The following is a 57,671-nucleotide window of genomic DNA, read 5'->3' on the forward strand; positions in this document are numbered from 1 at the left end:
GGGCCCTGCAGGCTCATGTCACAGTTGTCCAGTTCCGTAAAGTCCCACTCGTTGTTGCGCAGGGTGTCGGCGCCGTTTTCGTCAAGGTAGACGGTCAGTTCTGCGGGGCATTCGAGGGTTGGGGGAATTTCATCGACTATCGTAACGTCGTAAGTACACTCGCCACGGTTACCGCTCATGTCGGTCGCAACGACCGTCCGCTGGACGGTGGTGCCAACGAAGGAACAATCAAAGGTGCGACCGTTAATGGGACCACCCACGGTGAAGGGACCGGAAGGGTCCATGTCACAGTTGTCGTCGATACTGACCACGGCATCGTCGTTTTCGATCATGGCGGTGCCGTCGGCACCGATGGCTACCGTGATGGCTTCGCAGACGATGATCGGGGCGATGGTGTCGATGACGGTGACGTCATAAGTACACTCGCCGCGGTTGCCGCTCATGTCGGTGGCTACCACCGTCCGCTGGAAGGTAGAATCGGCGAAAGAACAATCAAAAGTGCGTGCGCTAGGGCCGCCCATGGTGAAGGGACCGGAGGGGTCCATGTCACAGTTGTCGTCAATGCTGACCACAGCGTCGTCGTTGGCGATCATCGCCATACCCATACTATCCAGGGCTACCGTGATGGCTTCGCAGACGATGATCGGGGTGATGGTGTCCTGAACGGTAAATAACCGTTCACACATAGTCATCTGGCCACAGCCATCGGTAGCGGTATAGGTAAACGTATAGGTTGTACCGGCTACGTTAGGATCACCAACGATTACCGTGTCCGTGGCCGTCACTACAGGAGTTCCACAGCCTGAGGTGGCCATTACTTCGTCAATAGCAATGTCAGGGAAGGCACCACAATCCACCAGGGTGTCACCAAGGCAGGTAATTTCTGGAGCGGGGCCATCAAACATGATGGTTGCACGGAAAGTGATCGTGTCAGCAGATTCGTTATCGGCTTCATCCAGGGCAACGTACCGATTGAGGATGTCCGTTGAGCAGCCGGGGACGATGTTCTCTTGAATAGTAGAAACAACCTGAAGCCGAATATCAGCGAGATCGGTACAATTATCGGAAACGCAGCCGTTTCTGAAATCCAGGGTACCAACTGAGGAACCGCCGACCGCAGATAGGATGGAGCTATCAATGCCGATAGTTACTATTGCCCCGGGGGTATTAGGACCAAGGCCGACAGGACATCTGGAGAAAGTTTCGGCGAATTCAGTACACGTGACAACCGGAGCCTCGGTATCAACGGCAGCAGAGACCGTACCATTTATCACCACATTATCAAAACGCAGCGTACCACCTGTCCCAGTTGAGTTGAAGCCAAATATTCTTACTTTGATCACTTCTCCAGAAAAAGCACCAGAAAAAGTAAAGCTTTCATAGGAAGTAGAAGCCAGAGATGAACTGTTGGAACCACCATAGACCTGGTTAGGCACAAAAGCCGCATTGTTCGAAATAAGAACTTCAAATGTTTGAGGTCCGGTCCCCGAACGATCCAAATCAAAGGAGATGTCAGTAACATCGAGGGTAAAACAAGGATCGGCGGTAATGGTAAAATCCAGGTAGCTATCGCCGGCAATTCCACCAGCAGGCCAATTGTTTGCGGTATAGGCTTCGGTTCCGGGGCCGTTACCACCTACGAAACCGATGTTACCAACACCAGGGCCAAACATAGCATCAGCAGCTGTAGCATTAGTGGCAACAGTGGCTGGGGATGCGGTACCAGGATCAGGTTCAAAAGTCCAGGTAGCAAGCTGCGCCTGCAAACTAAAACTGAGGAGGGCTGCTACCATTATGGCAGCAATTCGGGTAAAGTCGTTCTTCATATCTTCTGAGATTATTAAAAAAAGAAGTGGTGAGGTCACACCACAAAACAAAATGCCCTCAAAGCTACGAATAAGAGATTAAGGAATAAGGGTTTATACCTGTTTTTTGAAAAATCTATATAAATTCTGTTGGTTTGAGTGATTACTCCTCAAAAAAACAGTCCCTTCCCCGGCTTGGCCGAAGAAGGGACTATAAAAAAGACGATTCGTCTTATCTATCCACAAAAGTGATCGCCTCACCAGTTTTACCTGCACGGCCGGTACGACCGACGCGGTGAATGTAGACATCGTAGTCAGTAGGGGCCTCGAAGTTGATGACGTGGGTGATGTCATCAATATCAAGTCCACGAGCGGCAACGTCGGTAGCACAAAGCGCCTTAATCTTACCGTTCTTGAAGTTATTGAGCGCTTTCTGGCGGTAATTCTGACTTTTATTGCCGTGAATTTCATCTGCCTTGATGCCCGCCTGGTTGAGCTTCTTAGTAACCTTCTTTACGCGGTGCTTGGTTTCGGCGAAAACCAGTACGCGCTTCAGTTCAGGTTCCTTCATCAGCTCGATCAGCGCATCGAATTTCTCGTCGCCGCTAACGTAGCGGACAGTCTGGTTGATGTGCTCAGCACTGGCTTCGCCACTGCTGACGGCATGAGTGACCGGGTTGGTCAGGAAGTGATCGAGTAATTTCTTTTGCGTCTTGTCCAGTGTAGCGGAGAAAAGCAGGGTCTGGTCACGTTCGCCCATTTGGTCGGCGAGGTACATTACGTCTTTCTGGAAGCCCATGTCGAGCATCCGGTCGAACTCGTCGAGGATGAGTACGGAAGCTTCCTGGAGCTTGATTTTTCCTTGTTGGAAAAGATCCTTCAGACGGCCGGGTGTGGCTACGATCAGGTCGTAGTCCCGCTTCAAGCGCTGAATATCGGTATTGATGTTACGACCGCCAATGAGGCAGACGGAAGAGAAGGTGGTACCCTTTGAAAGTATCTTGAACTCATCTTCAATCTGCAGGGCCAGTTCACGCGTTGGCGCAAGGCAAAGTACCTGGAAAGGTTCGTCTTTAAGCAACGCATCAATGATTGGGATGAGGAAGGCACCAGTCTTACCGGTACCGGTAGTAGCGATACCCATCACGTCACGCAAGTCAACGATGGAAGCGAAGGCCTCCTCCTGAATCTGGGTGGGGCGAACCCACCCGGCGTTACGGATAGCAATTTTGAGTTTAGGGTGAATGTCCCAGTCGTCGTACTTCGTTTTAGAGATGTATTCGACCGACTTCATAGGAACGGCTTCGTGGACCATCAACTCCGCATCGATGGGCTTGTAAACATGGGTAGAACGACGGTCACGACCACCGCCACGCTGGCCACCACCGCCTCCGCGATTAGGGCCTCCGCCGTTAGATTTCTTACGACGGGAATTGGGGCGGCTAGTGCCACCACCGGAACGATTATTACTCATATGGTAATTCGGGGAGAACCTTGAGATCAGCGGGATTACAACACGCTCAGGATCAAAGGTTTAAAGAAAATCATGCGCCAACATGACGCTAAGACCGACAGTAATCCACGGGGCTCGTTGCCGCCGCTCATCGGAATTTGGTGCAAAGGTACTAAAAATGTTGCAGTAGTTGCAGTAGTTGCAGTAGTTGCAGTAGTTGCAGTAGTTGCAGTAGTTGCAGNGTTGCAGTAGTTGCAGTAGTTGCAGTAGTTGCAGTAGTTGCAGTAGTTGCAGTAGTTGCAGGTAAGCTGCCCGGTTAGGACGCTAGCGACAAAATAAAGTAACAACTTTAACAAAAAAGATAACGCTGCCCTTCAGCAAGCAGACTGCCTGCGATGTGGGTAACGTCGCAAACAACTTAATAAGTTCGCCCGGAGGGCGAAAAAGTACCACACGACCCCGCCGGAGCGGTTTGACTCCTCGAAAAAAACATGGTTGGGATAGCTGGTATGGTTCGGTAATCCCCTTGTCCTTCTTTCGGCTCACGCCGAAGGTCGGAAGCCTGACAAGTCAAAGGCTTTGAGGCCCGCCCTAGACAAACCTAAGTCACTTCCCAATTTATAGAAACTGTAGGGTCAACCAGAATTGGGGGTATCGTGTGGTATTTATGAAACGCCTCAGGCGTTTCTTTGTTGCAGGGTCGCTGCGCTCAAGTTGCAGGAGTTGCAGGTCGCTGCGCTCTGGTTGCAGGAGTTGCAGGTGGCTGCGCTCTGGTTGCAGGAGTTGCAGGTCGCTGCGCTCCGGTTGCAGGGGTTGCAGGGTCNGGTCGCTGCGCTCTGGTTGCAGGAGTTGCAGGTGGCTGCGCTCTGGTTGCAGGAGTTGCAGGTCGCTGCGCTCCGGTTGCAGGGGTTGCAGGGTCGCTACGCTCCCGTTGCAGGGGTTGCAGGGTCGCTGCGCTCTGGTTGCAGGAGTTGCAGGTGGCTGCGCTCTGGTTGCAGGAGTTGCAGGTCGCTGCGCTCCGGTTGCAGGGGTTGCAGGGTCGCTACGCTCCCGTTGCAGGGGTTGCAGGGTCGCTGCGCTCTGGTTGCAGGAGTTGCAGGTGGCTGCGCTCTGGTTGCAGGAGTTGCAGGTCGCTGCGCTCCGGTTGCAGGGGTTGCAGGGTCGCTACGCTCCCGTTGCAGGGGTTGCAGGGTCGCTGCGCTCTGGTTGCAGGAGTTGCAGGGGCGCTGCGCTCCGGTTGCAGGAGTTGCAGGGTCGCTGCGCTCCCGTTGCAGGAGTTGCAGGGTCGCTGCGCTCTGGTTGCAGGAGTTACAGGGTCGCTGCGCTCCGGCTGCAGGAGTTGCAGGGTCGCTACGCTCCGGTTGCAGGTTGCTTGGGTCGCTGCGCTCCGGTTGCAGGAGTTGCAGGGTCGCTGCGCTCTGGTTGCAGGAGTTGCAGGGTCGCTGCGCTCCGGTTGCAGGAGTTGCAGGGTCGCTGCGCTCCCGTTGCAGGAGTTGCAGGGTCGCTGCGCTCCCGTTGCAGGTTGCTAGGGTCACGAGCGGAGCGAGCTGCCTTGTGCGGTAGCTGCAACCACTGCAACCCTTGCAACAGGAAGCGAAGCGACCACAGCAACCGAAGCCTAGCGACAAAGAAAGCCCGGTCAAGCATCTGCTCAACCGGGCTTTCTAAAAGACATTACGTCAAAGAGGGAATTACTTCACCTCCTTACCGCCGTCGAGTTCGTCCTGGAGTTTTTCCAGTTCTGCCCACTTGGCGTCAGCGGCAAGAGCTGCCTGCTTGGCCCAGGTAGATGGGCTGTGAATGCGGTAGCGGGGACCTGCGTCGTCTAGCATCTGCTGCACCTTTGCTTCGGGAGCTTCTGCGAGTTCACGCCAGGTCTTGATGTCGATATCGTGGAGGAGACCTTCGATCTTAGGACCGATGCCTTCAACAACCTTCAGATCATCCTGCTTGATCTTCTTGCCGGAAGGCAACTCGATCTTTCCAGCTTTAGCCTTTTTGGCTGGCTTTTCAGCAGGGACGTCAGCAACGGCCTGAACCGGAGCTGCTTTTGGAGCCGGCGCTGCTTTAGGGGCAGCAGCTTTCTTCGGAGCCGGAGCGGCAGCTACGGGAGCCTCAGCACCTGCAGGTACGATGGATACATACATGCGGTTACGGAAACTCTTGCGGAAAGCGACGTTGCCGTCTACTTTAGCGTGGATCGTGAAATCACGGCCCATGTAAACGTTTTCACCGGGGTGGTACTTAGTACCGCGCTGGCGAATGATGATGTTACCGGCTTTGGCAACCTGACCGCCGAAGAGCTTAACGCCAAGGCGTTTACTATTACTGTCGCGGCCGTTATCGGTAGAACCTACACCTTTCTTATGTGCCATGGTATTTTATTTATGGCACTGACAACGCTAATTGTCAGTGGGTTAATTATTAATGCTCCCCGTTAAGGCAACACATTTAGAATGCGGGCCGTGACTAGCCTGCGATGGAATCAATTTTGATCTTCGTGAATTGCTGGCGGTGACCGTTCTTTACCCGGTACCCCTTACGGCGCTTCTTCTTGAAAACGACGACTTTGTCGCCTTTCACGTGATCAATGACGGTTGCTCCTACGGAGAAACCCTTTACGTTCGGCGTGCCGACAGATACACCCGCGTCACCAGAGGTGAGGTGTACATTGTCGAAGCTGACAGAATCGCCAGCATTGGCTTCTAACCGGTGGACGAAGATCTCCTGACCTTCCTCAACTTTGAACTGCTGACCGGCTATGGTTACGATTGCAAACATTAAGAATGTATTTATTAATTGGGGCGCAAAGGTAAGTGGAATCTTTCTTTTAACCAAGCCCAATTTATAAGTCCGTTCGTTCTTTGTCCACACGGCAGATTCATTACTGTACCACCTGGTTATTGGGGCGTAGGTTTCTTAAGTCCAGAACTGGCCAAAACGCGTGATTTACGATGTGCTTTGGAGGTGCGGCCAATAAAGTGGGCGTTTATACTGAGGGTCGTCGGGACGTGGTCCAGATAATGGTTGATGGCCAACCATGCACAGCTACTCCGGCTCTTGCTGCAGCATCCGATAAACGAAGTAAAAGATGCCGCCCACCAACGCAATGATGATCGCGAGCACCAGGTAAGCGGTAGCATCACCGTTGCCGCCAAGGATAGGAGGAAATTTCAGAAGCATACTATTCATACTACAAAAATACGTCCGGGGAGGCTGCCAAACGGGGTAACGGTCCCCCTACCCTGCTTTTTTTACTTTTTTCTTGCACCTGCGGCCGCGCATTATTAGTGTTATAGTTCATAGTTCAGTAGTTCATAGTAGCTGTCGTAAGAAAATGCTCCCTTCATTCGTGAGAGCGGTAGCTACTATAAACTATCGGTTACTGAACTATGAACTAACGTAAAACCACCCGCTGCGTATGCACCTCTGTGCCCGAAACTACCCGGATAGTATAACTTCCACTCGCAAGGGGCGAGAAATTGAGAGAAGTCTGGTTCCAGCCCTGATCGGCGACCGCCTTTTGCTGCAATACCTGCCGGCCATCCGCAGAGAAAACAGTTACCTCCAGTTGGCCAGCTTGCTCGCCGTAAACCGCAACGTTGACCTGGTCGGAAGCAACCGTTGGCCAGACCTTGAAGTAGTTCCGCGCGACACTTACGACTTTCCGAATTGGACTGTCCGTCAGGGTACCATCAAAATCTTCCGCCCTTACCCGGTAAAAATTAGAACCTACCAAAGGGAGTTCGTCGTAGTATATATAGGACTCATTCCCAGTCAACGGAACACGGTCCAGGCTTTTCCAGGCTGCACCATCGGCAGACCGTTCTACAAGGAAGTGGCTGCTGCCCTCCGGGTCTGCTATCTGCCAATCAAGACGGTTGATCTTATCTTCAGCCCTGGCAGTAAAACTTACCCACTCCAGCGGGAGAGACTCATTTACGATCGTCCACTCATAGGTGAACACGTAGTTCGCGTTTTTCAAACTCAGCGCCGTCTCATCGGTGACGCGTACCAATAGCGTATGGTTATCTGTGGTAATCTGCGCCGGAGAAATGGTGACGCTCTCTACTCCCGCAGCAATTTCCTGTCCGTCCAGCTCCCAGGTATAAGACAGCGTGTTGGGGACGGGTTTAACACTGGTGATGCTAAAATCAAGCGCAGTGCCGAGAAAATCGACGTCAGCGGTGGCCGGGGTCGTCGTTTCCAGTGGACTTACATTTTCGTAGATGGTCTCGATGGTCTGTTCCTGACAAACGGAACAGAAACCGCGACTTAGAAGCTCCATCATACACTCGCCATCTACTGGCTTGAAAGTGGAACCGTTTCTGGAAAACTCCCCTACTCCGTTTATACTGACCCAGTCGTTCCAGCGCGTGTTGCCGGCGTTTGACTGAGCCGTAATGTTCGGCCGTTCACTATTGTTGCCCGAATTATACTCATCGCCCAGGTTCATGAAGGAGTGTCCGGTTTCGTGGAGCGCCAGGTTGCTAGCGCTGGAATGCGCACTACCTACTGCTGTTGCACCACCGGATCCCCCATAAAAGGGACTGTTGACCACGATAATTGCCTGATCATAATTCGGATAATGCGCGGCTAACTCAGCATAAACCAACGAATTGCTCACGACCAATAAACGGTGAATATTACCAGCATCAAAGCGCGCATTAAGTGCGGTATTAACCGTGGAAACGGCAAAGACCGGCTCGTTCACATCTGTTGCTGTTCCCGGATGGTCTGCACCACCTTCCTGGCTAACCACCTCTAATGCGTGGACGTTGAAGAAATTGGTGTACTGTAAAAATGGCGGTTCGTTAAAGAAGTCGGTAGTGATGTTATCTGCATGATCCGCAAAATCCGTTTGCTGTCCAGAAGTATAACCATCTCCCAGGATGACGAAGTTGATCCGCTTGTCGTCGGGCCCGGCGTCTTTGATTTTGGTGACCTGGGCCGCTAAGCCTGCAGAAAGCATTAATAAAAAGAAGATTCTCAAGTAGGTTCTCATACGAATTCGGGTTGGTTTGATCACTTAACAACTCGCCAAAGAATAGTAAGCAGTACAAGTATTCATTCCTTAACGAGCCCTAAAGTACGTCTCTCCTTACCTTTTTATTCGCCCCCTTGAGACATCTGTCGGAAGGGTTTTTAAAAAACCTTCCTCCTTTTTGATATTAGTTGTTTTTTATCCCCTCCACGTCCATGGGCGTAATTAACACCACGTCATACCGGTCAAAGTATTCCCTGATCCGATCGTTTACCTCAAATTTCTGCTGGTAGTAAAAGCTATCCCGTAAACCGCGTAAATCAATGACGGCCCATTCCTCCTTGCGCCCCATTTGGATAAAGTCCCCAAAGGACTTTGCAAACCAGGATTCCTTGTCAGCCAGTTCATCGGTGATCTCACCATCAGCTCCCTGGTGGTAGCGGGAGAGCACGTCCGTATGCAGGGAGCTGTTCCCATGAAATCGTGCCAATTCTGCCAGGGTATTCCCAACGTCGAACATGCTGTAGTTGTTTTTTCCCTTTGCGGTGTGTAGCCCGCCCATCTTTACAAGTAACTTGTCAGACTGGAGCTTAAAATCGGTTGCTTGAAGTCCGTTCCGAAGGTTAGTCACGAAGCTTTCCGTTCGCAACTCATTAGATCGCCAGTAGTGACGTAAACCCGATTGCCGGTAAATTTCAGCAGATTGCCGGATCAAGGAAATAATATCTTTTACTTCCGGTGAGACTGATGCCATATTGTCCAAAAAGCCATTCACAAAAGCGGAGTGGTGCAGTAACTTAATGAATCGTTTTCCTTCCTCCGTCCGCTTGTCAATATAATCGACCTCCTTTTCGTAATACAAGCTCAGGGTATCCCGCACACGACGGTAATCGGTTCGGAGTCCACGCTGTCGCTTCTCCGGGAGCTTAGTAAAGGCATGGTCTACCAAAGCGAGGTAGCCAAATATAAACTCCTGGTCCAGCCCGATCATTTGGAGATTTAACTTGCCAGCCTCCGCAAGAAACACTGCATCCTTCCGGTTGGAGAAAAAAGGTATTGGGTAGTAATCACGCTTCGCGCCGTGTAAAATATATTTCCTGTTATAGTCTCGTATTCGTTCCATCGTTCTTTCCGGCGTAGCGGCAAAGTCCAATAGTATTGTTGCTGAAGTTGGCCCCACCTCCAGGGCAAGATGCCGTCCGCCAGCCTGATAATAAAGCGGAAGTAACGCCGTGGTGAGTTCCGAAATACGGGGAGAATCGTGGTATTCTCCCAGCAGGACGTATTGGTGGTCGACGAATGCCTGTCGTAAAAAATCAGCTCCAGGACCGTGTATTTCTTTATTCTTCAGGGTGAAATAAACCGTATGGTCCTGCAATGCTGCTACGTCAAGACTATCCTGCGCATATATCGCAAAGGAGGCTACCAGAAGTATGGTACTGAATAAGAGGCGTTCGAACATAATATTTGGTTTTAAGGAAGTCGTTGTTCAGGTTTCGTTTACTCTACTTACTAAGCAATCCGGAGCTATCCACCCAGTCCCAATCCACCCGGTCCCGAATCAGGTCGTCGAGTATTTCTTTATGCCCGGCGCCAAACAGGACCAGGATTCGGTCCTCAGGTTCCATGATTCGATGCAGATTAGTAAATATGCGGAGGTTTCTGGCGTACCATTCTTCTACGACGTAGGTACCGGGATAGTCGTCTCTCTGCCCCAGGTCGACGAGGTGCCGGAGGTAAAACGCCTGATTCATACTGGCCCCAAAAAAGCGGGAGTTCACGGCTCGCAGTAAATCCGGGACGGTCAATTGAACCAGGGAATCTAACGCCACCTGCATACCACCGAGGTATTTTTGGAAGGCAGCGACTTCATCTGTCTGTCCGTGGGTTTCAGCATGGGCCAGTGCACTGTCCAGCGGAAAGGAGGTGAAGGCATCGATCGGGTCAAGGTGGTCCAGTCCCGCCGCTCTGGCTAACGGATAGGCCAATTGGACAATCTCGCTGGTGAGCAGGTACTCATCTTCCGGATCGATCACCTCTTCCAGGCGGTTTTCCAGCCACGCCTGGTAGTAGTAGTCACTCCACAGGGTATCCCCTTTAGCAAATTCGAAAGCGATTTTGGTGGGTTTGAAGCGGCCTACGAGGTCAACAACCTCCCTTAATTCGGCTTGTCGTTGGGGAGAACGGATATCGCCAACGTCGGCATTCACCGCATCCCGGCCGGGGTTATGAAGGTGCAACAGCCCGAGGACGGATACCTGAGGGCGTTGGGCGGAAAGGGATAGACCGCCTAAGCAGCATAAAAGAATTAGAAAACGGGGCATGGTAGTTGATTTTGCTTTTTGAAAATGTTGGCTTGTACCTGCGGCCTCGCCTTATTGGACTATTGGTACAATCGTTTCCTTAGACCAATACGACCAACAGACCACTAAAGGCTTCCAAAATCCACCAACTCATAAGCCGGGGAACTCTCGAACTGCTGCCGTAAGATCCCCAGATGCCCAGCACCGAACAGAACCATGATCCGGTCATCGGGAGAAGTGGTCGCTTTTTGAATTTTCCGATAAATGCGCAGGTTGCGGCTGTACCACCAAATGGCGAGGGCATCCGGGGATTCATCACTGTCGAATGTCAGATAGTGGCCATGTCCGCGTTTGATGCGGTGGGTACTGTTCATGTATTTAAACACCTCCAAAAGTTCGGCCCGCGCATCCATTTTGTCTTCCAGGTCATAAAGCTGAAAGTATCGTTTATCGATGGTGGTATCCGACGTGGGGTCATTGGCAGTAAACAGGCTGTCCATCAGCGGCCGGAGTACCAGGGAATCTTTGTGCCAGTACAGGGAGTTGGACAGCGTCCGGTCATCCCCCAGGATCAGGGTGTCGATACCAAACTGTTTACCAAGCCTGAAGGCCAGCTGCTCGATCTCGCCCTTACCAAGTTCGTGCTTCCCGTCGAGGTACTTTTGGTACGTATCATTTATGGTGCTTCCGCTACGGCGCTCCACCACGATTTTATTGGGCTTAAAGCGGGCGATGTAATCGAGTAATTCCCGTAATTCTGCTTGTTTGGCAGCGGTTTTCACGTCGACCTGGTCTTCTGAGGAAGTAACGTGGCTGTCCAGGTTCGGATAGTTGAAATGAAAGGAGCCCACCAGCAGTACTTTAGGCAGTTTGTCCTTCCCGATCAGAATTTCATCCGGGTCGAAGGTATTGAGGTCAGGGATTTTTTGGGCGCGGACGCTGGTGCAGATTAAAGTTAAAAGAAGCAGGGTTAGAAAACTACGCATGGTTCACTGGTTTGGTGGTTCAATACTGCAATCTTCAGGGTTCTCCTCCCCGGTACCAACCTGAATCGGTGAACCGTGCTGTATTTCCTGTGAGTTATCCCCCTAAATTCACCGATCAAACCTGACCATTCACCGATTCCATTCCGCCTCATGCTGGCCGACGGCTTAATTTTAGCCTATGCAAACGATCAATAAAATGCCCCTCCGTATCGGGACCCTGAGCCTTTGGTACCTTGGCGTGTTCCTTATTGCGATCCGGCTTCGGGATTTTCTTGAAGTTGATGCCATCCAGCAGGAGATTGCAGAATGGAGTCATCCTCATATGGCCGCCCTGAAAATATCTTCCGGGTTAGCCTTTTTCAGTTACAGCCTGGCCGCCTACCTACTGCTCTATTTTCTATACGAACGTTTCCGGTGGTATCTTCTTTTACCGGCCCTGGCGACCCTGGCGATGGGCTGCATGTTTTTTCGATCCTTCCTTGAAGAGGTAGTCATCCTCAACTTGTTTGGTCACGGCAACTACAACCCTAACATGAGTTGGGGGGCTTACCTGCTCGACAATCTTTACTACGCCATACTGTTTACCTCCCTGGGCATCATTTACTACTTCGTCCAGCTGTCCCAACACAAGTCCACCGCATTGCAGAAAACCATGATACTCCAGAAAGAAACGGAGTTGAAGTTCCTCCGCTCTCAGGTCAACCCTCACTTTCTGTTCAATACCCTGAACAACCTCTACGCCCTGGTCCACACCAATTCACCTCAGGCACTGCCTGCCCTGGAGAAACTAAGCGGCCTGCTCCGATATTCCCTTTACGAGCAGGAACCTTCCGTAGCGCTGGAACGGGAAGTCGGCTATCTGAGAGACCTCCTTCATCTGGAGAGCCTTCGGGTAGACGGGCTGGCACAGCCGCAGGTGGTTGTTGGTCCCTTCACCAGGGAATGGAAGCTCCCCCCGCTCCTGCTGGTTCCCTTTGTGGAGAACGCCTTCAAACACGGTGACCTGAAAGACTTTAGTCATCCGCTACAGCTCTCGCTGACCGAAAGTACCGATGGAAGCACCCTGTTTTTCCGGGTCAAGAATCTGATTCGGACTAACATTACCTCCAAAGACCAGGTCGGGGGCATCGGTTTGCCCAACGTACGCAAGCGGCTGGCCCTACTCTACCCCGGCCTGCATCAACTGAGCGCTGGCCCTCAGGGAGACCTTTTCGTGGTGGAATTAGTGCTTTCCCAACCGATCAAAAAACAAGCCGACATTGCTCCTCGGCTGACGCCGGAGGCGTCCAATCGTTTTGACCCCGGATGGAGCAGCTGACGGAGTCAGCCGCGTGATCCGGAGAGCCCTCCCCATCCACCACCATACCGCCCATGAAAACCATCATCATCGACGACGAACCGCTGGCCATCAAACTCCTGGAAGCCTACGTCAACAAGCACCCCGAGCTCTCCCTCTCCGCCTCCTTCACCAACCCCATCGACGGACTGGAGCACCTGCGCAATAACCCGGCGGACCTTCTCCTGCTCGACATCCAGATGCCAGAGCTCAACGGGCTTCACGTTGCCCGGCTCGTGCGTGGCCAGTGCAAAGTCATCTTCACCACCGCCTACGAAGAGCATGCACTCAAGGGCTTCGATCTCGATGCGATCGATTACCTGCTCAAGCCCATATCCTATGATCGGTTTTGTCGCGCCGTCGTTAAAGCAACGTCTGGCGAAGCCGCCGTCAAGCAATCCCCTGCAGCAACCGCTGCCCCGGCCCCAACTTCCCTGTTCGTCAAATCCGGCACCCGCACCCTCCGCCTGCAACTCGATGAACTCACGCATGGTTCTTCCTCCGGCGACTACCTCACACTGTACCTGGCCGATGGCAACAAAATTCTGACGCTGGAGAACCTGACCGACTTCCTGACCCGGCTGCCTGCCGATCGTTTCTGCCGCATCCATAGGAGTCATTTCGTTGCCCTCCCGGCCATCACTTTTGTGGAGCGGCGGCGGGTGGTGATCGGTGAGACCTGGTTGCCGGTCAGCGATGGGTACCGGGAGGCCTTTACTAAGCTTATCGGCTAATTGTTAACTAAAAGCTGCCTACTCCATTCATTACCCACAAAACAATACCTCAAAAGCTGCATTAATCATTTAATGAAGCTACTCCTCCTCTTCTTCCTGACCCTGACTTTCCTTTCCTGCGATCCCAACCGTAAGCCCCCCACTTACTCCCGGGACGATGGCAACCTTACCGTTGCCGGTTCCATGCGGGCCGTTCTGTATGACGGTAAAACCAAGGGACAGATTCAACTAGACACCATCAGCGAACGTGAGGGTTTGTACGGCCTCGGGCCAGCGGCCTTCCTGCAGGGAGAGTTGCTCGTTCTGGACGGACAAGCGTTCCGTAGTCGGGTCATCAGTCAAAAAGAGATGAAGGTCGAACAGACCTTCTCGGCTAAGGCACCTTACTTCGTCTACACCCACCAAACGGACTGGCAAGAATTTACCCTTCCCCCTTCCGTGCGCACCTACCGACAGCTACTCGATTATGTTGACCGGATGACGACCTCAAAACCCAGACCATTAGTTTTTCGATTAAGCGGCCGGGTGAAACAAGCCGATATTCACATAGCCAACCTGCCCAACGGTGTATTCCCAAGTGAGCCCAAAGAAGCCCTGACGGGGCAGCAAAGCTACCGGCTAATCGACCGTGACGTTGAGATCGTAGGCTTCTTCAGTGTCCACCATCAGGGTATATTTACCGACCTCGACAGCTATGGCCACCTGCACCTCATCACTACTGACCGGGACCTTATGGGGCACCTGCACGGCATTCAACCCGGAACTGGGATGCAGTTATTTTTGCCTAAGCAAGTGAGTGAGTAAGGGATCAGCACCTATTCCTCCCATTTGAACCGATAAGACGTAGTCATCCTCGTCCTTCCCGGTAGGCTGTAACTAACGTTTACGTCGATTTTCTTTACGTCTTCTAACCCGGGAATTTTCAAGGTTTCCAGCTTCTGGATATTCGACGGGGCAATTTGGCTGACCACTGCGGTAAAATTGCCCGTCTGCCCTGCTTGTGGGGCCAAAGCATTCAGGCGTTGCAAGACCTCAGCATAAGCCGGTATCCGTGCTGCCACCATACCGCGCACCTCCTCCAGAACAAGGTTGGCCTGGTCCTGAAAAATGTATCGATAAGTCCCGATGAGCGGAGGAACAACCGGAGGTGTTTTAGCCAAAAAGTCAGCTTCCGTAATCCGTTGGGGCTGGTCATCTCCGTAGTCAAAGCTAAAGTTTTCCCGGGGTACGGCGGGCATTTTCAGACTACTATTGGAGTAAGCACTTCGCCTGGCGCCTTTTTCATTTTTATAGTTAAGCTTACGATACTTCTTAGCCCTTTCGGCATAAGGCAAAAACTCGATGGCGACCAGGCTATCGATGTTAAGACTGCCACGATTAGCTTCCAGGTAAGCAACGTACTCAAGATTAGGATGGTGCAGAAACTGCTGGACGTCGCGTCCTAATGCCGTGCTAAGTACTCCTTCTGCCTTAGAGGAAGCGTTAGGCCGGATGCTACACAGCGCAAGCATACCATTGAGGCCGTTTTGATCCTCCGCAGCAAAACCCTCGCTTCCTCGTATAATAACGGTGTTGTTGTCTTCTCCGGCTTCCAATTGTGCCGCAATAATTTTCACATAAAAAGAGGAGAAGGAACTGGTGCGGAAGTAAGCCCGAAAAAAGAGCTGCTCTGCAGGTTCCCGACCCTTTACTTCACGGTGCCGTACGTTTTTACTGATAATGTCTGCGACCGACTTCTTTGCATAAAAATTAAGTTCATTAGCTAAAGCGTTTGGATCAATGTCTACCAAGGACATTTCGTACACCTTGTTTTCCTCCAGAAACGTTACGGGGATACCATACTGGAGTAAGTCTCCGGACTCCGCGGCAACATCGGTATACACCACTTCTCCGGTCTGATTTTTCCACTTCATCCACAACCGACCATCGTTAGCCGGGCTCCGAAGTCCCCCCTGGTAATGCTTAAAAAGTAAGAAGCCTTCATGCGTTCGCTGCTCCCTGGCATAAAAGGCAAACTGCCCGTTTTGCGGATAAGACGTAAAAATGTCAGCGTCAGGAATACTCCCGCCAGCGGTTGCTGTACCTCCATCCGCTTTCCTGCTCTGCTCAGAAGAGATTTTAATGTAGTGTTCAATTGGCCGGGAGCCGTCACGCTTCCTATTCCAAAATAGTAGATCAGTTCGTGAAGGCCTGGAGATAATATCTCCTCTGACATACAAGCCGCTATAGTTATCCGTACGAAGGTGGAAGAGTAGCTGACGGCGCACCAACTCCGGTTGGAGCAGAGAAGTCAGCCATGATTCGTTGGCCCTCCTTCTTATCCACTCATCGGAATGCTGATCGTAAATGCGCCGGAGCAAAGGAATATCGGAAAGCGCCTTACCTGCCTTGGCCGCCCTACCCCATTGACTAATACGATTGTCGTAAAATTTCATCTTCCGGAGTACGGCTAACGCAACGCCCAGGCTATCCGGTGGACATGCTTGCCGGACTAAGTCTTCGTGGGCCGCCTGCCAATCATAATTTTGGAGCATAGAGCTACCCACCAACCGCTTAAAGTGTGCCTCTTCCCGGTTGTACTTTGCCTGGTTAGCCGTTAATGAATCTATATGCTCAATTACAATAGTCTTAATGGGAACGATCATGGCTTCCCGAAACAGGTCAAACTCTGTTGGTCGTTGCCCCTTCAGGCCCAAAGAGGCCGTTATTAACACCAGGAGCGGTAGGATAGAACGCAATCGAATCATCATAAACTATTGTGCTTAAACGGTATCATTGCCTGTTTGGCGTCGAGAACCACGTGGTGGGGAACTCAACGTCTTCACTAAGCATTACGTATTTTACCTTATCTGCCGCCCAGGCCTGTAAGATTTCTTTTCCTCCTTTCTCTACACTGCAACGGGTTATATCCCGGGATTTCCCCATCCCGGTCCTGGCCATACCTAAGGTCGCCATTCGTTGTACTTCCCGCCCGCCTACTACAACCGTTTGCTCTTCAATTACGCGTAGATCAGCACCTTTAGGCAGGTCAGCTTTCTTTCCTCCCAACAAATAAAGCGTATGGGCCTTTTTTTTGTCTCCAGCCAGGTCGAGTATTGGAATTTTAGGATTAACCAGCTGCAGAATATGCCGCCGGTTAAGGTTCCAGACTGCCCGACGCAAGTAATGACCGGCAGATCGGCGAAGGCCAAATTTTTCTATTTCTACCTCCTTATGGTTGACAATGTCCGGATTGCCTTTTGCTTCCAGATCTACCACCCCCAAAACTTCAGAAGTTTCCAGGTCAACCACCTTAAGTTGATACTTTAGAACGAGGGTCAACCGATAATCGTAAGGGTTCACCAGCTCCTTCGAACCTTTGATCTTCGTAGAGTCCCAGGATTCAAAATATTCTTTAATCTGAAACTCCACCATCAGGGTCGCACCGTTCAGTATGCTACTTACGTAAGGGTCGTCCTGGTTCTTACTTGCCCGGCCCCGTTCCTTCATGATCGCATCATAGTTCTCCCGCTCTACAATATTGTAGAGGTGGCTGGCCTGACTCACCTGGCGAATAATCTCGGACTGCATCAATCTGTAGGCCCCTTCCTTTGATTTGTCCTCGGTAGTTACGTCACTAACGACCAGATTCACCGGTGCCATTGACTGAGCAATAAGCTTAGCCTGGCCCAGCCAATTGACGACCAGGAGGAGAAGAATAATCTTTAATTTCATCATTGCAGTAGATCAAGGTCTTTACACATATACACGGTACCTCCGGCAGCTATCTCCTCCTCAATCTTTTTCTTCCCCCAGCCAATGGTGTAAAGGATTCTGGAGTTTCGTGCCGTCTTCTTCACTAACAGGCCGGTCGCAACGCGTTTAAATTCGAAGAAGTTTCCGTACTCCGTATTCAATGCTTGCGTGACAATAAAAATCTCCACCTTACCTGGCACATCCTTACCAAAGCCAACAGAAGGGACATAAACGCCGTCGAGATACTTCTTGCCACCGTCCACGAATTTCAAAATCGGAACGGGATGTAGAAAGAAAGGGCTCACCTGTTCGCCAACGGCGTGGGAAAGCGCCTCGTATAGCGCCCAGGTAACAATGGTCGTCCGGGGGTTCTTTTCATGTGCCGCAATCGCTTCCTTCATTTTTGAACGCGAATCGGCATGCAGTCGGGTAACGAATTCCACCCGTGAAGTAGCCAGGTTAATTATGGAGATGCGTACATCGAGGTAACGCATATATTCTTTGCCTTGCGATCCATCCAGGTTTTTGCGGTAAAGTATTCCGCCATCCTCAACAACCGTCCGAATCATATAGTGCGAGCTCTCATTTTTCGTCAAAATGCGCTGCGCATTTTTTCCGTAAGTAACACGCATCCGATTCAAATTTTTCTCGGCAACGACCCGGGCAACCCCGGGGAATTTCTGTACCCGGTTACTGATAGTCGCTTCAAAAGGATCTCTTTCCAGGCCCGGAGCATATTCAAGTCCTTCTACGGGTAAAAGGCCAACAAAGGCAGAAAATGGCTTACCGAGAATATCGTTTTTTGCATTAAACTCCTGGGCCTGAAGTACCGGCAAAGACAACAATAAAATCAGTAGAAATAAGCCTCCGCTGAATGGTTTAAGATTTGGCATAAAGGGTAATATTTTGGGCCAATAGGCTGACAATCTCTTTTCCGCCATCCTTGACCGAAACATTAAAAAAATTGTCATTCTCTATCTCATCAATCCTGACCAGGCCGACCGACGCTTCGTAGTCAACCGTTTTGTTCCCAACCTTTTTCCTGATGATCTGGAATATCGTTATTTCATCTCCTTTCTTCAGGCTTCCCATGTCTTCAGTAAAGCAGAGTAATCGGCGGGCCTTCCCTCCTTTTTCTTCCAGTACCTCTGCGACTTGGGCCGGAATGGATTTCTGTAGAGGCTCCAGACAACCAGTAACATCCGTTTCCAGCAAAGGCCAGAGCTCGTCATTTAGTTCGTAGTTGGCCATATAGGTTTCGAGAGCGTAGGTATGAACGCAGCTGATCTCCCCACTTTCCAGGTTCCTTAACTCAAGCCGAAGCAGGCCGGCATCCCGATCGTATAGCGGGCTCAGTAGCAACAGTGCGCCCAGCATTTTTCCCTGGTCAGCAGTTACGCCGTCCATGAAGCCTTCGTTCTTCTGTCGCTCCTGTTCCTCTACAACCTGATCAAACGCTCTACGCTCGACCAGCTTCAGACCAGGCTGTGCGGCGGTGGTTCTCAGCAAAAAATCATAGATGAGCGTCCCGCTTTCTTCAAAGTAGGGATCAAAATGTTCAATTTCAGCAACGCTGATCGTAACCGTCTGGCCGAATAAAAAAGCCGACAAAAACAGTACGGGTAAACAGATAACCTTCCTAATCATATCGTACGGAATTAAGGACAAGCTGAGAGATGATGTACCTGCGCGCAGCGTACCGGTCATAATTATTGCTGCGGTAGCGCAAATGCCAGTCTAATGGTCGCAACTCCCCTGCGGTTGCTTTCTCCACCAGCTGGTCTACCAGCTCATCAGCTTTTTCGTCGCAGCTCAGTTCAGGGTCAAGGCGGGAAAGGATACGGCTGGCGCCAGCGATGTTTCCAGCCACCAATTGCAACTTAGCTGCCCGGATCAATTGGCTGCATTCAAGCGCCTGCTGCTCTTGGTAAACCTCTGCAGTCAGCGTGTTTACCTTTCCGTGGCAAGTATTGGTGGGCCCAATATGGTTGCTTAGCGCCAGGAGGTCTGCTGTCCGGCGTTCGGTTATCAGTTGGTCCATTAATGGGAGAAGCTCAGAACAGTTTGAGGTAGCATTCTGATGGTCGTTCTTCGCGCTTATGATTGCCTGGGCGAGCTTTTTCTGAGGCTCCTCCAGTTTTTCCAGCGCATTCAATGCGGCGGCGGCTTTGGACGATCCACTTCCGGTTACTGTAACCGCAACACTTCCAAATTCCTTTCCCAGTGCATCATCATAGAAAGTTGCTTTTAGCACAAAACGTCGGATAAACTTTTTGGCCATCCCCATGATCGCCCGCTCATCGGTTACTCGCCAATTAAGTTTACAGGAGAAAGAACCGTACTGCTGGCTCTCCGTCAGGCTGTCTATTTGCACCTGTATCAGGGCGCGTAGTTCAATTGCCAATGAACGATTTTCGCTTGCCGGCACTTCCACTTCTTTTACTAAAATAGAAAGGGACTGAAGCTGGGCGGGGACGCAGGTGCAGAGTAAGGTTAAAAGAAGCAGGAATCTAAGCACTACCATACCGTTCATGTAATTATTGAATCGTAATAAAAATCCGGTTTCCCTGAACGTCACGGGTAGCCTCCAGCCCAAGTGCCTTCAGATGATTCCGGAATTGTCCCGCAAAGCGGGAGGCCCGGAAGTTTCGGCCGTTCTCATCTTTCAACGGGACTTTAATGGCATCAACCAATAACTTGGTAGCCGTTACGCCCTGAACGTGGTAATATCCTTCGTAAGCATTATCAGCAATCCAATCCTCAATACTATCAGAAAGTAAGTCGCCACCTGTGCCTACTTCGGTATCCATATCTTTATCAGACGCTACATCAAAGGTTATGCTCATGGTAATCGTCCGTCCGTTTTCAACGATATCGTCAAACTTAAGCTGAATCGTATTCAACAATTCTTCTACCGTATTTCCAAGTGCCCGCTCCGTCAGCTTCCCATAATCATCCGTATAGAATTTGGGCGATGATGCCACCTTATTAGCTAAAGACTGGCTCGAAAAAGCATCATAGGCAGTCATCACCACGGTTGCAGAGTTGCCGGTTCCCGTACGGGTTTTCTGCACTTCCACCTCCACGTAAATGTCTGCACCGGAAAGCTCGATCACTTCCTGCTTTAAGGAAGTAGCGTTTTCCATTTCCATTACCCGATCGTTGTTTAACTGGTTCAGCTTTGCCCGGAAATCGATGGTAGAATACCCCCGGTCATCAAAACCTTCTTTTACTTTAGTTACGGCTACGCGCAAGGCTGCGTCGTTTTCCAATACCGTGCGCAATTGTTCTTCCTCTTTAGCAAAAGGAATCACCATTATGGTAGGCTGAACTGTAGGGTGCTCTGAGGTGGCTCCCGCCTGGCTGTAGGCGGGGCTAGAGGTTGCCGAAAGCAGGGCAACCATTAAAAAAGTGAATAGTCTCATCTGATCAATTGGAGGTTAAAAACCGAATTTACGCACAACCCCCTGCTCCTCAAGATAAGCGCGCAGGCTGCTTACGTTGACTTCAAGTCGAACCGTCAGGTTAGGGATTCTTTTCTTTGTTTTGCGGCTGAAACGACTCGCTTCCTGAGCTATTAGAAAAGAGGTGTATGTCTTTTCGGCAAAGAAGGAATCGAAAAAGGCCTGATGCTTTGCCATCACAGCGTTGGGTTTACTACCCAGCATTGGTTTGTACTGGAAAGAGCCGGCAATACCTCTGGTCAATAACTGGCGGAAGGTAGTACTAACGGCATGCTCAAAGGCTTCAGGTTTCTTTTCCCCGAACCCATCTGCGGTCACGGTAATTACGCCCTCCGAATAGCTCCCAAGGTACTTTACGTTCCCGCCGGCCACCTGGCCCATAAGCGAAAAGGAACCCGCCATCAAAAATAGCAGTAAGGTCAATAATGGCTTCATGTGTCTATATACTAATGAACTCAGCGGGCTATACCCGTTAAGGGGGCCGCCAAAGGTAATACGCTAAGGCCGGAATTCATAAGCGGGAGCAATTGGCCCATAACTCTATTCGAAACCAAATATTTCTTAAGGGCAAAGCTATCTGGCGATATGTATTTTCAACCAAAACCGAGTAACGTTTTAACGAGAGCCTTCTCTGTAAGGCAGCTTTTTTCAGGCATATGAGAATAAGTGTACGCACTTGTATGAACGCTATCACCCTTGGCAGCTCCGGGCAAAAGGCTCATCGGCCGAGCGTACTTTTTTCTGTCATCCTTTCCCTGCACCTGCGGCCGCGCCCAAAATAAAAACGCCACCATCAACCATGGTTGACGGTGGCGTTTTAGTCTTGAAGACCAATAAAGTTAGCCAATAATCAGGTCATCTTGAGCCGGAGTGATGGCCCCCGTAGACCCTGACTGAATAGGAGCTTCTATGCGGTTACGCTTATTGATTTCTTCACGATTTCCTTTCCAGGCATCACCTTCGTAAAAGAAGGCAATGACCCCCCAAACGAGCAAGCCCATTGGCAGTAGCACCGTTAAGGCCAGGCCTTTGACTTCGTAGGCCATGTGCATGAACTCGTAAATGATGAAGTATGCCTTGTAAACCGAGAGGACGATGATCAGTATAGCAAGTCCGATGAAGATCGGTTGCATGTCTTTAGCCCAGTCCTGAGCCTTAAGAAGAGAAAGGATTACTTCCGCAACGGTAACCGCTGCCAACAAGCCAAGTCCTTTCCAAACCGCTTTTTTTGAATCTTCGTAGCTAGCGTGAGATGCCATGAGGATAATATTTTTTCGCCAGTAAAGCCGGCCGTTAGGTTATTGTTATTTGCTGTCTGCAAAATGCGCAGCGTTTCAATAGTTCCTTTCCGCAATACTACGGAAAGAGACTGGAAAGTAGATTTACAGGAGGTAGAATACGAGGAATACGAAGACCCATACCAAATCTACAAAGTGCCAGTAGAGGCCGATCTTTTCGACCATCTCGTAGCCGTTTCTGCGGGCGGCGTAGACGCCGCTGCCTGCGTTAATCAGGATGATAAGCAGGAAGCCGACGCCGGTAAGTACGTGAAAACCGTGGAAACCGGTAATGCCGAAGAAGAGGGCACCGAAGGCAGATGGGCCGAATTCCTGGGTTTTGGTAGCTCCGGCATCGAAGCCATCGCTTACCAGAAATTTGCGATGAATGTAGCCGCGGTCGTCGACCATATAGCCCGCAGCATCAGTCGCCGTGGTTGGATACTCGAAGTGGGCTTCTCCTTCATGACCTTCGCCGTGGCTCTCACCCGCTTTGTGCATGAGGTAGGTTTCACCAGCAACTACCGCTTCATCGGTAGGCTCGCCAGTTTCGGGGTCAAGGTAAACGCCGTTTTCCACATAGGTGCCAAACGGGTTAGTGGTTACCGTCATGTGCTCTACGTTGATCAGGTTGTTCCACTCCCAGGCCTGACAGCCAAGAAAGCCAGCTCCACCAATTACGGTAAGTAACATCCAGAAAACCACTCCACGTTTGTTCTCGCGTGCGCCTTCCTGCACCGCCCGAACCATGGTACCGGAGCTGATGATGAGGAGGAACGACATGAAAGTTACAAAGATCAGTGGCGCATGGCCACCGGGAAATAACTCATGGATACCAAAGGGAGCGGTAGCGAAAACCGCGTCAGGAACTGGCCAGCTGGGGCTACTGATACGCAGGGTACCGTAGGCAATCAGGAAGCCTGAAAAGGTAAAAGCATCCGAAAGCAGGAAGTACCACATCATCAACTTCCCGTAGGAAGTCGCGAAGGGTTTACTATCACCGCCTTCCCATCCGCCCTCGGGCTGGTGGTGCTCGGCGTGCGCGTCGTGTTCAACGAGAAGGTCCGTTTCTGCGGCCATGTTTTTGCTATTTATACTCGGTGGTTATACATACTTCCCACTGCCGTAGCATTGGGATGTTCTCTTAAAATTATTAGCGTTGCAAGCTCAGGAATACGATCAGGTAGATCCAGAGCAGGTCAACAAAATGCCAGTAGGTCAGCGTCAACTCCAACCGCAACTGGCGGGCGGGAGTACGCTTCAACTTGCGTACGAAAGCGACGACCAGGGCTACGGTCAGTACAGCGATGCCACCCAATACGTGGACAGCGTGTAAGCCACTGATGGCGTAGACAAAATCACCGGATGGATTGATCTTTAACGGGACGCCTTCGGCGGCCAGTTGTTCCCAACCCAGGTATTGCAGTATTACAAAGGCGATCCCTAAAACAAAGGTCAGGCTAAGTAATGACTTGTAGGCAAACGCTGCTTCTCGTTTGAAGGCACTATAAGCGGCGTGCAAAGTTAGGCTACTTACAACTATGACCAAAGTGTTCCAGTAGAAAATAGATGGGATGTCGAATTCCAGCCAGTTTCCAGCTGCTCTCCGAACCACATAGGCACTGGTCAGCGCTGTGAACATCATTATCAGGCTCACCAACCCTACCCAAAGCGCTAGCTTTTTGGGGTGAATTTTATTGCGCCGGGTGGCAACCTCCATTTCCTTATTTACGGTAGTTTCCATGGCAATTAGTTTAAGATAAATTGCTGCCCTATCCAGTAAGCTGTGAACGCCAGAGGAAGGTAGGCAAAAGAGAAAAACATCATGCCCAGCGCCGACTTGCGTCCGGGTTGAGCACGAAAAGCCAATGCAAAGTGGAGAAAGACACCACTCAGCAAGACCACCAGGCCAGCGGCCCAGATGGAGGTTACCCCTAAATAGTAAGGAACCGCAGCAAGTGGTACCAGAACGATGGCAGCAATAACAGCGTCACGCCCTAAGGTCTTTGCATCTACAGTACCATTCCGTTCGGGGACCAATTTAAACCCGGCCTTCGCATAATCTTCGTAGCCCAAGTAACCTATCGCATAGAAGTGTGGTAGCTGCCAGAAAAACTGGATAGTGAAAAGCGTCAGTCCCAGTAAAGTTATTTGCCCTTCTGCAGCGGCGCAGCCGATGAGTGCGGGTAAAGCTCCCGGGATCGCACCGACCAGAACAGCCACCGGTCCCACACGCTTTAACGGTGTGTAAACAAAAGCGTAACTGATCAACGAAACCATCCCAAGAAAGGCCGTCCAGGGGTTGAACAGTGCCAACAAGGTAATGCCACCAATGCTGGAAAACCCTGCAATCAGTAAAGCATCACTGGAACTAAGTCGACCTTCCGCCAGCGGACGCGTACGCGTACGCTCCATTTGACGGTCGTAATCCTTCTCGAGTACCTCATTAAGCACGTTGGCGGCGGCAGTAGTCAGAAAGCCACCAGCGGTAAGTACGAATACGTACCACCAGCTAAACGAGCCTGCACCTAAAGCGACCATGTAAGCCAACACGGAAGACAGGACCACCGTAGCGGACAGCCTGAATTTAACCAGGGCGCCCAAGTCCGTTAGCCGCTGGCTAAACGTACTGGTAATTTCCCGACTTGCGCTTTGATGCTTCACGATTGATTAAACAAGGAATGATAAATGCAGGAACTAAAAACCAGAAACTAGGAACCAGCAGCTAGTTCCTAGTTTCTAGCGCTCTAGTTCCTTAGAGGCCTAGTGTGCCGGAGATTCATCCGGGCCTACCGGTTCGACCTGAGAAATAAACTCTCGTCCGTCTTTACCGTAGTCATAAGCCCAGCGCTGAACAGCAGGCAGTTTACCCGGCCAGTTACCGTGGCCTGTTTCGATTGGTGTAGTCCACTCCAACGTGTTGGCGTTGTAGGGGTTCATCGTTTTCATCTTACGTCCTTTCCAGATGCTGTAGAAGAAGTTCAGAACGAAGAGCAGCTGGAAACCAAAAGTGATGATGGCTGCAATAGTTATGAATTTATTCAAATCTCCAAATTGGCTAAAAGACTGGAAGACATCGAAGCTGTAGTAACGGCGAGGCACACCTGCCATACCGATAAAGTGCATCGGCCAGAAGACACAGTAGGCACCAATGATCGTTCCCCAGAAGTGGAACTTACCAAGTGTTTCGTTCATAAAGCGACCGTACATCTTGGGGAACCAGTGGTAAACACCGGCGTACATACCGAAGAAGGCCGCTACTCCCATCACAATGTGGAAGTGAGCTACTACGAAGTAAGTATCGTGCAGTTGAATATCAAGGGTAGAGTTACCGAGCCAGATACCGGTAAGACCACCGGAAATGAACATGGAGACAAAGCCGATACCAAAGAGGCTGGCGGGATTGAAGCGTACGCTACCACCGTATAAAGTAGCAATCCAGTTGAACACTTTTACTGCCGATGGTACGGCAATGATCAACGTAAAGACCACGAAGAAATTGGCGATGAAAGGATTGACCCCAGACATAAACATGTGGTGTGCCCACACGATGAAAGAGAGGAAACCAATCGCCAGTATCGAAAAGACCATGGCCTTGTATCCAAAGATCGGCTTACGGGCATTAACGGAGAGTACCTCCGAAACAATACCCATCGCAGGAAGGATAATGATGTATACCTCCGGGTGACCGAGGAACCAGAACAAGTGCTGGTAAAGGATCGGGCTACCACCTACGTGGTCAAGTGCCTGTCCGCCAATGTAAATGTCGGAAAGGTAGAAGCTGGTACCGATACCACGGTCAAGCATCATCAGGAAGAAGGCAGAGACCAACACGGGGAAAGACAGCAAGCCCAAAATAGCCGTCACGAAGAAAGCCCAAATCGGGAGTGGCAAACGCCACATGCTCATGCCCTTAGTCCGAAGGTTAAGTACGGTAGTAATGTAGTTGATGCCACCAAGGAGGACTGAAACCACGAAAAATACCAAAGAGATTGTCCAAAGCGTCATACCGGCACCAGATCCATCCATGGCTTGGGGGAGTGCGGAAAGCGGAGGATAGGCTACCCAACCACCGGCAAATGGGCCGGTACTGAGGAACAGGGAAGCAAACATGATCGTACCGGAAATAAAGAAGAACCAGTAACTCATCATATTGAGCATTGGCGAAGCCATATCTCTGGCGCCAATCATCAGCGGGATCAATAGGTTCGAGAAGGTACCTGACAAGCCAGCGGTGAGCACGAAGAATACCAGAATGGTACCGTGCATAGTAACCAAAGCGTAGTAGAAATCAGGTACAAGACTACCAACTCCATCGGAGTTGACAGCTATCCATTTTCCAAGTACGGGCTTTAGCCAGGCGATGCTCTCTTCAGGAAAGCCAAGTTGCATCCGGAATACCAGAGACATCAGACCACCAATAATGGCCCACATCATCCCGGTAATCAGGAACTGCTTGGCAATCATTTTGTGATCCTGCGAGAAAACATAATGAGAGATGAAATTAGATTGGTATTTGTCTCCGTGGTGATGCTCGTGGAAGTGGTCCTCGTAACCCAATTCCTGGATCAGACCTTCCTCACGATTTGCCGGAGCTATAACTGCTGTTGCCATGGTAATCAGCTTTTAAATTGCTTCTGTGTGATAGTTTACTTAGACGGAGTATTGACGATTGTCGTCGGTACGGGTAATGCACCCCGTGTAACATATAATTCTGTACGTCGGTTGGCCTCGCGGCCGTCTTCAGTTGCGTTGTCGGCGACGGGGGCGTACTGCCCGAAGCCAGAACTGACCAGTCGGTCGGCACTAATGCCTCCTTTAACCAGATAATCCAGGACAACAGCTGCTCTGCGGTCGGAGAGCGTCAGATTTGCTTCCGCATTTCCAGTGTTGTCAGTATGCCCCTTCAGCAGGGACTTAACTTCCGCGTTCTTTTTCAAGAAAGCGATCGCATCATCCAACTGGTAACGACTCAGTTCAGTAAGCTGAGCACTTCCGGTTTCAAAAGTTACGTACTTCAGGATGAGCGTATTGTCATCATCTTCCGGGGTTTCCAGTGCCGTATTGGCCTCGGTATTAAATTCCTGACGGCGTTGCTCGATCTCTGCGGGGAACAGCATGCCAGTATTTGGGTCATTTTCCGTGAAACGGATGTTCTCCATGTAGTAAGATGGCTGCTCAGCCAACCAGGCTTCGTATTCATCTTCTTCGACAACTTCAAAAGTCCGCAACATCGAGTAATGACCGTTGCCACAAAGTTCAGCACATGCTAACTCGTAATTAGCCGTTTCCCAAAGCATCTTTTCCGGATCGTTCGGATCGGGAACCTGATATTCTTCGTACTCGCTGAGTGATTTGCGCCACTCCTTCGTCGTCTTTGTAGGTGTAAAAACGAAATAGGTAGGCAGGCCGGGCAATGCGTCCATCTTCACCCGAAACTGAGGAAGGTAGAAATCATGCAGTACATCCTTGGCCGTAATACGAACCCGTATCTTTTTGTTAAGCGGAAGCTTGAAATTGTTGACGAGTTTATCATCAGCGTTCTTCAAGTCAGTCCAGTCCTGACCAAGCGAGTTCGTACCATCGATCAGACGAAAGTCCTTACGACCAATAAGGCCGTCTTCGCCAGGAAAACGTAGCTGCCAGGCAAACTGGTAACCAGTTGCTTCAATTTCGATGTAGTCGTCATCAGCACCAACATCTCCCATGATATCGTTCCAGGCGTCCAGACCGCTGATCACCAAAAAGGTCATAACGATGGCAGGAATACCCGTCCAGATAATCTCCAGTTGATTGTTGTGAGAAATGAACTGTGCTTTGCCGCCTTTACGCTGGCGGTACTTGTAGGCGTACCAGAACAGGAGGATGTGTGTGAGAATGAACACGATATAGGTTACCGCAAGGGTAACGTTCATCATGCTGTCGATCCGACCACCATGAGCAGAGGCCGATTCGTGTGGACCATAGCCCAACATCCAGTTCTTGTAATAAAAAGCGGAGGCAGTACATAGAACCAGGAAGGCAACCATGAAGGCAACAAGGTAGTACCCCGTCATCTTAGTGTTACGTGCTTCAACTTCCTCAGCACCGCGTAACTGCTTCGCCAGATCACGCACCCGTCCGATCTGAAGAACGATCAGGAGCAAAAGCGCAATACAGATAAATACTATTAGTGTAGACATCAGCTTTAAGTTAGCTTATTTAGACGATCCGAATACTTGCTTCCGGACTTTCACAAATTTAACGAGTGTTGGACGTTTGTGTTAACCAGTTGCCCCTTGTTTAGATCGAGTCTAAATAATGGGCTGATTGGCTACGTATGGTGGTGCAGGCTCTCTTCGAAATACGGGTCTTTCTTAGGCTCCAACGGAGCTTTGGTCAGCATGCTGAGCACAAAGAACAGAAAGCCACCAAGGAAGCCCAGGAATATTCCAATCTCCAGTAAACCAGGGATAGTGTATCCCGCCTTGTAGGGCAGGAATACCCGGGTAGACTCATGGCCTTCGCCATGACCGGCAGCTGCGTGGTCGTCTCCATGACCCTCGGCGGCGTGGCCGTCGTCGTGACTGGCAGTGGCATGACCGTCGTCTGCCGCAGCGTGGTCGTCTCCGTGGCCAGCAGCATCCATAGTAGCGTGCTCCTCGTCACCGTGCCCACCAGCATCGTGCGTCATGTGGGTCAGTGTTTCACGGGCAGCTGGCTTGATCATGTTGAAAAAATCGAACCAGTGGCCGAAGAACACAATCGCTGAAGCGAAGAATAATGTACCGAACTTACGCTTGGTATCGTTCCGCATCAGAATGAAGAACGGGGCGATAAAGTTCAGCAGGAGGTTCCCCCAGAACAATACCGGGTAGTTGTCCATCCGCGTTCGGAAGTAGATCGTTTCTTCCCCAACGTTTCCGTACCAGATCAACATGAACTGGCTGAACCATACATAGGTCCAGAAGATGGAGATAGCAAAAAGGTACTTACCAAGGTCATGGAAGTGTTCCGCGTTGATACCGGGGAAGTAACCACGGCTCTTAAGGTAGATCAGTAGCATGATGGTCAGTGCCGTCATGGCAACAAACAGTGAAGCAGACGCATACCAGGCAAACATGGTAGAGTACCAGTGTGCATCGAGCGACATGATCCACTGCCAGATGACCGCGGCGGTGGTGAAACCAAGAATGATCAGGAAAGGAGCGGCGTACTTCTTGATACGGGCGTGGTGCTCGTAGGCAGTCGTTCCGTTCTTGTCCTCATCAATACTGATTTGGCGAATCCGGCTGATGAAGAAATACCACAGGCCCATGAAGCCGATCGTTGCGCCAGTATACCATACGGGGTTAAGGAAGGCAGACTTATGCTTAAGGATTGCATCGGTTGCTACCGCCTCCGCATCATTCCAGTGATACATGTGATGAGCACCGGTCCACAGACCGACGATGATGACACCCATCAGGAACAGTCCCGGCAGCAGGAACATTCCGAAGGCCTCCCACACACGCTTAAATTGCACAAACCAACCGGCATAGGCCGTGGTAAAGGCAGCATAGGCGAAACAGGCCATGAAGGAAATTCCGATGAAAAAGACGGAATTGTGAAGCAGGTTAGTCCAGAACCGCATGTGGTGGCCTTCGCCACCGTCCACAAAGTAGCTTGCTACGAGCAACACCAAACCAATGAGGGCGAGGCCTCCGGTTACTGTTTTTGCCCGGGATGAGAATACGAAGTTCTCCATCTGATATATTTATTTCGGAGCCGTAGCCCGCTGTGTTTTATAGTTGGGTGGTTCTGTACTCCTTTATTTCTTGCTGTGGTCTTCACCGTGGCCAGCGTCGCCATCATGGCCTTCTCCCTGCCCGGCCTCGTGGCCTCCGGCGTCCATATGCTGTTCACCGTCGGTATCATGGCCAGCAGCCATGCCTTTGAACTCAGCACCAGGAGTGCCGAATGCAGGGTTCAGTGTATTTATCATCGGGGAGTATTCAGTCTTAGTTTCCTTAGCCTGCAAAGATCGAATGTAGTGGATCACCTGCCAGCGCTCTTCGTAGCTGATCTTGTCTTTGTAAGCACCCATCGCGTTGTAACCGTGCATAATGGCATTGTAGTAACGGCCATTAGATGCGGCAAGGAATTCAGCGTTCAGGAAGTTTGCCGGAGCAAGTGGGTATTTGGCGTTGGGGTTCTGCTCATCGTCGTACAGATATCCTAGTCCGTTACCACTCATTCCGTGGCAAATACCACAGAAAATATTGTATAATTTAGCACCACGAATCATACCTTCTTCAGTAATCGGAAAAGGATTATCAACCAATCCAGCAATTGCCGCGAGGCGACCTTCAGGGGTATCATCGTAGTAATACGGTACCTGGCCATTGGTAGGAACACTGATGGCATTCATGTGCTTACCATCAACCATGGTACCACGCATGAGTTCGGCGTCTTCCAACGATTTGGGAGCAGACATCCCAGACAGGTAGGAACTGGCATAGCCACGTGGTACCGTTCCGGCAGGAACGGTCCGTGGGTAAACCAGCTTGGCCAGCTCAATGGTAGATTCCTTATCCCAGGTATTATAGTAGTAATAGTTGTAGGTATTCGCCTCAACGGCCAGGGAATGGGCCATATCGGGCATGTACTCACTTCCCGTGAAGTTATCTTCCGGGTAAGAGCAAGCCGTAAGAATAACGGCTAAACTCAGAGACAATACCAGTACGCGCAAATCTTTCATGCTGTATACTTCGATGGAGAAAAAAGCTTCTCCGTTAATAGTTATATTTTTTTGGCGCGGCCGCTGGTGCAGGGAAAGCGGAAAGAAGCAAGGGAAGAAGGACCAGTGTTTCCACCTTTTCGCCCATTGCTTTTATATACCTTCTGTGGCACCTGCGGCCGCGCCCAAAGGACGCTTCCCGCTTACGCTGGAACCATTTTAGAATGAACGCTTTCTGCACCAGTTTTGGAGAAGTACCCTTTCAGGTCATCCACCGCGCCGGACGCCAGGTCGGTTGCGTCGAAGGCAATGCAAAACTTATCGTCTGTAATCCGATCGTGTAAGCGCCGGGGCTCAGCACCAGGGCCGAGGCCACAGATAATGTAGAACACCAGTACCATTCCCACGGCAGCGAATAGTACCGTAAGTTCGAAGGTAATCGGGATAAAGGCTGGTACAGACCAGTATGGCTTACCACCAAAGATGATCGGCCAGTCGCGGGTAAACACCCACGTCATGAATCCAAACCCGAACAAACAACCGATGGTCCCGAAAATGAATCCGGCGATGTGCAGGCGACTCTCCTCCAGGCCCAGCAGCGGATCAAGTCCGTGCACGGGAAAGGGAGTGTACACCTCATCAATGTTGAGGTGGGCAGCGTTGGCGGCCTTTACGGCATCCAGCAGCTTTACTTCGTCGTCATAGAGTCCGAAGAGGATATTGCGTTCTGTTGACATTACTTCTGCCATGATATTTTCCTTTTGCGGATCTACTTGATCTCGTTTTCGTTGTTGTCGATGTCTACCGTACTTCCTGCAGCAAGGTCGTTGGCTGCGGCCGGCACATGGTGGCCATGACCGACAGCCTCGTCACCAATGTACTGGTCTCCTGCCGTCTTGAGGATCGACTTAATCTCGGCGATGGCCACAACTGGTGCCACACGAGTGAAGATCAGGAAGAGGGTGAAGAACAAACCAAGCGTACCGATGAAGATACAAATCTCCACCCAGGAGGGTACGTAGTAACTCCAGCTGGAGGGGAGGTAATCGCGGGCCAGTGTAGTGGCAATGATCACAAAGCGTTCGAACCACATACCGATGTTGATGAAGATCGACATGAAGAAGGTCCAGAACAGACTGCGACGGATTTTCTTGCTCCAGAAGATCTGGGGAGAAAGTACGTTACAGAGCATCATTCCGATGTACGACCAATAGTAAGGGCCAAGTACCCGGTTAAGGAAGGCGAATTGCTCGTAGATGTAGCCAGAGTACCAGGCGATAAAAAGCTCCGTCAGGTAAGCAACACCAACGATAGAGCCGGTGAGCAGGATTACTTTGTTCATCGACTCGACGTGTTCGAGCGTGATGTAGTCTTCCAGTTTGAGGACCTTACGGGCAATAAGCATCAGTGTAAGTACCATCGCGAAGCCGGAGAAGATGGCCCCCGCCACGAAGTAGGGAGGGAAGATGGTCGTATGCCAGCCGGGAATTACCGAAGTAGCGAAGTCAAAGGATACGATCGTGTGTACCGAAAGTACCAGTGGCGTAGCCAAGCCGGCCAGAATGAGGGAAAGACTCTCCCAGCGCTGCCAATGCTTGGCAGATCCGTTCCAGCCGAAGGATACGATGCTGTAAATTTTCTTCCGCAGGCCTTTCGCCCGGTCACGGACCGTAGCCAAATCAGGTACCAAACCAGCATACCAGAAAAGGAGGGATACCGTGAAGTAAGTAGAGATGGCAAATACGTCCCAAAGCAGCGGGCTGTTGAAGTTTACCCACAGCGGACCCCGGGTGTTGGGGTAAGGGAAGATGAAGATGGCCAGCCAAAGGCGCCCCATGTGGATCAGTGGAAACTGACCGGCACAGATTACGGCAAAAATTGTCATGGCCTCAGCTGCACGGTTTACACCCGTCCGCCATTTCTGGCGGAACAGCAAGAGAATCGCGGAGATAAGGGTACCGGCGTGACCAATACCTACCCACCAAACGAAGTTGGTAATGTCCCAACCCCAGTTGATGGTTCGGTTCAGGTTCCACGAACCGATACCGACCCAGACCGTCCAGGCGACGGAGAAGGCAAACATACCGAGGCACATCACCGAAAGGATGAAGGTGATGACCCAGCTAAGCGAGGGGGCCGTTTCCGTCGGGCGACAGATGTCTTCCGTGATCTGATGGTAGGTTTTTCTACCCGTGATCAGCGGCTTACGAACGGGGGCTACATGTCCACTCATAGTTTATAGTTAGGAGGCGGGGGTGAACCCCGCCCTTACGTTAAAGCTTTAGTTCCTTAGTATGGGAGGGGTTTGCCCCCTCCCGCACTAGGCTTCGAGTTCTTCTAATGGGTTGTGTACTCGGGCTGCGTAGAAAACACCAGGTTGAGTGTTCACTTCCTCAAGAGCCAGATAGTTCAGCGGGTTGTCCAGCTTACCTGCAATGTCTCCCTGCTTATTGTTACGGTCACCGAAGGTGATCGCACCAGTTGGGCAGGCCGTCTGGCAAGCCGTACGAACATCAGAATCGCGCAGCGCGCGCTTCTCGATCTTGGCGGCGAGCTTGCCTTCCTGCAGACGCTGTGTACAGAAGCTACACTTCTCGATTACACCACGGCTACGTACGGTTACATCCGGATTAAGGACCATCCGCGTCAGGTTATCAGCACCGAAGGCCAATTCCTCGCCCTGAACGGTTGGTTCATTGGAGCTGAAGAGGTCACCGGTCGTGTAATCCAACCAGTTGAAGCGACGAACCTTATAAGGACAGTTGTTGGCACAGTAACGGGTACCGATACAACGGTTGTAGATCATTTGGTTTAGTCCTTCATCACTGTGCTGGCTGGCGTTTACCGGACAAACGTTCTCACAAGGAGCATTGTCACAGTGCTGGCACATCATCGGCTGGTAGACGGCGCGAGGATTTTCAACATCACCGTAGAAGTAACGGTCAATCCGGAGCCACTTCATTTCGTGGTGGCGCCAAACTTCGTACTTACCAACGATTGGCACGTTGTTTTCAGCAACACAGGCTACTTCACAAGCAGCACAACCGATACAGGCACTCAGGTCGACGTGCATCGCCCACCAGTGGCCCTGGCTGTAAATGTCTTCGACGTACTCCTCGTAAGGGTACAGCGTCTGATCATTCAGGTGTTGGGCATCGCTCCGCTTTTCAGCGATATGGCCTTTGAGTTCGCCTAAATCAGCGAAGGTTCCCTGGTAAATAATGGAACGATCAACAAGACCGCCCTGCATATCACCCAGGCTTCCGCCGTTACCGTTCATCACGGTAGCTTCATCTACGTTGTAAGGCTGTAGGTATTCAGCCTGCTCGGCAGTCAGCTCACCTGAATGGCTTTCAGTTTCTCCGGTGTTAGTGTTGTAGTACACCATTGCGCCGGATTCGTCCTTTGTTGTGAGGCCCATCGTGTGATGGTACTGAACGCTGGCGAATTCATCTTCAACGGCAACGCGGCCACTCACCTCCGCCTGATCGGCGAAGTACTGAACGTAGCCGGCGTCATCGACGGGAAGCCATGGGTAGACATTGATGCCCACTTCATGGCCAATTGCGCGACCGGAAACACCGGTGATCGACCGACCGTAACCCAGCGCAAGGCCAAAGGTATCCGGCTTCTGGCCAAACTGGCGGACGGCGGTAACCACCTGGGCGGTGCCACCAATAGTAACACTGACTTTGTCGGCTTTGCCTTTGTATTCTTCCTGGTTGAGGTCGTTGTAGGCAGTGTAGGTATAACCTTCTACCCAGCTTACGGGAATACTGAGGTAATTGCCCCATACCGTGCGGAGGATCGGGTCGGGAACTTCTTGCAGCCAGGGGTTACCGGCGTATACACCGTTACCAATATTGACTGTCTCGTAGAAGGTAACCTCCTGGCCTGAACCAGCTTGAGACACACGGCCAGCAGCACCGGAAATTGCTCCGGCGTTATAGCCGCCAGCAGCAACTTCTCCTTCTTCCGTCGCAACGGTGCCAGCTGGCAGCGTAAGCACGCCGGCCTGAAGCGCAGCATCCCAGAAGGAACGGAAGGAGACGAAATCGGACTGAGCACCGAAGGCCGTAGCCTCCCAGTTGCTTTTCACGAATTCAAGGTAAGGCTGATCTGCATCGGCCATTAGCTTATCGGACTTGGCCCAGCTGAGGAAAGTTTCTCCCTGCTCGCGGGTGCCGGCACGGCCGACGCTTGCGAAGATGGGGGTAATGGTAGGTTGTACCAGCGACAACTGACCCTGTACTGCCTCCACATCGCCCCAGCTTTCGAGGTAATGGTGGGTAGGCGTAACGTACTGGCACAGCATCGTCGTTTCATTGGGCACACCGCTCATACTGACGGAGAGCTTGGCTTTGCTGAGGTTCTCAGCGATACTGGCCGCCCATGGGTTGTCCCAGGCCGGGTTAGCGCCGTCGAGGACGATAACTGCGTCGACGCTGCCAGCGGCAAGGTCGTCAGAGAAACGGGCCAGAGCCTGGTCGCTGCCCTTACGTTGCATGCTCCACCGGTCGGTGGTGATGGTGTGTCCGTAGGCACCGATGGCATTGTTGATGGCGTTGACCAACATTTGCTCACCGAGATTATTTGTTCCGCTGACGACGAGGCCGCGGGTACGGTTGCGCTTAAGTTCGGCGGCAACAGCTTTTACTTTTGCAAGTGCGTCAGCCGGGAGGCTGGCGGAGGCACCACCACCAACTACTTCGTTGTAGAGGGCGAGGATAGCCTGTCCCTGCTCACTTGGCTTGACGAGGATGCGGTTATCCGCATTGGAGCCGGTAAGGCTCATGTGGCTTTCGATCTGTACGTGACGGCTCATCTTCTTGGCATCCGTCTTACGGCCCATCGAGTACTGGCGGGCGTATTGTACCGGGCTGATCCAGGTACCGAGGAAGTCACAGTTGATGGCAACGATAACGTCGGCCTTGTCGAAGTGGTAACTGGGGACGGCACGGGTGCCGAAAGTTTGCAGGTTAGCATCGAGTAATGCAGCACTGGAAACGGGATCATACTGCACCAGTTCGGTATTGCTGAACTTTCCTTTGAACTCGTTGATTGCAGCGAGGAGCGAAGGACTCATCACGGTATGAGATACGATGCGCACCTTAGAACCGGCGGACAGTTTGCCGGCGATTTCAGCGTCGATGATGTCCCAACCATCATTATCCGAGTGGTTTTTGGCAGATTTGGCCATTCCTTCACTGATCCGGTACGGGCCATCGAAGCGGCTGGTGTCATAAACACCCAACACCGAAGCTTGTACACGAGCGCTGGTACCACCACCGGTGATTGGGCTCATGCTGTTGCCTTCCACCTTAATTGGCCGACCTTCGCGGGTTTTCACCAGTACGGGGATGTAGTCACCACCCTGCACAAAGGTAGAAGCGTAGTAAGAAGCAACGCCCGGAACGATGGAATCTGGCTTAGAAACGTAGGGAATTGCCTTACGAACCGGAATATCACAAGATGCGATGGTCGCGGCCGTCATGCCAAAACCAAGGTATTTAAGAAAATCCCGGCGGCTGGCTTCCAGACGCGGGTTTTCACTCATGGCCTCGGGCGCGCCTACTTCGTTGTCGGTGGCTTTGATGTATTCCTGGCTGGATTCGAGTTGATCCGTGCCTAACCAGATTTTGTTGACTTGCTTCTTCATTCAACTTTATTTGAACTTGGGTCTTTGCCTTCGTTCGTTAACCGCCAGAGCGGTATGTTTTTTGTTTTGACTAACTCCCTAGTTGCCAGTTCCCCAGCGACCAGTTCTCTAGTAGTGGCAACGCTGACAGTTAAGTCCACCAACGTCTTCTACCGTAACTCCATCACGCTGACCGGCTTTGATTTCCTCATGGTAGCGCTCGTAAGCTTTATAGTAATCATTCTTTTCGAACTCTACCTCGGTTTCACGGTGACAGTTTACACACCATCCCATGCTGAGGGGGCTGTACTGGTATACCAGTTCCATTTCCTCTACGGGGCCGTGACAGTTCTGACACTTGAGGTTACCAACGGTAACGTGCTGTGCGTGATTGAAGTAGGCGTGGTCGGGAAGGTTGTGGATACGTACCCATTCAACGGGGCCAGCGATCTTGTCATCACCAGTCATTTCATTGGTCAGGGCTGCTTCGATGGCGTCGAGTTGGTCATCGATCACATTCTCCATGTCGTCCAGGTCTCCCTCGTCGGCCATGTATTCCTGAGCAATCCACTTTTTGTAGACGTCTTTGACTTCTTCGTTAGTGTAGTCCTCATATCCTTCCAGATATTCATCAGCAATCGGGTCGTAACCGATGGCGGCATAAATCTTGGTGATTTCAGCAGTACCGTACTGGCTCCCCTTCTTGATGGCGCGGTGACAGTTCATACAGGTATTCACCGCCGGAATAACGGAGTGCTTGGAGCGGCGGGCACCGTCGTGGCAGTACTGACATTCGATCTGGTTGAGACCAGCGTGCGTTACGTGGCTGAATTTGATCGGCTGCTCTGGCTGGTAGTCTTGCTGACGACCAAGCTCGATGGCATGATTCACCGTGGTGTAACCACCCAGTACGACAAGGGCGAAAACGACAAAGGCGATCATGCCTTTGCTGGTCAGGACCTCCATCAGGGTGCGCCGTTCGGGGTTCCCCCCCTCCTTAGTCGACACCATGTACTGCATGTTGCTCGTGATCCGGGCAAGGATCAGGGACAACAGCAATAAGGCACCGCCAAGAATGACGAAGAGCCAGGTGTTGTCGACCTTTTCAGCAGGACCAGAAACTACAGGGCCTCCGGCAACCTGTGGTTTACCAATGCCCGTATACTCTGCTTTGACAAAAGCGAGGAGGTGCTCGACGTCACCGTCGGTCAGATTGGTGTAGTTCGACATTACTGTCGGCTTCCACTGCGCCCATACGGCTTTAGCACGTTCACTTTCACCCGAGTTGATGAGTGCCTGCGATTGCTGGACCCAACGGTAAAGGTGTTCTCGTGGCTCCGCAGCCCAACGTTCCTGAACACCACCGAGGGCGGGGCCAGTTGCGTCGTCCTTCATACTCTTAGCGTGGCAAGCGCCACAACCATTAGCATTCCAGAGGGTCTTGCCGACTTTATAGTCCCCTGCGCCTTCCGCGACCCCGGTAGGGGTTACTTCGGCATCAGTTATGGGAGCCGGAGCTGCTTCAGTATCCTGAGCAAAGGCCGAAAAGCCACTCAAAAGGAGACAACAGACGAGAAGAAAAGATTGTAAAAACTTTGGGTGGTATGTCATTAGGAATTGACATTTAGTAAGTTGCGCTAAAAAGGAAGAATTATTACCCCTTCTCTAGTGGCGCAAAGATACTTTCATGACATTTCTTTAACAAACATGTTCACTAACTCATACCTTATTTAGACAAGTTCTAATAAGCAGGGTGCTGCTTAACGATTACTTCACGGCCCTGAATCGTCATTTCCAAGGAGGCTTGAGGCATGTTTTGCTGTCTTTGAGCTTCCGTTCGATGTCTTGGCAACAGATCAGGCGCGGACGCAGGTGCAAAGATTTTTTTTGAATAGCAAACACCTTTTACCGCTAACATCGGTAAAAGGTGTGCCTGGACAGGTGTCCTTATATATAGGTAGACGGGGATGAGGGGCTGCACCCCGGAATATTTGTGGCAATAAGCCGGGTGTTGATTTGAAAAAGCTTCGCTTTCTTCCCGGGGCGCAGCCCTGGAGGTAAATGGGAGAATACCGAAAGCAGCCACTTTACATCGATAGCAGGCTTTCGGAGAGAACGCTCCGGCTCTTATTCGCTAATCTTCCGGAAGAATTCCCATTACGTTTGCCATCAGGTCACTCCGGTATTCGGTGGGCGTCCGGCCAACACAGCGACGAAATGCCCGGTTGAACTGGCTGAGCGAATTGAAGCCACTGTCGTAGGCTACCTCCGCAATGGTCGAATGATCGTCCCCCAACAATTTACAGGCGTAGACGACCCGATAGTTGGTGAGGTAAGCGATAAAGGTGTTTCCGCTGACTTTTTTAAAGTACCGGCAAAAAGCTGGTATGGTCATCGAAGCAACGCCGGAAACTTCAGCCAGGGAGATGTCCCGGCGGAAGTTGTCACTTATGAATTGCTGGATATCGTTAAAGCGATCGTACCCATGGGTGGCGATCTGCAGGTGAAAGCCATCAGCATTGAGGCTCTGATAGTCTTCACTTATCGCCAGCTGCTGTAAGATGTCGATCAGTGACAGCATCCGGTTCATCGGGTCCTGCTTGATGAGGTGCTCCATACGAGCACCCAAAGCCTGGCGGGTGTAGCCACTAAAGGACAGGCCGTTACGTGCCCGATCGAACAGGTTACTTACGTTACGCATTTCCGGTAGGTTCAGAAAGTCGGCCGTGGGGAAGTCCGTCGAAAATTGAACCACCGTTTCGGCCTTGTTACCGGTAAACTGGTCGGTGAACCCCCAGTGCGGAAGGTTAGAGCCAATAAGGATCAGCTCACCGTCCCGATAATGGGACACATGGCTGCCGATGTGCCGACGCCCGTGACCGCCCCGGACGTAAACGAGTTCAAGTTCCGGATGGAAGTGCCAGTTGGGCGTCTTATTTGCCCTACTCCCCGGATCGGAAAAGTGCTTTACGAGAAAAGATGTCCCTGGAGTAGGGATTACCTGTTCGCGTACAGGATGGTTTGAGGAAGCCTGCATGGTGAAGGTTATTTGGGGATGTAAAAGCACGAGGGGAAAATTTCGCGCTTAGGGTTTACTCAGTACGTTGTTTTTGGCTTTACAGCAACAAGAAACAGTCCGTCTGGCAAACTTCAAAGGGATTACGTTTAAAACAAAGTCCGCTATTGGGACGAAAAGAATACACACAAGTAACGTAATACGGCTCAAAAGGATGCCTTGACACAACGAAAATCCGAACTCTTTTCCACTTGGTCACTCATGGATTACCCTCCACTGCGCAAATATTAACCCTGGGGTAAAAATTGCGCGACGTTCATCAAAATCTGCGTGGATAAATATAAACGATCGCCGGTTCTTTGCATGGCAAGGAAGTCGAAAGTGCAGCTTACTGTAATCTATAATTCCCTGACAAATGAAACTAATTACCACCATCTTCCTATTGATGTTTGCCACAGCTTCGGCCCTGGCATCAATCAATCCGTTGGACCTCACCGCCCAACGGGATGTAACTAGTGGAACGCTCGTCATTCGCAGCATCGTCGGCCTGGAAAATACGTCATTGTTTGAAGTCTACGACGACATCGGCAATGTATTGTACTCAGACTCCGTCGTTGCGGGTGATTTCATCAACAAGCGGTTCCCCGCAATTACTTTAGTGCGCAACACCTACCATCTTGTAATAACCGACGTTCGTGGTCGAACGACCCAACCACTCCGGATGGACACAAATGGCAACCTCCTGGACCACACCACCGCCGAAGTTTTTCTCTTCCCCCGGGTAGACCTGCGAGCCGAACGAATGCTCGTAATCGACTATACCAATAAGGGTGGTCGTCGGGTCAACATTTCTATCGCCAATACAAACGGAGACATTGTTTTCTCAGACGTCGTTAACGGCAAAGAAGAAGTACAGCGGGCCTACCGGCTGGACCAACTCGCCGTCGGCAACTACCAACTCATCGTCTCCGCCCGAGACGTAAAGAGCCACGCAACTGCTTTTGCGCTGCGTTAAGAATTTTGCATGATCGACTTTAAGTTTCGCCCCTTCCGCTTTTTTCGGGAGGGGCTTTTTTGTGTGCCTCTGGCAACACGCTACTCGTTGTTCCTTACCCGGGACTGCGTCGTGCCTCCATATCCCGGGCAACTCATGTTAAGTAGCTACACGACGGGCCATGGTATCAGATTAGCGCAACTCAAAGTCCACATGATAATGGTCATCATGCAGTTCGTCTACCAGTCGGGGCAGTGATTTGGCGAAGTAGATGCCACGTTGCCGGACCTTTTTACCGCTGGGGCTGGCGTAAAACTCCTCCTTCAGGTCGATCTGGACGATGATCTTCTTTATGCGGAGCCCGTTGGTCCTGGCAGCATCGTCGAGGGCCAGGAGGTGGCGCCCCATAGTTTCGAAGTCGATGCTTACACGTTTGGAGTAAGCGCCCCGGCCGTCTGCTGACAGCAGGTAATGCCATATGCCCAGGTGATCGAGCAGCCGGTGAGCGCTGCCATTCCGTGTTTTGGGCAGCATAAAATCGGCAGATAAGCCAATTTGGTGGGTACGATGTGGCCACATTTTGCCCCCGTGCTTATTGGCGCATTCCATCAGCCGGAACTGAACGCCGGGGCAGGTGGTTTCACAGGTCTGGTAGGCGTCGAGAATGGTGTTGTGTACCCGATGGTGGGTGTATCCCCGATTAAGGAGGTAGTAACTCACGGGACTGAAATACCGATAATTCTTTCCGAAGTACGGAACCAGCCAAGCGTTTTCGAGGGAGCCCTTGCCGACGGTTCCGGAGGCAACGGCTTTGTCTTTGTTTTGGTGGGTTAGTTCGGGGAAGGCCAGGGCCAATAGGCCAAAGGCTAATAGAATCAGGAGTGTTTTTCGCTTTTTCATTGGGTAAGTAGCGAGGCGGGAAGAAGGGTTTATTGATCAACGATCTTGATAAATTAATTATTCCTTTAGGTTCCTTAGCGATTCGCTCATCGGATGCATCTTCCAGCCTGGCGCAGCCGGATGGACGTTCATCCGATGCGTCGAATCGCATGCCCGCGCATTTTATACATCCGATAAACTTTTGCGACTACGTCAGCAAAAGATGTATCGGATGAAAAAATGCGCTGTTACCAGTCGTAATGTGCCACAATACGCTCGGCCACCTCATCGGGGGTGAGGTTAGCGTTATTGATCTTCAGGATTTTCCGTTCCGGCATTTCACCGGGTCGGGTATTTTGGCGGTACTTCTTATCGTCGGCCAGCAGCATGCCTTCTGAATGCGCTATATCCCGCTTGGAAGCTTTCTCATCCAGGCGGTCCGGGTGGCGGTTACGCTGCAGGCGTACGTCCTGCGCTGCTTCCAATTCTACGTAGTGAATGTGGGCACCGCCGGCTTTGAAGATATTGACTATGCGGTCGACGTACTCCGCTTCTGAAGGTAAATCGAGGGCCCAGCAGAAAGTGAAGATAAAGCCCTTCATGTTACTCTCCGCCGCCACTTCAAAGGTACCGAACCGGACTAAGCTATCTAGTTTCCTGAACGCCTCGGTCCCGAAATCGAATAACCGGTTGGCCAGTTCCAACGACACGTGGTTGTGGAATAGTTTATAGCCGGTTTTTTCGGCCAGGGCCTTGCCTACCGTCATTTTCCCAACCGCTGAGGGACCGAAGATCAGGATAAATTTCATGGATTGGTAATGTTGTGAGCGGAAGTTAAAGTTACTGAAGAAGGAGGTATTCTGGTACGGCCGAAGAGTGAATGGGAGAATTATTGAAGGAGAGAATAGCTGCTACCGTTCTCCCCTTGCTCCTTCAATATTCACTGCACCTGCGGCCCCGCCCCCTTAAATGAATTCTTGAATGGGAGAATAGCTGCGGCTGGTTCCACTCAACTACGCTGCGCTTGTTTCGCCAAGGTGAACAAGCGACCGCCGAAGGTAGCCACGAAGTGAACGGTACTTGCGGAAGCTATTCACTCATTCTCTCGTTCACTCATTCCCTTTACTCCCTTGCCCTTAGTTATCTTTGCGCCCCCTACGAATTACCCAACTATGTTAAACCAACTGGAAGCCATCTACAACCGCTTCAAGAATCTTGAAGAGCAGCTCTCCGACCCGGAGATCATTACCGATCCGTCTAAATTCACGAAAGTGAATAAGGAATACGGTAAGCTGAAGCCGATTGCCGATACGTACCTAACCTACGCCGAACTGCTGGAGAACATCAAAAGCAGCGACGCCATGCGCAAGGACCCGGACCCGGAAATGCGGGAAATGGCGCAGATGGAATACGACGAATCCCGGGCGGAGAAAGAAAAAATGGACGAAGACATTAAGGTGATGCTCATTCCGAAAGACCCGGAAGACGAGCGGGACATCATCATGGAAATTCGTTCTGGTGCGGGCGGGGACGAAGCCGCCATCTTCGCCGGTGACCTCTACGACATGTACCGCCGCTATTGCGACAATATGGGGTGGAAAATTGAGGTGATCGATGAAAACGAAGGTACTGCCGGCGGCTACTCTAAATTGGTGATTGAGGTGCATGGCGACGACGTCTACAGCCACCTTAAGTTCGAATCCGGCGCACACCGGGTTCAGCGCGTTCCAAAAACGGAGAGCCAGGGCCGGGTGCATACTTCAGCCGCCACCGTTGCCGTACTACCCAAAATGGAAGAAGAGGACATCAACATCAACAAAGCAGACTTGAAGATCGATACCTTCCGCGCCTCCGGCGCAGGTGGGCAGCACGTCAACAAGACGGAATCTGCCATCCGGATCACCCACTTGCCCACCGGTATTGTGAGTGAAAGCCAGGATGGCCGCAGCCAGCATAAGAACAAGGAGATTGCCATGGCGCAGCTCTACCAGCGCATCAAGAACGCCCAGGACACGGCCGCGCACAACGAGATGGCCAGCGCGCGCAAATCCCTTGTCGGAAGCGGCGACCGTTCCGAGAAGATCCGGACCTACAACTACCCACAAAACCGGGTGACCGATCACCGCATCAATCTGACGCTGCACAATCTGGACAAGATTATTGCCGGCGGGCTGGAACCGGTGATTGAGGGGTTGCAGGTGGCGGAGAATGCAACTAAGCTGCAGGAAGGGGTTGTGTAAGTAGACGAAAACTCGCTGCGCTCGTTTTCTTGGCAGATGTGCTTCGCACTTGGTAGTGGGTAGTGCTCTACCGCAGGGCTTTGCTCACTCCACTCGCAGGGCAATTTCACAATGCTTTCATCAAAAGAAAACCCCCACCTAAGAAATGCGTTATCAAGCAGTAACTAAATTCTTAGCATGCTCCGCCTCCCGGCTCTCCTCCTTTCCGCCCTACTTCTTTCCATCCTTACTTCCTGCACCTTCGTCCAGGACCGCTACCCCACCCTGCCTCCCGGCCTTTACCGGGCCGAGCTTGCGCTGGAGTACAACCCCATCGTACCTAACCCAAAAGGCGCGCCGATCCCGGAAAAGACCAACCTTGAATTCGACGAGGTAACGGAAGGCCAACTCCCCTTCACGATGGAAGTAGTGTACGAAACGGACACCACCTTCCGCATCGAGATCCACAATGGTGAAGAAATTACGGTGGTACCGGCCAAGGACATCATCACCGGCAGAGATCAGCAGGCCGGCCGCGATACCCTCCGTATCGACTTTCCGGTATTCGACACGCACATCAGTGCTTACCACGAAGAAAACGTGATCGAAGGCGTCTGGGTAATTCATTACCGGGACAACTACAGGATTCCTTTCAAAGCTTATTTCGGAAGAGGCCACCGTTTTACTTCCCTTCGTAAAACACCCGCAGCGGACGTTTCCGGAAAGTGGGCCGTGACCTTCGGAATGGGAGACGAGGAACCTTTCCCCGGAATTGCGGAGTTTGAACAAAACGGGAACCACCTTACGGGAACGTTCCGCACGGAAACCGGGGACTATCGCTACCTGGAAGGAACCGTACAGGCCAACAAGTTGTATCTGAGTGTTTTTGATGGTAGCCACGCCTTCCTTTTTGAAGCCATCATCAAGGAAGATGGCACCATTAGCGGCACCTTCCGATCCGGTCGCCATTACCTGACCAACTGGACGGCGAAGCGTGACGATAACTTCACCCTCATCAACCCGAATGAATTGACGCTGATGAAAGAGGATATTCCGCTCAGCTTCAGCTTTCCCAACGTTGATGGAGACACCATCTCGCTGGACGGCGAACAGTACGATGGACGGCCCAAGTTGGTCCAGATCATGGGGACCTGGTGCCCCAACTGTCGGGAGGAAACTGCATTCATAAGAGATTACCTGGCCAACAACGACGTCAGAGACCTGGAAGTCATCACCCTGGCCTTTGAAAAGTACGGCCAGGAAGATGAACGGAGTAAAGCATCGATTCGCCAATACTACGAGAACATGAAGGTATCGTGGCCAATACTGCTGGCTGGCCCCGCCGACAAGGACGCTGCTGGCATAGCCTTACCCATGCTTAGCAAAATCTTCAGCTTCCCCACCCTGCTGTTCGTGGACCGTGATAATAAGGTGAAGCGGATTTATACGGGCTTTAATGGAAAAGCGACCAGCAAGTATGGAGAATTTGAAGCTGGGTTTGAGGCTTCGGTTTCGGAGTTATTAAAGACGGAAGCGAGTAAGTAGATTTACCTGTTTAGTGGTACTCAATAAGGGTGGTCCCTCTAAATGTTTAACTTGTGGTTGACTCAAGCTCGCTTAGCTTGCTTGATTAGCCTAAACACACAATTGAACATCCCCACTATGATTACTCTTTCTAAGCGGAAATCCCGCTTTCGTCTCTTGGTGTCCCTCATCATTATCCTGTTGGTTTGCCCACAGCTTCGTAGCCAAATAACTGCCGATGCGGGCGGGCCTTATGCCCTGGATGCCGATGGTAGCATTGCCCTGCAGGGCATGGCTGAGGTGAATGGAGATAAGCTTAGGCAGGTTGTCCTCGCTGCACAAAATTTTGCATCTGCCTACATAAGACTACCAGCTGCCTACCTGACCGATCCTTCCGGTACTCCGTTACTGAGTTGGCGTGTCATCCTCCTTCCTTTCCTGGGCGAACTGGAGCTATACAACCAATTCGACCGGACCAAAGCCTGGGATGACCCCGTCAACTTACCATTACTGGACCAAATGCCGGAAGTCTATCGTCGGTTAGGTGCGGCACCTGATGATGTTAATACGGCCTTTACGGGCGCTTTTCGAACGTTTGTGAGTGGGTCTGGGCAGAACGCCATGTTCGAGGGCGGTCCTGATGCAGGTTTTGAAACCAGTGGAGCAGGCACCACCCGCTTCCGGGACGTTACTGACGGCAGCTCCAATACTCTTTACCTTGGTGAAGTGGCTGGAACCGATATTCCTTGGACGGCCCCATTTGACGTAGACTTGAACACCTCCTCAATGCTCGACGACCCAGCAGGTTTTTCGGGTGCGGCCGATAACGCCATCCTTTTTAGCTTACTTGATGGGCGGATAAAATTCCTGCTCGCCAATACTCCGCAAAACATCGTAGATGGCCTGTTTACCCGGGATGGCCGAGAAGACTCGGAAGACTTTCCGCTCTATCTTCTGGACCCTGGCACCATTGACGACAGCAGCTTTGCGTGGGACCTGGACGATGACGGCACCTTTGAATTTGTGGGGCCAACCCCTACCATTTCAGGATCGGACCTCCTTGTAGGGGTCAATAACGTAAGCTTAAGAGTCACGACCACCACCGGAGTGGCCATTACGGTTTCCAGTACGGTAACTGTCAATGCCGTCAGTAACGACGAAGATGGAGACGGAGTGCTGGATGAGGCTGACTTTTGCCCGGGTACAGACATACCGGAGGCCACGGTTCCCGTCATCCGGTTAAAGCCCCGTCGCTTTGCGCTGCTGGACGGAGACGATCAGTTCGAAGGCCAGGCTTTTGGTTTCACCTTCGACCTGGAGGATACCGGCGGCTGCTCCTGCGAGCAAATCATCGATGAGCTACAACTCTCCAATAATAATCGCCGCTTTGGTTGCCGTTTCTTCCCGATGGCTGTTTGGGCAACCTACGTTTACTTTAATTCCCCTGTCCCCAAATCCCTGGACGGATCAGAAAAGCCAGCAGGCAATGACTGGGCCGAATTTCTTTCCGTAGAGGACAATGTTCTGGGTGCCAATTACCCCAACCCAGCTAACCAGGTAACCGTGGTTCCTTTTTCTATTCTGGAGGAAGGCACTACCCGCCTGGAAGTATATGATGCCCTCGGGCGGCTGGTGGCCATCCCCCTTGCCGGAGAACGCCTGCCGGCGGGTAACTATGAAGTGGAAGTGGATGCCAGCCGTTTAACCGCCGGAACTTACTACTACCGGCTTTCTTCCGGAGACTTCACCGCCGTGAAACCAATGCAGGTAGTTCACTGATATCCAAATAACGGGTATATTTCCGGGATGCAACTAACCAACTCCAAGAAAATCGCTCTGCTGCTGGGTGCTACCGGTCTGGTAGGCTCCGCATTACTTGACGAACTACTGGCGCACGATGCGTACATCCGGGTCATCGCCCCCACGCGCAGGCCGATGCACCGCCAGCACGACAAACTGGAAAACCCCGTCATCAACTTCGATGAACTGGAAGAATATGCCGGCAAACTTCCCTGCCAGGATGTGTTCATTGCACTTGGTACGACCATCAAAAAAGCGGGCAGCAAGGAAGCGTTTCGGAAGGTGGACTTTGACTACATCGTCAAGGGTGCCCTGGTGGCTAAAACCGGTGGTGCCAACCAGTGCCTGTTGGTTTCCTCCTCCGGTGCCGATGTAGAGAGTCGGTTTTTCTACACCAGCGTCAAGGGGCAAACGGAAGAGGCCATAAAGGACCTTGGGTTCTGGGCCACCCACATTTTCCAACCGGGTGTATTGGTTGGTAACCGGGAAGAATTCCGGCTGGGCGAACGCATCGGTATCGGCGTTTCTAACCTGTTGCGGCGGATCAGTCCCGAAATCCTGGGCGATTACAACCCCACTAAAGTCAGCGTATTAGCCCAAAAAATGGTGGACGCGGCGCAGGGAATGGAGCCTGGTGTGCAGGTTCATGGTGCGATGAGTTTGTTGGAGGATAAGGCGGTTTCTGACGAGGATATTTAGGGGGCGCGGTCGCAGGTGCAAGGAAAGGGATAACGGAGCAAGGGCAGAAGGGCGATAGCTTCACCCGATTAGACCCGGAGGGCTACGGTGTGCACAGATCTTTACGGTGCTCTAAATGATCGCGATTTTACACATCCGATGAACTTTCAGCCGACTACGTCAGGCTGAAAGATGCATCGGATGAGAAAACCGCGTGACTGTCGAGCCGTTTTCTCATCGTAGGCATCTTTTTTGAGCACGGAGGCGAAGCCGAAGCGCTCAAAAAAGTTCCTCCGATGTGTAAAACGGCGGGTCTGTAAACTTGTGTGCACACCATAGCCCGGAGGGTCGTCCGGCGAAGTAAGGGGCGAGCGATGAACCGCAGGATCAGGGAACCCCTCGCTCGTTTTCGTTGACGTAGCAGCATAAATGCTGCAGAACAGTGATCACAAAAAAAATAGTCTCCTGGTCACCGAAGGATTTCTCCAAGGAAGGCATCTAACCCAAAAACTTGTTTTTGAAACTCCAACAAATGAAGAACTTCCACCTCACAATTTGCCTCCTGTTTTCGCTTTCCCTAACCGGACAACAATTTTACGACCTCAACACCATTCAAACCATTGAAATTACCTTCGCTCAAAGCAACTGGGACCAGTTACTCGACGACGAGAAGGCTGGAGAGGAGAACTACATCCTGGCACAAAGTGTCAGCATCAACGGTACCGTCTTTGACAGCGTAGGCGTAAAGTATAAGGGCAACAGTACTTACAACGCTAACCAAACGAAGAATCCTTTCCACATTGAACTGGATACTTATAAAGACCACGATTATCAGGGCTATAAAGACATCAAACTGAGCAACGTGGCCAAAGATCCGTCGTTCCTGCGCGAGGTACTGAGCTACCAGATTCTGGGACAGTACATGGACGCGCCCTTGTCGAACTTCACCAATGTGTACGTCAACGGCACGCTGATCGGGCTATACTCCAACAGCGAAGCCATCAGCAAAACCTTTGTCAAAGATCGTTTTGGTTCCAAGAGCAATACCTTCATCAAATGTAATCCGCCAGCGGGGGCCGGGCCACAGTCCAACGATTTCCCCAATCTGGTTTATCTCGGCCAGGACAGCTCGGACTACTACGATGCTTACGAATTAAAATCAGATGCTGGCTGGCAGGAGCTCATCGACCTGTGTGACACCCTCAGTAACGAAATAGACGCGATTGAAAGCATTCTGGACGTAGACCGTGCGCTATGGATGATGGCTTTTAACAACGTATTTGTCAACCTGGACAGCTACCTGGGTGCCTTTTCGCAAAATTATTACCTGTACCGGGACGATTACGGCCGCTTCATCCCCGTTGTCTGGGACCTTAATGAATCCTTCGGCAAGTTTGCCATGACCGGTTCCGGACAACTAAATGGCACCGCAGCCATGCAACGGATGAGCCACCTGCAGGAATCTACCAATGCCAGTTACCCGCTCATTCGCCAGCTATTAGCCAACCCAACCTACAAGCGCATGTATGTAGCGCACATGAAAACCATGCTGTTGGAGAACTTCGACAATGCAACCTATGCCGCAACCGGAGAAGCCCTCCAGGCCCTGATCGATGATGCCGTAATGGCCGACGGTAACAAGTTTTTCACCTACGCTAATTTCATTAGTAACCTGAACAGCGACATCAGTACAGGCGGCGGACCACGCGGTGAAAACACCCCCGGCATCACCAACCTGATGGACGGCCGGTCTGACTATCTGCTTGGGCTGACGGACTTTACGGCAGCAGCTCCCTCCATTGTTGACCCGGCGGTTAGTGAGCCTTCCCCTGTGGTCGGTGAATCCGTGACCGTTACGGCGGTGATTGCCGGAGGTTCTTCGGTCACATTGGGTTACCGCAGTACGCATCAGGCACCCTTTACTAAAGTAACCATGTTTGACGACGGCGCCAACGGCGACGGTGCAGCAAATGATGGCATTTATGGTGTTAGTATCCGCATCACCGGAACCCAGACCGAATACTTCGTGTACGCGGAAAACGAGGATGCTGGTCTGTTCTCTCCCCAGCGTGCGGAACATGAGTTCCACACCATCGCGGCCACCACCTCCGGCGTCACCGCCGGCGACCTGGTCATCAATGAGTTTATGGCCTCCAACGACGCAACAGTCGCCGATGAACGCGGTGATTTTGACGACTGGATCGAACTCTACAACAACACCTCCTCCCCCATCGACCTTACCGGTTACTTTCTTTCTGACAATCCGGATAACCTGGATAAGTACGACATTCCCGAAGGCACCGTTATTGAAGGAAATGGTTACCTGATCATCTGGGCCGACGAAGACGGCGACGAGCAGGAAGGGCTCCATGCGAACTTCAAACTCTCCGCCGGAGGCGAATCCGTACTGCTGATGAACGCAGATACCGTGATCATCGACGAGGTGACCTACGGTGAAATTGAAACGGACATCTCCTACGCCCGCCTGCCAAATGGCACCGGCGATTTTGAGTTCGCCTCCCCCACCTTCAATGCGGAGAATACGGTGGTAGCCACCGCCAACCCTCAGGCTGTCAGCATCGGTCTGCGCGTATCTCCAAACCCCGCCAACGGCGGCTTCTACCTCGATTTTGATACGCCACAAAACGACGGTCGAGACCTGAGCATCTACGACATTACCGGGCGCATGATGCTGCAGAAAGTCATCCGGGGCGGGCATTGGATAGAAACAGCCGATTGGAAACCCGGGCTTTACCTGGTTCGGGTAGATTCTGGTGTGGTAAAGTTAGTAGTGGAGTAAGCGTACTGACCCTAAACTAATAGTACGGCACAAGCCCAACCTCGACCATTAAGTGTCGAAAATGTTAGGCCCCGTATCCAAGCATGGGATACGGGGCCTATAAACGTTCAGCAGAGAAATGCTTAACGTAAACCACAGAAGGGCAGCAGCAGCTTCCAAGCTACCGTATCCTACTCGATCAAAAAGATCTTGAAGGTCTTATTAGCCTGGTAGTACAAGCGGCCGTTCAGATAATCAATCTCGTACAAAGGCGTGAGGTCGTCAAATCGGTACTTATTGACTTCCTCCCCGGTATTTTTGTCCACTTTGAAAAGTGTGGCGCCTTCCTGGCCGTCGCGGGCAAAGAAGAAAGCGTACTCCTCATCAATGCGGCCATTGACCTTACGATCGGTGGCGAAGCCAAAGCTCGCATCACTTGCGGCATTTGCAGCACCCATCCGATTGTTATAACGATTGACGGAACCACCAACATCTCCGGTCGTTGCGGCAGAAGTTACCATGTTCGCAGACTGAGCACCAGCGTAAGCCATGCCACCGGCGGCGGTAGCAATCGCCGTTAGTGTACGCAAAGTTGCCGTCGGGTCTGGGTACCATTCGTCCTTATTGTCGGAGAAGCCGTCTTGTGGGTTGTAGTTCATCAGGACATATCCGCGGTCATTATAGAAGAAGTAACCACCATCTACTTTATCAAAAGCGGCGAGTCCTTTTTTCAGGCCGAAGTATTCTCGGTTTGTTTCAACCTCTTCGCCACCAAGTTCGATGGCCGTAGCGATAAAGCGTGGCTTACCGATTCGGGTACCTTCCGTTGGCTCAGGGATAACCACTACAATACGGTCTTCCTCTTCAACAATCCAGGTGAAAGGATAGCTTGGTGCACGATAGCCTTCGCCAATGGTGATGGAGCCTGAGTTGAAAGTTACTTTATGCTTACCGATTTGGCGAACCTCAGGTTCGTAGTTCGACGCAAGGCCCCAAAGGAAGCCTTTCGACTCCTTCTCCAGTTTTTCCGCTTTCTTCCATTTATCATCGCCAGAAACAGGGTCCACCAGCATTCGCTTGCTTTTGAAGTAGATCATGAGACCTTCTGCTTCCTGCTCAACGTTGACTACGCCTTTTTCAGAGTAATCTTTTTTCCAGCGGCCGTCTCCTTTTGCATCATCAAAAGTATAGATGTTCATTCCTTCGTCATGAACCACCAGGAAACCACCATCATAAGGCGTTACGTAGAGTACGTTACCGTCCAACTTCTTTTCTTTTTTCCAGACGCTTTGCCCGGTTTCAGTATCAATCAGGTGGAGTTTCTTACCAAACTTCTGGCCGGAAGAAGACCCTGATCCAGGAACTGCAGCCATCATGCCGCCCAGGCCGCCACGAGCTTCAGCAATAACCATACGGTTCCCTGCCTGATTCGTAAAGATGTAGCCTGCGTTTATTTTCTCGTTCCACTTCAACTCTCCACTTTTCATGTCGATGAGTGCGAGGTACTTACCGTTATCATAAATAAGGTCTCCGGCCGCATTCAGCTGGGGCTTCAAATCTTCGGAAGATAACCCGGGGTTATCCTCCGAAATTGTCATGGAAAGGCCAGATGCTTCGCGCAGCTGAACGCCCCATTTCTGTACGTTTTCAAAAGGATCAACACCATAAAGGTAGATGGCACCTTTACCAGCAATTTCCATCAGTATCAAGTCCTGATCAGGAAGTACATAAAAAGTACGAAGACGACGCAGGTCATTTTCGGTACCGTTAATGATGATCTTGCCAGAAATGACATTGAGCAGGTTTCCACCAGCGAAGACCAGCGGTGTATTGGGGATTTCATCGAAATCTTTGTTCTCACCGTCACTGTCTGCCATCTCCGACAGAGAAGCGCCAATGTTACGCTCTACCTGCCAGAGGATCGTCCCGTCCTTTGGGCTCATCCCCATGTAGAACCTTGGCGTCTGTAGAACCGGGATTCCGGTTGCAGTATTGGTGAAAATGTTTTTCGCGTCCGCTTCAAGCGGCGTTTCTGCAATCGGTTCAAGAACCTGTGCATAGGATAGTGTTGACATTCCCAAAAACAGGGAAGCCAATAGGAAAAAATGAATTCGCATAGGATAGTTAATTTGATTAAAGGTGAATATTTCGTAATCAATTTGACGCAAAAGTAAGTAATTATACCCGTCTTTGATTCAAGGTTCAATAGTTATTTTCAGGTTCCTGTCATGGCAAATCCATAAATCGTTAACTGTCAGACTATTAATCCTGGACAGTACTTCCATCTGCAAAATAAAACAACACTTACGGGCTTATAATGACGTTTTTTAACCGGTTTTCAGGCTCGGGGATTCAGGCGCGGCCGCAGGTGCAAAAGTTGTTTTAAGCAGCAGAGGAGGTGCCCGGTACTCCCTCTTTTAACAGGTATAATTTGTATGAAGAAATGGTTTCAGTGTAACCTCTTCCGAAGCGTATAAATCGGGGGCCAGCCGGAAGGAACCGTCTTCCCCAATGCTGTCAGTGGCCAGGTTATCCGCCCAGTAGACGGTGCCTTCAGCACGTATTTTTCGGGTACCCGGGTATTTTTGGTGATCTACGAATTCACCGGTGATGACGGTCGGAAGAAATTGAATGGCTTCCGGTTCGGTATTGAAACAGGAGAATAGAACCAGGGCTAAGCCTAGTAACAGGACATTTTTCATGTTAATCGGGTTAGGTAACACTTTAGCTGAACAACAAGTTAATCTCTTGGCAACCTGAACTTTATGGGAAGGTTTACGTGAACACGGACAGGCTTTCCACCCTGCATTCCTGGGCGCCAGGGTGGAAGATCCATGGCCATGACATCAATGATGTATAAGGATTCCTCCGTGATGGATGGGCATACGGTGCGGGTAGCATTAATACTAGTCATTCGCCCATCTTTTTCAACGATAAAAGAGACTACCGCCATGCCTTCTATCCCATCTTCAATGGCATCTTCCGGGTACCTCAAGGTACCATAGATAAACTCCAGCATTTTTTTATCGCTGCACTGTTTTAATTTCATGTATTCCAGAGTATTATCACAGCCAGGGAATAAAGGCATTTGTTCCGTCACTTTGAATACAAAGCCAGTATCCGAAGGCAATAAGGGATGCCCCAACAGCGGCTCCGCCTGACTAAACAGGAATACTGGAGATAGGAATAGGGATAACAACAGGGTCTTGGTGTACATCTATGAGTAGGGTTTTAAGGTATTGCAAGGTAGGATTATTGAGGAGAAATTCAGCTTTGTTCCCCGGCACTTGTGCCGGCCTGCAAAAGCGGGTCAGGTATTTTCCGGCACAAGTGCCGGGGAACAAGCGGGAGAAAGGCTTTCTACAGGGCCTGTCGTACCTTTGCTCTTCAACTTCCCCTGCACCTGCGTCCGCGCCAAAAGATTATCATGATTCAAGTCCCAAAGCTTAAGCACACCGACAAAAACAGTTTCTTCCTGATTGCCGGCCCCTGCGCCATTGAAGGGGAAGACATCGCGATGGAGATCGCCGAACGCGTCGGGGAAATCACCGACAAGCTAGGAATCCCTTATATCTTCAAGGGAAGCTACCGCAAAGCCAACCGGAGCCGCATCGACAGTTTCACGGGTATTGGCGATGAAAAAGCCCTGAACATCCTAGCTAAAGTTGCCCAACGGTTCGACTTGCCAGCCACAACTGATATCCACGCCGAAGGCGAAGCCGTCATGGCCGCTCAATACGTCGACGTTCTTCAAATCCCGGCCTTCCTGTGCCGGCAAACCGACCTGCTGGTCGCCGCAGCAAATACCGGAAAAGTGGTCAACATCAAAAAAGGGCAATTCCTAAGCCCGGAAGCCATGGCCTTCACCCGGCAAAAAGTCATCGACTCCGGCAACGATCAAGTCTGGCTCACCGAACGTGGTGCCACCTTTGGTTACACCGACCTGGTCGTTGATTTTCGGGGCATTCCCGTCATGCGCCAGCTTGGTAGCCCGGTAGTAATGGACTGTACCCACAGTCTTCAGCAGCCCAACCAGGCCAGTGGCGTTACCGGCGGTAAGCCCGCCCTGATCGAGACCATCGCAAAGGCCGCCATCGCCGTAGGTGCCGACGGCATCTTTATGGAGACACACCCCAACCCTTCCGTGGCTAAAAGTGATGCGGCAAATATGTTGCCGCTGGATAAGCTGGAGGGGATTTTGACCAAGCTGATGCGGATTCGGGAAGCTGTTGGTTAACCTGGTGGTCTTGTAGCAGCTGCCGCAGGTGGGTGCTTGCTGCGCTCGTGATGTAGTCCATTAGATTTTGTAGTTACAGCCACAAGCTAAGAGGCCGGCGACACATTAGTCACCGGCCTCTTGGCAATTCGTCAATATTCAGCACCCACCGAGCTTAGTTGAATAACTGGCAGACTCGGTGACTACTTGACTACCTATTGCGGGATCCGCAGAACCTGTCCAGGATAAATTTTATCCGGGTGGCTCAGCATCGGCTTGTTAGCTTCGAAGATCTGCTCGTAGCGCATTGGGTCACCGTACTGCGTCTTGGAGATTTTGGAGAGGCTGTCACCTGCCTGAACGGTGTAGAACACGGCTTCTGGCTTAGGGTTGGCAACGTAGATCTGATTATCTACAGAGCCAATGCCTTCAATGTTACCCAGGGCCAAAACAACTTTCTCGGCTTCCTCGGTGGTATCGGTTGCACCTTGAACGATCACCTGCTCACACAGCTCGAGACGCAGGTCATTTACGTTGAGGCCAAGGCGCTGAATTTCAGCTTCCAGCTTCTGCACTTTCGTGAGGGCTACTTCCTGTGTTACTTCCTGTTCTTTCTTGCCGAACAGTTTGGCACCTTTGCCTTTGAGGAATGAAAATAATCCCATAATTTTGATTGGTTTAGTTAATAGAAAGGAGTTATTTCCTTTCCAGTGGTAATATCGTAATTATCCGCTATATGTTCAGACGCAGTATGTTTTAGTTAGTCACTATCGCTCCAGTTTATTTTCCCGCAATTCTTTTAGCTTCAGGCTTACCATCTCGTCGTCCAGCGCTTCGTTGTTTTCCAGATACCCCTTGATGAACGTCTCCAACTCTTCTGGCCTCTGGGTTCCAATCATCAGCCGTTCCCCGTCCATAAATTCCAGTTGCAGGCCATGATTGCCCTGCATATTGTAGGCTTTCCCGCCAGGGCCGATCCGATAGCCCCAGCCACCAAACTCCCTTATTGGCATGTACTTCCGAACCTCTGCACGCTTAATCTCCGATTTGAAGATCCGCTGACGACCAAAGGGCCAGAACTTAACTTCTATCCCATCTTCGGTGATTACCGTCCTTAGTTCGAGTGTAGCCAGTAATATCATGACTAAAGCCATCACCCCGGGGCCAATAAGCGCCTCAACTATTCCTCCCCCGTTTGACCAGGACGACCAACCCGCGACGGATACTCCCGCGAACACCACGAGGTTGATCAGCCATAACCACCACTGGTTAAATTTTTGTGATTCTTTGTATTGCATGGTTGTCAAGTTGTCGGGTTGTCGGGTTGTCGGGTTGTCGGGTTGTCAAGGTACAAAAAAGGGAAGATTGGCTCACGCCAAACGGTTTAGATGTACTCGCTGTATTGATTATCCCATTAACAGCTAATGAAAAAACCGTCGATCACTCCCATGGCAATCGACGGTTATTCCTGAAACTATGGCGTTGTTAGCTGTATTGCGTGAGGATATTCTCGTAGAGCTCCTGCCGACCACTCGTCTGCTTAGGTTCCCCCTGGGCATGGCCAATTTTTGCCAATTCCTCCAACGTCATTTTACCCGCTTCGTAGTTGGCCCCGTTACCTGCGTCAAAAGAGCTGTATCGCTCCTCCCGCATAGGCTTGTATTTACTGGAGGACAGAATTTTGTCTGCGGCGATGAGTGCACGCGCAAACGCATCCATGCCACCAATGTGGGCGTGGAAGATGTCTTCGAGATCGGTTGAATTCCTGCGGGTCTTAGCGTCGAAATTAACGCCACCTCCCTGGAGGCCACCGCCCTCGAGAATGACGAGCATTGCTTCGGTTAGTTCCGGAACGTTAGTCGGGAATTGATCCGTGTCCCAGCCATTCTGGTAGTCGCCGCGGTTAGCGTCGATGCTGCCCAGCAACCCCTCGGAAACGGCCACCGCCAGCTCATGCTGGAACGTATGTTGGGCCAGCGTGGCGTGGTTTACCTCGATGTTGAGTTTGAAGTCGTCCATCAGGTCATACTTACGCAGGAACCCGGCAACGGTAGCGGAGTCGAAGTCGTACTGGTGCTTGCTGGGCTCGAATGGTTTGGGTTCGATAAAGAAGGTACCGGTGAAGCCTTGCTTGCGCGCATAGTCGCGCGCCATGGTCAGGAATTGCGCCAGGTGGTCTACCTCCCTGCCAAGGTCGGTATTCAGCAAACTCATGTAGCCTTCGCGGCCTCCCCAGAAGACGTAGTTCTCGCCACCAACTTTAATGGTCGCGTCAATGGCGTTCTTAAGTTGGGCGCCGGCGTAGGCCACGACGTTAAAGTCCGGATTAGTACTCGCACCGTTCATGTAACGGGGGTTGCTGAACAGGTTGGCGGTTCCCCACAGGCACTTCTTGCCGCTGGCATCCATTTTCGCCTTGAGGTAATCGGTCACTTCATCGAGTCGCTTACCGTAGGTTGCCAGGTCGGCACCTTCTTCGTCCAGCAGGTCAACGTCATGAAAACAGTAGTAGTCCAGGCCGAGTTTCTCCAGGATTTCCACCCCTGCGTCGATCTTATCCTTTGCCCGTTGCACCGGGTCCGCCGCCGCCAGCCAGGGGTAGATGGCCGTTCCGGGGCCAAAGGGATCCCCACCGGTATTACATAGGGTATGCCACCAGGCCATCGCGAACCTGAAGTGTTCGCCCATGGTCTTTCCGGCAACCACCTGGTCTTTGTCGTAATACTTGAAAGAATATGGGTTATCGCTGTCTTTTCCCTCGTAGCGAATCGTTGGAATATTGGTAAAATATGCCATTGGTAATCTGTAATTTAGTTAGGTGTCGGGCGGGTAAATGCTGCCCTTCAGCTCAGTGCGTTATTGCACTCGCACCCAATGTAGGGAATGTGTGGCAATAGCGTTGGCCCTTATGAAATTGCAATCGGTTGGTCTGAACTATTGCGTTGAAAAAAGATGATTTAGAGGTTGCAGGTTGCAGGTTGCAAGTTGCAGGTTGCAGGTTGCAGGTTGCAAGTTGCAGGTTGCAGGTTGCAAGTTGCAGGTTGCAGGTTGCAAGACTCCCGGAATCTTCGGACCAGCTCCTGAATACGCGCGCCCTAAGCACTGATCCTGAACTCTGTAGGCTGAACACTGAGTACCGACCCCTGCAACTTG

The 57,671-nt window shown here is 51.4% G+C and carries 47 protein-coding genes and 1 pseudogene; 10 read left to right on the top strand and 38 right to left on the bottom strand.

Translation table 11 applies throughout. From position 1 onward, the window contains the following. From B036_RS29415 to B036_RS0114280, 10 genes and pseudogenes are all read right to left on the bottom strand, one after another. Nucleotides 1-1,826, bottom strand: a pseudogene (locus tag B036_RS29415) (hypothetical protein); the annotation flags it as partial. Nucleotides 1,827-2,037: 211 nt separating this feature from the next. Then, on the bottom strand, nt 2,038-3,279 hold the full coding sequence (locus B036_RS0114240; RefSeq protein WP_020569397.1) for a DEAD/DEAH box helicase: 1,242 nt from the start codon (nt 3,277-3,279) through the stop codon (nt 2,038-2,040). An 899-nt stretch (nt 3,280-4,178) separates the two neighbouring features. Beyond that, nucleotides 4,179-4,793, bottom strand: coding sequence for a hypothetical protein (locus B036_RS33950; RefSeq protein WP_169435064.1), 615 nt, complete (start codon nt 4,791-4,793; stop codon nt 4,179-4,181). A gap of 156 nt (nt 4,794-4,949) precedes the next feature. Next, a complete protein-coding gene (gene rpmA, locus B036_RS34565; RefSeq protein ID WP_020569399.1) occupies nt 4,950-5,633 on the bottom strand; it encodes a 50S ribosomal protein L27 in 684 nt (227 codons plus the stop codon). Nucleotides 5,634-5,727: 94 nt separating this feature from the next. After that, complete coding sequence (rplU, locus tag B036_RS0114255) at nt 5,728-6,039, bottom strand: 50S ribosomal protein L21 (protein WP_020569400.1); 312 nt, start codon at nt 6,037-6,039, stop codon at nt 5,728-5,730. A 267-nt stretch (nt 6,040-6,306) separates the two neighbouring features. Beyond that, nucleotides 6,307-6,450, bottom strand: a complete 144-nt coding sequence (locus B036_RS33575) for a hypothetical protein (protein WP_020569401.1) — start codon at nt 6,448-6,450, stop codon at nt 6,307-6,309. Between the two features lie 205 nt (nt 6,451-6,655). After that, a complete protein-coding gene (locus B036_RS32120; protein ID WP_026231990.1) occupies nt 6,656-8,263 on the bottom strand; it encodes a M64 family metallopeptidase in 1,608 nt (535 codons plus the stop codon). A 166-nt stretch (nt 8,264-8,429) separates the two neighbouring features. Beyond that, complete coding sequence (locus B036_RS0114270) at nt 8,430-9,704, bottom strand: hypothetical protein (protein ID WP_020569403.1); 1,275 nt, start codon at nt 9,702-9,704, stop codon at nt 8,430-8,432. Nucleotides 9,705-9,747: 43 nt separating this feature from the next. Beyond that, nucleotides 9,748-10,566, bottom strand: a complete 819-nt coding sequence (locus B036_RS0114275) for a DUF5694 domain-containing protein (protein WP_026231991.1) — start codon at nt 10,564-10,566, stop codon at nt 9,748-9,750. Between the two features lie 104 nt (nt 10,567-10,670). After that, on the bottom strand, nt 10,671-11,531 hold the full coding sequence (locus B036_RS0114280; protein WP_020569405.1) for a DUF5694 domain-containing protein: 861 nt from the start codon (nt 11,529-11,531) through the stop codon (nt 10,671-10,673). 178 nt (nt 11,532-11,709) lie between these two features. Between B036_RS0114280 and B036_RS32125 the strand changes: the two genes are divergently transcribed. From B036_RS32125 to B036_RS0114295, 3 genes are all read left to right on the top strand, one after another. Further along, nucleotides 11,710-12,849, top strand: coding sequence for a sensor histidine kinase (locus B036_RS32125; RefSeq protein ID WP_020569406.1), 1,140 nt, complete (start codon nt 11,710-11,712; stop codon nt 12,847-12,849). Nucleotides 12,850-12,902: 53 nt separating this feature from the next. Continuing rightward, the gene (locus B036_RS0114290; protein ID WP_020569407.1) at nt 12,903-13,601 is read left to right on the top strand and encodes a LytR/AlgR family response regulator transcription factor; all 699 of its coding nucleotides are present in this window, start codon (nt 12,903-12,905) and stop codon (nt 13,599-13,601) included. A gap of 72 nt (nt 13,602-13,673) precedes the next feature. Further along, nucleotides 13,674-14,405 (top strand): acetolactate decarboxylase, encoded by a 732-nt coding sequence (locus B036_RS0114295; RefSeq protein ID WP_020569408.1) that lies wholly within the window; start codon nt 13,674-13,676, stop codon nt 14,403-14,405. A gap of 11 nt (nt 14,406-14,416) precedes the next feature. On the opposite strand, the gene B036_RS0114300 is transcribed toward B036_RS0114295, so the two are convergent. The 20 genes from B036_RS0114300 to B036_RS0114400 all read right to left on the bottom strand — a co-directional run bounded on the left by B036_RS0114300 (nt 14,417) and on the right by B036_RS0114400 (nt 39,450). Next, nucleotides 14,417-16,351 carry a hypothetical protein gene (locus tag B036_RS0114300; RefSeq protein WP_026231993.1) on the bottom strand — a complete coding sequence of 645 codons (1,935 nt, stop codon included), beginning with the start codon at nt 16,349-16,351 and terminating at the stop codon, nt 14,417-14,419. Nucleotides 16,352-16,373: 22 nt separating this feature from the next. Beyond that, nucleotides 16,374-17,318, bottom strand: coding sequence for a hypothetical protein (locus B036_RS0114305; RefSeq protein WP_020569410.1), 945 nt, complete (start codon nt 17,316-17,318; stop codon nt 16,374-16,376). Then, nucleotides 17,315-18,229, bottom strand: coding sequence for a hypothetical protein (locus B036_RS0114310; protein WP_020569411.1), 915 nt, complete (start codon nt 18,227-18,229; stop codon nt 17,315-17,317). The genes B036_RS0114305 and B036_RS0114310 overlap by 4 nt, the downstream gene beginning before the upstream one ends. After that, nucleotides 18,216-18,983 (bottom strand): hypothetical protein, encoded by a 768-nt coding sequence (locus B036_RS0114315; RefSeq protein ID WP_020569412.1) that lies wholly within the window; start codon nt 18,981-18,983, stop codon nt 18,216-18,218. Before B036_RS0114315 ends, B036_RS0114310 begins: the two co-directional genes overlap by 14 nt. After that, nucleotides 18,976-19,860, bottom strand: coding sequence for a hypothetical protein (locus tag B036_RS0114320; protein WP_157472165.1), 885 nt, complete (start codon nt 19,858-19,860; stop codon nt 18,976-18,978). The genes B036_RS0114315 and B036_RS0114320 overlap by 8 nt, the downstream gene beginning before the upstream one ends. Before the next feature lie 13 nt (nt 19,861-19,873). Beyond that, nucleotides 19,874-20,761 (bottom strand): DUF6175 family protein, encoded by an 888-nt coding sequence (locus B036_RS0114325; RefSeq protein WP_157472166.1) that lies wholly within the window; start codon nt 20,759-20,761, stop codon nt 19,874-19,876. A gap of 15 nt (nt 20,762-20,776) precedes the next feature. After that, nucleotides 20,777-21,235 (bottom strand): hypothetical protein, encoded by a 459-nt coding sequence (locus B036_RS0114330; RefSeq protein WP_026231995.1) that lies wholly within the window; start codon nt 21,233-21,235, stop codon nt 20,777-20,779. 404 nt (nt 21,236-21,639) lie between these two features. Continuing rightward, a complete protein-coding gene (locus B036_RS0114340; RefSeq protein WP_020569417.1) occupies nt 21,640-22,059 on the bottom strand; it encodes a cytochrome C oxidase subunit IV family protein in 420 nt (139 codons plus the stop codon). A gap of 123 nt (nt 22,060-22,182) precedes the next feature. Further along, a complete protein-coding gene (locus tag B036_RS0114345) occupies nt 22,183-23,157 on the bottom strand; it encodes a cytochrome c oxidase subunit 3 (RefSeq protein ID WP_020569418.1) in 975 nt (324 codons plus the stop codon). 73 nt (nt 23,158-23,230) lie between these two features. After that, entirely contained in the window at nt 23,231-23,821 is a 591-nt protein-coding gene (locus B036_RS0114350) for a cytochrome c oxidase subunit 3 (RefSeq protein WP_020569419.1), read from the bottom strand. A 5-nt stretch (nt 23,822-23,826) separates the two neighbouring features. Next, nucleotides 23,827-24,741 (bottom strand): heme o synthase, encoded by a 915-nt coding sequence (gene cyoE / locus B036_RS0114355; protein WP_020569420.1) that lies wholly within the window; start codon nt 24,739-24,741, stop codon nt 23,827-23,829. A gap of 99 nt (nt 24,742-24,840) precedes the next feature. Then, nucleotides 24,841-26,691: a cytochrome c oxidase subunit I gene (locus B036_RS0114360; protein WP_020569421.1), complete on the bottom strand. Its 1,851-nt coding sequence runs from the start codon at nt 26,689-26,691 to the stop codon at nt 24,841-24,843. 35 nt (nt 26,692-26,726) lie between these two features. Then, a complete protein-coding gene (locus B036_RS0114365; protein WP_026231996.1) occupies nt 26,727-28,259 on the bottom strand; it encodes an OmpA family protein in 1,533 nt (510 codons plus the stop codon). Nucleotides 28,260-28,390: 131 nt separating this feature from the next. Continuing rightward, nucleotides 28,391-29,803 carry a hypothetical protein gene (locus tag B036_RS0114370; RefSeq protein WP_020569423.1) on the bottom strand — a complete coding sequence of 471 codons (1,413 nt, stop codon included), beginning with the start codon at nt 29,801-29,803 and terminating at the stop codon, nt 28,391-28,393. A gap of 63 nt (nt 29,804-29,866) precedes the next feature. Further along, complete coding sequence (locus B036_RS0114375) at nt 29,867-30,796, bottom strand: c-type cytochrome (protein ID WP_020569424.1); 930 nt, start codon at nt 30,794-30,796, stop codon at nt 29,867-29,869. A 182-nt stretch (nt 30,797-30,978) separates the two neighbouring features. Then, on the bottom strand, nt 30,979-31,512 hold the full coding sequence (locus tag B036_RS0114380; protein WP_020569425.1) for a DUF3341 domain-containing protein: 534 nt from the start codon (nt 31,510-31,512) through the stop codon (nt 30,979-30,981). Between the two features lie 32 nt (nt 31,513-31,544). Then, nucleotides 31,545-33,008, bottom strand: coding sequence for an NrfD/PsrC family molybdoenzyme membrane anchor subunit (gene nrfD, locus B036_RS0114385; RefSeq protein WP_020569426.1), 1,464 nt, complete (start codon nt 33,006-33,008; stop codon nt 31,545-31,547). A gap of 87 nt (nt 33,009-33,095) precedes the next feature. Continuing rightward, nucleotides 33,096-36,434 carry a TAT-variant-translocated molybdopterin oxidoreductase gene (locus tag B036_RS0114390; RefSeq protein WP_020569427.1) on the bottom strand — a complete coding sequence of 1,113 codons (3,339 nt, stop codon included), beginning with the start codon at nt 36,432-36,434 and terminating at the stop codon, nt 33,096-33,098. Between the two features lie 108 nt (nt 36,435-36,542). Next, entirely contained in the window at nt 36,543-38,024 is a 1,482-nt protein-coding gene (locus B036_RS0114395; protein WP_071596779.1) for a c-type cytochrome, read from the bottom strand. A 523-nt stretch (nt 38,025-38,547) separates the two neighbouring features. Next, on the bottom strand, nt 38,548-39,450 hold the full coding sequence (locus B036_RS0114400; RefSeq protein ID WP_020569429.1) for an AraC family transcriptional regulator: 903 nt from the start codon (nt 39,448-39,450) through the stop codon (nt 38,548-38,550). A gap of 394 nt (nt 39,451-39,844) precedes the next feature. Here B036_RS0114400 and B036_RS0114405 point away from each other — a divergent pair, with 394 nt between their 5' ends. Continuing rightward, entirely contained in the window at nt 39,845-40,444 is a 600-nt protein-coding gene (locus B036_RS0114405; protein ID WP_020569430.1) for a hypothetical protein, read from the top strand. A gap of 171 nt (nt 40,445-40,615) precedes the next feature. Here the strand turns inward: B036_RS0114405 and B036_RS32130 are convergent, their stop codons facing one another. Together B036_RS32130 and B036_RS0114415 are read right to left on the bottom strand one after the other, a co-directional pair. Further along, nucleotides 40,616-41,323, bottom strand: coding sequence for a penicillin-insensitive murein endopeptidase (locus tag B036_RS32130; protein ID WP_020569431.1), 708 nt, complete (start codon nt 41,321-41,323; stop codon nt 40,616-40,618). Between the two features lie 227 nt (nt 41,324-41,550). Continuing rightward, nucleotides 41,551-42,111: a DEAD/DEAH box helicase family protein gene (locus tag B036_RS0114415; protein ID WP_020569432.1), complete on the bottom strand. Its 561-nt coding sequence runs from the start codon at nt 42,109-42,111 to the stop codon at nt 41,551-41,553. 363 nt (nt 42,112-42,474) lie between these two features. Here B036_RS0114415 and prfA point away from each other — a divergent pair, with 363 nt between their 5' ends. The 5 genes from prfA (at nt 42,475) to B036_RS0114445 (ending at nt 50,323) form a co-directional block, all read left to right on the top strand. Then, nucleotides 42,475-43,542: a peptide chain release factor 1 gene (gene prfA, locus B036_RS0114420; RefSeq protein WP_020569433.1), complete on the top strand. Its 1,068-nt coding sequence runs from the start codon at nt 42,475-42,477 to the stop codon at nt 43,540-43,542. A 177-nt stretch (nt 43,543-43,719) separates the two neighbouring features. Then, on the top strand, nt 43,720-45,066 hold the full coding sequence (locus B036_RS0114425) for a TlpA disulfide reductase family protein (protein ID WP_020569434.1): 1,347 nt from the start codon (nt 43,720-43,722) through the stop codon (nt 45,064-45,066). Nucleotides 45,067-45,183: 117 nt separating this feature from the next. Continuing rightward, nucleotides 45,184-46,824: a DUF1559 family PulG-like putative transporter gene (locus B036_RS0114430; protein ID WP_020569435.1), complete on the top strand. Its 1,641-nt coding sequence runs from the start codon at nt 45,184-45,186 to the stop codon at nt 46,822-46,824. A 27-nt stretch (nt 46,825-46,851) separates the two neighbouring features. Continuing rightward, nucleotides 46,852-47,544 carry an NAD-dependent epimerase/dehydratase family protein gene (locus B036_RS0114435; protein ID WP_020569436.1) on the top strand — a complete coding sequence of 231 codons (693 nt, stop codon included), beginning with the start codon at nt 46,852-46,854 and terminating at the stop codon, nt 47,542-47,544. A 511-nt stretch (nt 47,545-48,055) separates the two neighbouring features. Beyond that, entirely contained in the window at nt 48,056-50,323 is a 2,268-nt protein-coding gene (locus B036_RS0114445) for a CotH kinase family protein (RefSeq protein WP_020569437.1), read from the top strand. Between the two features lie 170 nt (nt 50,324-50,493). On the opposite strand, the gene B036_RS0114450 is transcribed toward B036_RS0114445, so the two are convergent. The 3 genes from B036_RS0114450 to B036_RS29435 all read right to left on the bottom strand — a co-directional run bounded on the left by B036_RS0114450 (nt 50,494) and on the right by B036_RS29435 (nt 53,519). Further along, nucleotides 50,494-52,419, bottom strand: coding sequence for an outer membrane protein assembly factor BamB family protein (locus B036_RS0114450; RefSeq protein ID WP_044102777.1), 1,926 nt, complete (start codon nt 52,417-52,419; stop codon nt 50,494-50,496). Between the two features lie 300 nt (nt 52,420-52,719). Further along, entirely contained in the window at nt 52,720-53,004 is a 285-nt protein-coding gene (locus B036_RS0114455) for a hypothetical protein (RefSeq protein WP_020569439.1), read from the bottom strand. A gap of 38 nt (nt 53,005-53,042) precedes the next feature. Beyond that, complete coding sequence (locus B036_RS29435; RefSeq protein WP_020569440.1) at nt 53,043-53,519, bottom strand: energy transducer TonB; 477 nt, start codon at nt 53,517-53,519, stop codon at nt 53,043-53,045. A 210-nt stretch (nt 53,520-53,729) separates the two neighbouring features. Between B036_RS29435 and kdsA the strand changes: the two genes are divergently transcribed. Continuing rightward, entirely contained in the window at nt 53,730-54,539 is an 810-nt protein-coding gene (gene kdsA, locus B036_RS0114465) for a 3-deoxy-8-phosphooctulonate synthase (protein WP_020569441.1), read from the top strand. 194 nt (nt 54,540-54,733) lie between these two features. On the opposite strand, the gene lysM is transcribed toward kdsA, so the two are convergent. From lysM to xylA, 3 genes are all read right to left on the bottom strand, one after another. Then, complete coding sequence (gene lysM, locus B036_RS0114470) at nt 54,734-55,183, bottom strand: peptidoglycan-binding protein LysM (RefSeq protein ID WP_020569442.1); 450 nt, start codon at nt 55,181-55,183, stop codon at nt 54,734-54,736. 102 nt (nt 55,184-55,285) lie between these two features. Further along, nucleotides 55,286-55,816: a hypothetical protein gene (locus B036_RS29440; RefSeq protein WP_020569443.1), complete on the bottom strand. Its 531-nt coding sequence runs from the start codon at nt 55,814-55,816 to the stop codon at nt 55,286-55,288. A 187-nt stretch (nt 55,817-56,003) separates the two neighbouring features. Then, on the bottom strand, nt 56,004-57,314 hold the full coding sequence (xylA, locus tag B036_RS0114480) for a xylose isomerase (RefSeq protein WP_020569444.1): 1,311 nt from the start codon (nt 57,312-57,314) through the stop codon (nt 56,004-56,006). Between the last annotated feature and the right edge of the window lie 357 nt (nt 57,315-57,671).

The sequence above is a fragment of the Neolewinella persica DSM 23188 genome, assembly GCF_000373105.1.
Lineage (GTDB): Bacteria > Bacteroidota > Bacteroidia > Chitinophagales > Saprospiraceae > Neolewinella > Neolewinella persica.

What these genes read in the sequence shown, in the direction of transcription:
- B036_RS0114240 (WP_020569397.1), bottom strand. Translation starts at nt 3,279, where the DNA reads ATGAGTAATAATCGTTCCGGTGGTGGCACTAGCCGCCCCAATTCCCGT.
- rpmA (WP_020569399.1), bottom strand. Translation starts at nt 5,633, where the DNA reads ATGGCACATAAGAAAGGTGTAGGTTCTACCGATAACGGCCGCGACAGT.
- rplU (WP_020569400.1), bottom strand. Translation starts at nt 6,039, where the DNA reads ATGTTTGCAATCGTAACCATAGCCGGTCAGCAGTTCAAAGTTGAGGAA.
- B036_RS33575 (WP_020569401.1), bottom strand. Translation starts at nt 6,450, where the DNA reads ATGAATAGTATGCTTCTGAAATTTCCTCCTATCCTTGGCGGCAACGGT.
- B036_RS32120 (WP_026231990.1), bottom strand. Translation starts at nt 8,263, where the DNA reads ATGAGAACCTACTTGAGAATCTTCTTTTTATTAATGCTTTCTGCAGGC.
- B036_RS0114270 (WP_020569403.1), bottom strand. Translation starts at nt 9,704, where the DNA reads ATGTTCGAACGCCTCTTATTCAGTACCATACTTCTGGTAGCCTCCTTT.
- B036_RS0114275 (WP_026231991.1), bottom strand. Translation starts at nt 10,566, where the DNA reads ATGCCCCGTTTTCTAATTCTTTTATGCTGCTTAGGCGGTCTATCCCTT.
- B036_RS0114280 (WP_020569405.1), bottom strand. Translation starts at nt 11,531, where the DNA reads ATGCGTAGTTTTCTAACCCTGCTTCTTTTAACTTTAATCTGCACCAGC.
- B036_RS32125 (WP_020569406.1), top strand. Translation starts at nt 11,710, where the DNA reads ATGCAAACGATCAATAAAATGCCCCTCCGTATCGGGACCCTGAGCCTT.
- B036_RS0114290 (WP_020569407.1), top strand. Translation starts at nt 12,903, where the DNA reads ATGAAAACCATCATCATCGACGACGAACCGCTGGCCATCAAACTCCTG.
- B036_RS0114295 (WP_020569408.1), top strand. Translation starts at nt 13,674, where the DNA reads ATGAAGCTACTCCTCCTCTTCTTCCTGACCCTGACTTTCCTTTCCTGC.
- B036_RS0114300 (WP_026231993.1), bottom strand. Translation starts at nt 16,351, where the DNA reads ATGATGATTCGATTGCGTTCTATCCTACCGCTCCTGGTGTTAATAACG.
- B036_RS0114305 (WP_020569410.1), bottom strand. Translation starts at nt 17,318, where the DNA reads ATGATGAAATTAAAGATTATTCTTCTCCTCCTGGTCGTCAATTGGCTG.
- B036_RS0114310 (WP_020569411.1), bottom strand. Translation starts at nt 18,229, where the DNA reads ATGCCAAATCTTAAACCATTCAGCGGAGGCTTATTTCTACTGATTTTA.
- B036_RS0114315 (WP_020569412.1), bottom strand. Translation starts at nt 18,983, where the DNA reads ATGATTAGGAAGGTTATCTGTTTACCCGTACTGTTTTTGTCGGCTTTT.
- B036_RS0114320 (WP_157472165.1), bottom strand. Translation starts at nt 19,860, where the DNA reads ATGGTAGTGCTTAGATTCCTGCTTCTTTTAACCTTACTCTGCACCTGC.
- B036_RS0114325 (WP_157472166.1), bottom strand. Translation starts at nt 20,761, where the DNA reads ATGAGACTATTCACTTTTTTAATGGTTGCCCTGCTTTCGGCAACCTCT.
- B036_RS0114330 (WP_026231995.1), bottom strand. Translation starts at nt 21,235, where the DNA reads ATGAAGCCATTATTGACCTTACTGCTATTTTTGATGGCGGGTTCCTTT.
- B036_RS0114340 (WP_020569417.1), bottom strand. Translation starts at nt 22,059, where the DNA reads ATGGCATCTCACGCTAGCTACGAAGATTCAAAAAAAGCGGTTTGGAAA.
- B036_RS0114345 (WP_020569418.1), bottom strand. Translation starts at nt 23,157, where the DNA reads ATGGCCGCAGAAACGGACCTTCTCGTTGAACACGACGCGCACGCCGAG.
- B036_RS0114350 (WP_020569419.1), bottom strand. Translation starts at nt 23,821, where the DNA reads ATGGAAACTACCGTAAATAAGGAAATGGAGGTTGCCACCCGGCGCAAT.
- B036_RS0114360 (WP_020569421.1), bottom strand. Translation starts at nt 26,691, where the DNA reads ATGGCAACAGCAGTTATAGCTCCGGCAAATCGTGAGGAAGGTCTGATC.
- B036_RS0114365 (WP_026231996.1), bottom strand. Translation starts at nt 28,259, where the DNA reads ATGTCTACACTAATAGTATTTATCTGTATTGCGCTTTTGCTCCTGATC.
- B036_RS0114370 (WP_020569423.1), bottom strand. Translation starts at nt 29,803, where the DNA reads ATGGAGAACTTCGTATTCTCATCCCGGGCAAAAACAGTAACCGGAGGC.
- B036_RS0114375 (WP_020569424.1), bottom strand. Translation starts at nt 30,796, where the DNA reads ATGAAAGATTTGCGCGTACTGGTATTGTCTCTGAGTTTAGCCGTTATT.
- B036_RS0114380 (WP_020569425.1), bottom strand. Translation starts at nt 31,512, where the DNA reads ATGTCAACAGAACGCAATATCCTCTTCGGACTCTATGACGACGAAGTA.
- nrfD (WP_020569426.1), bottom strand. Translation starts at nt 33,008, where the DNA reads ATGAGTGGACATGTAGCCCCCGTTCGTAAGCCGCTGATCACGGGTAGA.
- B036_RS0114390 (WP_020569427.1), bottom strand. Translation starts at nt 36,434, where the DNA reads ATGAAGAAGCAAGTCAACAAAATCTGGTTAGGCACGGATCAACTCGAA.
- B036_RS0114395 (WP_071596779.1), bottom strand. Translation starts at nt 38,024, where the DNA reads ATGACATACCACCCAAAGTTTTTACAATCTTTTCTTCTCGTCTGTTGT.
- B036_RS0114400 (WP_020569429.1), bottom strand. Translation starts at nt 39,450, where the DNA reads ATGCAGGCTTCCTCAAACCATCCTGTACGCGAACAGGTAATCCCTACT.
- B036_RS0114405 (WP_020569430.1), top strand. Translation starts at nt 39,845, where the DNA reads ATGAAACTAATTACCACCATCTTCCTATTGATGTTTGCCACAGCTTCG.
- B036_RS32130 (WP_020569431.1), bottom strand. Translation starts at nt 41,323, where the DNA reads ATGAAAAAGCGAAAAACACTCCTGATTCTATTAGCCTTTGGCCTATTG.
- B036_RS0114415 (WP_020569432.1), bottom strand. Translation starts at nt 42,111, where the DNA reads ATGAAATTTATCCTGATCTTCGGTCCCTCAGCGGTTGGGAAAATGACG.
- prfA (WP_020569433.1), top strand. Translation starts at nt 42,475, where the DNA reads ATGTTAAACCAACTGGAAGCCATCTACAACCGCTTCAAGAATCTTGAA.
- B036_RS0114425 (WP_020569434.1), top strand. Translation starts at nt 43,720, where the DNA reads ATGCTCCGCCTCCCGGCTCTCCTCCTTTCCGCCCTACTTCTTTCCATC.
- B036_RS0114430 (WP_020569435.1), top strand. Translation starts at nt 45,184, where the DNA reads ATGATTACTCTTTCTAAGCGGAAATCCCGCTTTCGTCTCTTGGTGTCC.
- B036_RS0114435 (WP_020569436.1), top strand. Translation starts at nt 46,852, where the DNA reads ATGCAACTAACCAACTCCAAGAAAATCGCTCTGCTGCTGGGTGCTACC.
- B036_RS0114445 (WP_020569437.1), top strand. Translation starts at nt 48,056, where the DNA reads ATGAAGAACTTCCACCTCACAATTTGCCTCCTGTTTTCGCTTTCCCTA.
- B036_RS0114450 (WP_044102777.1), bottom strand. Translation starts at nt 52,419, where the DNA reads ATGCGAATTCATTTTTTCCTATTGGCTTCCCTGTTTTTGGGAATGTCA.
- B036_RS0114455 (WP_020569439.1), bottom strand. Translation starts at nt 53,004, where the DNA reads ATGAAAAATGTCCTGTTACTAGGCTTAGCCCTGGTTCTATTCTCCTGT.
- B036_RS29435 (WP_020569440.1), bottom strand. Translation starts at nt 53,519, where the DNA reads ATGTACACCAAGACCCTGTTGTTATCCCTATTCCTATCTCCAGTATTC.
- kdsA (WP_020569441.1), top strand. Translation starts at nt 53,730, where the DNA reads ATGATTCAAGTCCCAAAGCTTAAGCACACCGACAAAAACAGTTTCTTC.
- lysM (WP_020569442.1), bottom strand. Translation starts at nt 55,183, where the DNA reads ATGGGATTATTTTCATTCCTCAAAGGCAAAGGTGCCAAACTGTTCGGC.
- B036_RS29440 (WP_020569443.1), bottom strand. Translation starts at nt 55,816, where the DNA reads ATGCAATACAAAGAATCACAAAAATTTAACCAGTGGTGGTTATGGCTG.
- xylA (WP_020569444.1), bottom strand. Translation starts at nt 57,314, where the DNA reads ATGGCATATTTTACCAATATTCCAACGATTCGCTACGAGGGAAAAGAC.